Annotated in this window: 45 protein-coding genes, 1 tRNA gene and 2 pseudogenes (2 of these 48 cut by a window edge); 30 read left to right on the top strand and 18 right to left on the bottom strand. The window is 70.2% G+C overall.

Translation table 11 applies throughout. The features are described 5' to 3' along the window. Together ACFYNL_RS34890 and ACFYNL_RS34885 are read left to right on the top strand one after the other, a co-directional pair. A protein-coding gene (locus tag ACFYNL_RS34890; RefSeq protein ID WP_388810857.1) for a DegT/DnrJ/EryC1/StrS family aminotransferase crosses the window boundary here: on the top strand, window positions 1–205 show its 3' portion. It extends 458 nt beyond the left edge of the window; 205 of the gene's 663 nt are visible here — the last part of the coding sequence; the start codon falls outside the window, past its left edge; the stop codon is at window positions 203–205. 76 nt (window positions 206–281) lie between these two features. Next, window positions 282–357: transfer RNA gene (locus tag ACFYNL_RS34885), tRNA-Thr, on the top strand. Window positions 358–418: 61 nt separating this feature from the next. On the opposite strand, the gene ACFYNL_RS34880 is transcribed toward ACFYNL_RS34885, so the two are convergent. Continuing rightward, a complete protein-coding gene (locus ACFYNL_RS34880; RefSeq protein WP_388810855.1) occupies window positions 419–3,175 on the bottom strand; it encodes a SpoIIE family protein phosphatase in 2,757 nt (918 codons plus the stop codon). Between the two features lie 374 nt (window positions 3,176–3,549). On the opposite strand from ACFYNL_RS34880, the gene ACFYNL_RS34875 reads away from it, so the two are divergent. The 9 genes from ACFYNL_RS34875 to ACFYNL_RS34835 all read left to right on the top strand — a co-directional run bounded on the left by ACFYNL_RS34875 (window position 3,550) and on the right by ACFYNL_RS34835 (window position 17,931). Continuing rightward, window positions 3,550–9,024 carry a HAMP domain-containing protein gene (locus ACFYNL_RS34875; protein WP_388810853.1) on the top strand — a complete coding sequence of 1,825 codons (5,475 nt, stop codon included), beginning with the start codon at window positions 3,550–3,552 and terminating at the stop codon, window positions 9,022–9,024. Window positions 9,025–9,268: 244 nt separating this feature from the next. Continuing rightward, entirely contained in the window at window positions 9,269–9,943 is a 675-nt protein-coding gene (locus ACFYNL_RS34870) for a two-component system response regulator (protein ID WP_388810850.1), read from the top strand. Between the two features lie 157 nt (window positions 9,944–10,100). After that, window positions 10,101–12,866, top strand: coding sequence for a DNA translocase FtsK (locus ACFYNL_RS34865; RefSeq protein ID WP_388810847.1), 2,766 nt, complete (start codon window positions 10,101–10,103; stop codon window positions 12,864–12,866). Between the two features lie 279 nt (window positions 12,867–13,145). After that, window positions 13,146–13,982 (top strand): helix-turn-helix domain-containing protein, encoded by an 837-nt coding sequence (locus ACFYNL_RS34860; protein WP_388810845.1) that lies wholly within the window; start codon window positions 13,146–13,148, stop codon window positions 13,980–13,982. 93 nt (window positions 13,983–14,075) lie between these two features. Further along, window positions 14,076–15,557, top strand: coding sequence for a 30S ribosomal protein S12 methylthiotransferase RimO (rimO, locus tag ACFYNL_RS34855; RefSeq protein ID WP_388810843.1), 1,482 nt, complete (start codon window positions 14,076–14,078; stop codon window positions 15,555–15,557). Continuing rightward, window positions 15,554–16,327, top strand: a complete 774-nt coding sequence (pgsA, locus tag ACFYNL_RS34850) for a CDP-diacylglycerol--glycerol-3-phosphate 3-phosphatidyltransferase (protein ID WP_388810841.1) — start codon at window positions 15,554–15,556, stop codon at window positions 16,325–16,327. The genes rimO and pgsA overlap by 4 nt, the downstream gene beginning before the upstream one ends. Continuing rightward, a complete protein-coding gene (locus ACFYNL_RS34845; protein WP_388810839.1) occupies window positions 16,324–16,869 on the top strand; it encodes a CinA family protein in 546 nt (181 codons plus the stop codon). The genes pgsA and ACFYNL_RS34845 overlap by 4 nt, the downstream gene beginning before the upstream one ends. A 109-nt stretch (window positions 16,870–16,978) precedes the next feature. Continuing rightward, window positions 16,979–17,359, top strand: a complete 381-nt coding sequence (locus tag ACFYNL_RS34840) for a helix-turn-helix domain-containing protein (RefSeq protein WP_019756312.1) — start codon at window positions 16,979–16,981, stop codon at window positions 17,357–17,359. 293 nt (window positions 17,360–17,652) lie between these two features. After that, complete coding sequence (locus ACFYNL_RS34835; RefSeq protein WP_388810836.1) at window positions 17,653–17,931, top strand: hypothetical protein; 279 nt, start codon at window positions 17,653–17,655, stop codon at window positions 17,929–17,931. On the opposite strand, the gene ACFYNL_RS34830 is transcribed toward ACFYNL_RS34835, so the two are convergent. From ACFYNL_RS34830 to ACFYNL_RS34820, 3 genes are all read right to left on the bottom strand, one after another. Further along, window positions 17,879–18,643, bottom strand: a complete 765-nt coding sequence (locus ACFYNL_RS34830) for an SDR family NAD(P)-dependent oxidoreductase (RefSeq protein WP_388810834.1) — start codon at window positions 18,641–18,643, stop codon at window positions 17,879–17,881. The genes ACFYNL_RS34835 and ACFYNL_RS34830 overlap by 53 nt on opposite strands. A 32-nt stretch (window positions 18,644–18,675) precedes the next feature. Then, window positions 18,676–19,554, bottom strand: a complete 879-nt coding sequence (locus ACFYNL_RS34825; protein ID WP_388810831.1) for a DNA-formamidopyrimidine glycosylase family protein — start codon at window positions 19,552–19,554, stop codon at window positions 18,676–18,678. Between the two features lie 189 nt (window positions 19,555–19,743). Next, window positions 19,744–24,822 carry an ATP-dependent helicase gene (locus tag ACFYNL_RS34820; protein WP_388810830.1) on the bottom strand — a complete coding sequence of 1,693 codons (5,079 nt, stop codon included), beginning with the start codon at window positions 24,820–24,822 and terminating at the stop codon, window positions 19,744–19,746. A gap of 346 nt (window positions 24,823–25,168) precedes the next feature. Here ACFYNL_RS34820 and ACFYNL_RS34815 point away from each other — a divergent pair. The 3 genes and pseudogenes from ACFYNL_RS34815 to ACFYNL_RS34805 form a co-directional block, all read left to right on the top strand. Next, window positions 25,169–26,014, top strand: a pseudogene (locus ACFYNL_RS34815) (helix-turn-helix domain-containing protein); the annotation flags it as partial. Between the two features lie 16 nt (window positions 26,015–26,030). Then, window positions 26,031–26,762, top strand: a complete 732-nt coding sequence (locus ACFYNL_RS34810) for an AzlC family ABC transporter permease (RefSeq protein ID WP_388810828.1) — start codon at window positions 26,031–26,033, stop codon at window positions 26,760–26,762. Continuing rightward, window positions 26,759–27,067, top strand: a complete 309-nt coding sequence (locus ACFYNL_RS34805) for an AzlD domain-containing protein (protein WP_388810826.1) — start codon at window positions 26,759–26,761, stop codon at window positions 27,065–27,067. Before ACFYNL_RS34810 ends, ACFYNL_RS34805 begins: the two co-directional genes overlap by 4 nt. A gap of 15 nt (window positions 27,068–27,082) precedes the next feature. Here ACFYNL_RS34805 and ACFYNL_RS34800 read toward each other — a convergent pair whose 3' ends face one another. Beyond that, window positions 27,083–28,027: a hypothetical protein gene (locus ACFYNL_RS34800; protein ID WP_388810824.1), complete on the bottom strand. Its 945-nt coding sequence runs from the start codon at window positions 28,025–28,027 to the stop codon at window positions 27,083–27,085. Between the two features lie 80 nt (window positions 28,028–28,107). Between ACFYNL_RS34800 and ACFYNL_RS34795 the strand changes: the two genes are divergently transcribed. The 4 genes from ACFYNL_RS34795 (at window position 28,108) to recX (ending at window position 31,901) form a co-directional block, all read left to right on the top strand. Next, window positions 28,108–28,302, top strand: a complete 195-nt coding sequence (locus tag ACFYNL_RS34795; RefSeq protein ID WP_388810822.1) for a DUF3046 domain-containing protein — start codon at window positions 28,108–28,110, stop codon at window positions 28,300–28,302. A 60-nt stretch (window positions 28,303–28,362) separates the two neighbouring features. After that, window positions 28,363–29,634, top strand: coding sequence for an AI-2E family transporter (locus tag ACFYNL_RS34790; RefSeq protein ID WP_388810820.1), 1,272 nt, complete (start codon window positions 28,363–28,365; stop codon window positions 29,632–29,634). 287 nt (window positions 29,635–29,921) lie between these two features. Further along, window positions 29,922–31,049 (top strand): recombinase RecA, encoded by a 1,128-nt coding sequence (gene recA / locus ACFYNL_RS34785; RefSeq protein ID WP_388810817.1) that lies wholly within the window; start codon window positions 29,922–29,924, stop codon window positions 31,047–31,049. Window positions 31,050–31,052: 3 nt separating this feature from the next. Continuing rightward, complete coding sequence (recX, locus tag ACFYNL_RS34780) at window positions 31,053–31,901, top strand: recombination regulator RecX (protein ID WP_388810815.1); 849 nt, start codon at window positions 31,053–31,055, stop codon at window positions 31,899–31,901. Window positions 31,902–32,058: 157 nt separating this feature from the next. Here the strand turns inward: recX and ACFYNL_RS34775 are convergent, their stop codons facing one another. The 8 genes from ACFYNL_RS34775 to ACFYNL_RS34740 form a co-directional block, all read right to left on the bottom strand. Then, window positions 32,059–32,469, bottom strand: coding sequence for a rhodanese-like domain-containing protein (locus ACFYNL_RS34775; RefSeq protein WP_388810886.1), 411 nt, complete (start codon window positions 32,467–32,469; stop codon window positions 32,059–32,061). Window positions 32,470–32,489: 20 nt separating this feature from the next. Then, window positions 32,490–33,041 (bottom strand): cysteine dioxygenase, encoded by a 552-nt coding sequence (locus ACFYNL_RS34770; RefSeq protein ID WP_388810883.1) that lies wholly within the window; start codon window positions 33,039–33,041, stop codon window positions 32,490–32,492. Window positions 33,042–33,148: 107 nt separating this feature from the next. Further along, complete coding sequence (locus tag ACFYNL_RS34765) at window positions 33,149–33,220, bottom strand: putative leader peptide (RefSeq protein WP_309544753.1); 72 nt, start codon at window positions 33,218–33,220, stop codon at window positions 33,149–33,151. Window positions 33,221–33,327: 107 nt separating this feature from the next. Then, window positions 33,328–34,971 carry an FAD-dependent monooxygenase gene (locus ACFYNL_RS34760; protein WP_388810812.1) on the bottom strand — a complete coding sequence of 548 codons (1,644 nt, stop codon included), beginning with the start codon at window positions 34,969–34,971 and terminating at the stop codon, window positions 33,328–33,330. Between the two features lie 173 nt (window positions 34,972–35,144). After that, entirely contained in the window at window positions 35,145–36,080 is a 936-nt protein-coding gene (locus ACFYNL_RS34755; RefSeq protein ID WP_388810810.1) for an amino acid ABC transporter permease, read from the bottom strand. Continuing rightward, a complete protein-coding gene (locus ACFYNL_RS34750; protein ID WP_388810807.1) occupies window positions 36,077–36,751 on the bottom strand; it encodes an amino acid ABC transporter permease in 675 nt (224 codons plus the stop codon). Before ACFYNL_RS34750 ends, ACFYNL_RS34755 begins: the two co-directional genes overlap by 4 nt. Before the next feature lie 96 nt (window positions 36,752–36,847). Continuing rightward, a complete protein-coding gene (locus tag ACFYNL_RS34745; RefSeq protein WP_388810805.1) occupies window positions 36,848–37,693 on the bottom strand; it encodes a glutamate ABC transporter substrate-binding protein in 846 nt (281 codons plus the stop codon). A 127-nt stretch (window positions 37,694–37,820) separates the two neighbouring features. Then, entirely contained in the window at window positions 37,821–38,597 is a 777-nt protein-coding gene (locus ACFYNL_RS34740) for an amino acid ABC transporter ATP-binding protein (RefSeq protein ID WP_388810802.1), read from the bottom strand. Between the two features lie 288 nt (window positions 38,598–38,885). On the opposite strand from ACFYNL_RS34740, the gene ACFYNL_RS34735 reads away from it, so the two are divergent. After that, on the top strand, window positions 38,886–39,572 hold the full coding sequence (locus ACFYNL_RS34735; protein ID WP_388810799.1) for a response regulator transcription factor: 687 nt from the start codon (window positions 38,886–38,888) through the stop codon (window positions 39,570–39,572). A gap of 9 nt (window positions 39,573–39,581) precedes the next feature. Further along, on the top strand, window positions 39,582–40,973 hold the full coding sequence (locus ACFYNL_RS34730) for a sensor histidine kinase (RefSeq protein WP_388810797.1): 1,392 nt from the start codon (window positions 39,582–39,584) through the stop codon (window positions 40,971–40,973). Window positions 40,974–40,989: 16 nt separating this feature from the next. On the opposite strand, the gene ACFYNL_RS34725 is transcribed toward ACFYNL_RS34730, so the two are convergent. Then, the gene (locus ACFYNL_RS34725; protein WP_388810795.1) at window positions 40,990–41,985 is read right to left on the bottom strand and encodes a TAXI family TRAP transporter solute-binding subunit; all 996 of its coding nucleotides are present in this window, start codon (window positions 41,983–41,985) and stop codon (window positions 40,990–40,992) included. 134 nt (window positions 41,986–42,119) lie between these two features. On the opposite strand from ACFYNL_RS34725, the gene ACFYNL_RS34720 reads away from it, so the two are divergent. The 3 genes from ACFYNL_RS34720 to ACFYNL_RS34710 all read left to right on the top strand — a co-directional run bounded on the left by ACFYNL_RS34720 (window position 42,120) and on the right by ACFYNL_RS34710 (window position 44,900). After that, window positions 42,120–42,524 (top strand): MazG nucleotide pyrophosphohydrolase domain-containing protein, encoded by a 405-nt coding sequence (locus tag ACFYNL_RS34720; protein ID WP_388810793.1) that lies wholly within the window; start codon window positions 42,120–42,122, stop codon window positions 42,522–42,524. Window positions 42,525–42,603: 79 nt separating this feature from the next. Next, window positions 42,604–44,130, top strand: coding sequence for a tRNA (N6-isopentenyl adenosine(37)-C2)-methylthiotransferase MiaB (gene miaB, locus ACFYNL_RS34715; RefSeq protein WP_388810790.1), 1,527 nt, complete (start codon window positions 42,604–42,606; stop codon window positions 44,128–44,130). Between the two features lie 56 nt (window positions 44,131–44,186). After that, a complete protein-coding gene (locus tag ACFYNL_RS34710; RefSeq protein ID WP_388810784.1) occupies window positions 44,187–44,900 on the top strand; it encodes a class III extradiol dioxygenase subunit B-like domain-containing protein in 714 nt (237 codons plus the stop codon). A gap of 264 nt (window positions 44,901–45,164) precedes the next feature. On the opposite strand, the gene ACFYNL_RS34705 is transcribed toward ACFYNL_RS34710, so the two are convergent. Beyond that, window positions 45,165–45,434: an antitoxin gene (locus tag ACFYNL_RS34705; protein ID WP_388810781.1), complete on the bottom strand. Its 270-nt coding sequence runs from the start codon at window positions 45,432–45,434 to the stop codon at window positions 45,165–45,167. 24 nt (window positions 45,435–45,458) lie between these two features. Beyond that, on the bottom strand, window positions 45,459–45,746 hold the full coding sequence (locus ACFYNL_RS34700) for a hypothetical protein (protein WP_388810778.1): 288 nt from the start codon (window positions 45,744–45,746) through the stop codon (window positions 45,459–45,461). 181 nt (window positions 45,747–45,927) lie between these two features. On the opposite strand from ACFYNL_RS34700, the gene miaA reads away from it, so the two are divergent. The 6 genes from miaA (at window position 45,928) to hflX (ending at window position 54,520) form a co-directional block, all read left to right on the top strand. Further along, window positions 45,928–46,866, top strand: coding sequence for a tRNA (adenosine(37)-N6)-dimethylallyltransferase MiaA (miaA, locus tag ACFYNL_RS34695; RefSeq protein WP_388810775.1), 939 nt, complete (start codon window positions 45,928–45,930; stop codon window positions 46,864–46,866). Window positions 46,867–46,974: 108 nt separating this feature from the next. Continuing rightward, a complete protein-coding gene (locus ACFYNL_RS34690) occupies window positions 46,975–47,478 on the top strand; it encodes a hypothetical protein (RefSeq protein WP_388810880.1) in 504 nt (167 codons plus the stop codon). A gap of 55 nt (window positions 47,479–47,533) precedes the next feature. Then, complete coding sequence (dapF, locus tag ACFYNL_RS34685) at window positions 47,534–48,403, top strand: diaminopimelate epimerase (protein ID WP_388810773.1); 870 nt, start codon at window positions 47,534–47,536, stop codon at window positions 48,401–48,403. Window positions 48,404–48,702: 299 nt separating this feature from the next. Then, window positions 48,703–50,940, top strand: a complete 2,238-nt coding sequence (locus ACFYNL_RS34680) for a RelA/SpoT family protein (protein WP_388810770.1) — start codon at window positions 48,703–48,705, stop codon at window positions 50,938–50,940. 161 nt (window positions 50,941–51,101) lie between these two features. Then, the gene (locus ACFYNL_RS34675) at window positions 51,102–52,667 is read left to right on the top strand and encodes a M1 family metallopeptidase (RefSeq protein WP_388810768.1); all 1,566 of its coding nucleotides are present in this window, start codon (window positions 51,102–51,104) and stop codon (window positions 52,665–52,667) included. Between the two features lie 359 nt (window positions 52,668–53,026). Beyond that, on the top strand, window positions 53,027–54,520 hold the full coding sequence (gene hflX, locus ACFYNL_RS34670; protein ID WP_388810765.1) for a GTPase HflX: 1,494 nt from the start codon (window positions 53,027–53,029) through the stop codon (window positions 54,518–54,520). 108 nt (window positions 54,521–54,628) lie between these two features. On the opposite strand, the pseudogene ACFYNL_RS34665 reads toward hflX, so the two are convergent. Then, window positions 54,629–54,931 (bottom strand): annotated as a pseudogene (locus ACFYNL_RS34665) (hypothetical protein); the annotation flags it as partial. A gap of 217 nt (window positions 54,932–55,148) precedes the next feature. Next, entirely contained in the window at window positions 55,149–56,366 is a 1,218-nt protein-coding gene (locus tag ACFYNL_RS34660) for a trypsin-like serine peptidase (RefSeq protein WP_388810762.1), read from the bottom strand. 353 nt (window positions 56,367–56,719) lie between these two features. Between ACFYNL_RS34660 and ACFYNL_RS34655 the strand changes: the two genes are divergently transcribed. After that, window positions 56,720–57,671 carry the 5' portion of a diaminobutyrate--2-oxoglutarate transaminase family protein gene (locus ACFYNL_RS34655; protein ID WP_388810760.1) on the top strand. Its footprint extends 800 nt past the window's final position, so only the first 952 of its 1,752 coding nucleotides appear in the window; the start codon lies at window positions 56,720–56,722; the stop codon falls past the right edge of the window.

Below are 57,671 nucleotides of genomic sequence, written 5' to 3'. Positions count from 1 at the left end.
CAAGGGAGTTGAGTGCCGGGTGCCGGTGAAGACGCCTGTGCACCGGCTGCCGGAGTTCCGGCGGTGTGTGTCCCTGCCGGAGACCGAGCGAGCCGCGGATGAAACGTTGGCTCTTCCGGTCGATGCCGCTTTGACCAAGCGGGACATGCAGCGGATCGTGTCCGCCTGCAACGCGCTCGGGGGGCTGCTCCAACCTGCCTTCTAGCGAGTTTGGGAGCACGGGCGTGTTCGGGGTATGATCTATTCCGTTGCCGCGAGGGGAACTTCGCAAAAGGCAGCTGGCCCCTATAGCTCAGTCGGCAGAGCGTCTCCATGGTAAGGAGAAGGTCAACGGTTCGATTCCGTTTGGGGGCTCCAGACAAAAAGGCCCCACCCTTTCGGGTGGGGCCTTTTTCGTGTCCGTCCGTGGTGTCCTTCCTCAGTCCTTGTGGAGGCCCGGTACGCGCATGGCCAGGATCGCCATGTCGTCGGAGGGGGCGTCCGAGGCGAAGCGTTCGACGGCGCGCATGATCCGTGCGGCGACCGCGCCGGCGGTCAGGCCCGTGCAGGTGGTGAGGACGTCCGCGAGGCCGTCGTCCCCCAGCATGCGGCTGCCTTCGCGGCGCTCGGTGACGCCGTCGGTGACGCACAGGAGGACGTCACCCGGATCGAGGGTGACCGTCTGCTGGTAGAGCTCCAGGTCGTCCATGACGCCGAGGAGCGGCTGGGGATCGGCGGCCGGTTCCACGGTGCCGTCCTGGCGCAGGCGCAGGGGGAGCGGGTGGCCGGCGCAGACGACCTTCAGTTCCGCGCTGCCGTCCTCCTGCGGCCTCAACTCGCCGTAGAGCAGGGTCAGGAAGCGGCTGCGGGCCCCCTCGTCGAGGATCGCGGAGTTGAGGCGCTCCAGCACCGCGGGGCCGCTGAGACCCTCGCGTGCCAGGAGGCGCAGGGCGTGCCGGGCGAGGCCCGTGACCGCCGCCGCGTTCGGGCCCGTACCGCAGACGTCGCCGATGGCGAAGCCGTACGCGCCGTCGCTGATGGGGAAGAGGTCGTAGAAGTCACCGCCGACCTCGTTGCCCTCGCCAGCCGCGCGGTAGATGACCTCGACCTCGACACCGTCGATCTCGGGCAGCTCCGGAGGCAGCAGGCTGCGTTGGAGGGACTGGCTGATGGCGGTGCGCTCGGAGTAGAGGCGGGCGTTGTCCAGGGCCAGGGCGGCTCGGCGGCTCAAGTCCTCGGCGAGTTCCAGGATTTCCTGGCGGAAGTGTTCGTCGGTGGGCTTGCCGAGGGTCAGCATGCCGATGACGCGGTTGCGGGCGACCAGGGGGAGGACCACCGTCTCGCCGCCGACCGCGGACGCGGTGGCGAGGGTCGGTCCGATACCGATGTTCCCGCTGACTCGATGCGGGGGCTCGCCCAGGCCGAGGCTGCGCATCGAGGTGCGCAGGGCCGCTTGGTGAGCGGCCTGTGCGGGGGCCGACCAGACGCGGGCGCCGGGGGTGGGAACCGGGTCCGGCGGGGCGATCTTGGACAGCAGGGACTTGATGCCGTCGATCAGTTCCTCGTCCTCGTGCAGGACGTACGAGAGGTAGGGCTCCGAGGCCTGGTCGGCGATCGTGTAGACGGCGCACCAGGTGGCCAGGGTCGGGACCGTCATCTGGGCCATCAGGGCCAGGGTCTGGTCGCGGTCCAGAGTGCCGGCCAGGAGGTCGGAGGCCTCGACCAGGAAGCTGAGCGAGCCTCGGCGCAGGCGTTCGAGTTCGCCGAGGCGGGCGGACTCGACGGCCAGCGCGATGCGGTCGGCGGCAAACTGGAGGCGCAGGGCCTCTTCGTTGGAGTATCTGCCGGGGGCTTCGGCGGCGACGCCGAGGGAGCCGGTGAGTCGGCCCTCGACCTTGAGGGGGACCGTGACGACGGAGCGCATGCCAGTACCGCTCAGCAGGGGGACGGCGCCGGGGACCATGGTGAGGTCCTCGTGGACCGACGGCATGCGGGCGGAGCCGTAGCGGCCGGGACCGGCTTCGACGGGCACGCGCGCGAAGCGCTGGCGGGCGGAGGGCAGGCCGGTCGAGGCGCGGACCTCCAGCTCCGTTTCGTCGTCGGTGGCCAGGAGCAGGAACGCGGAGTCGCCGTCGAGCATGTCGCGGGCGCGTTCCACCGTGCGCTGGAGCAGGCCGTCGAGGTCGTCGGGGGCCGGGGAGCCGATGAAGACCTCGAAGGGGTCGGTGCTCTGGGCCTCGGTGGTGGTGGAGGTGTCGGAGGCCGGGACGCGCAACGGGGTCTGCAATACGGCGCGTTCGTGGTCGCGCACCAGGAGGCAGACCGTGGACGGCTCGCCGCCCGTGTCGCGGACGCGCAGGTGGGAGGCGTACACCGGGGTGACGCGGCCGTTGGCGCCCCTTATGCCGTAGCTGCCTTCCCAGCGGGAGAGTTGGAGGGCCTCCGCGATGCCCGTGCTGGTGCCGGGGGTGTGCGGCCAGGCGGCGAGGTCGGTCAGTGGCTTTCCGACGACCTGCTCAGGGGCGTAGCCGAAGAGGTCCTCGGCGTCCTCGTTCCAGGACGAGATGGAGCCCGTGCGGTCGATCTGGATCACCGCTACGCGGACCCGGCCGTCGGCGAGCGGGAGGAGGTCGGAGGGCAGGGACGGACCTGCGGCGCGGGTGCCCACCGGGCGCTCGGGAAGGTCGAGTTGGAACCACACCTGCTTGTGCGTGGGCGTGTACTCGACGCCCCAGCGTCCGGCCAGGGCCGCGCAGAGCTGGAGGCCGCGGCCGCCCTCGCGGTCCGGGCTGCCCATGTTGACGGGCGATCCCTGGAGGGGGATCTCGCGCTCGGGATAGCGGTCGGCCACCTCGATGCGTACACCGTCGTCGCTGCGCAGGCACAGCACGTCGGCAGAGGTGCCCGCGTGCACCACGGCGTTGGTCACCAGCTCGCTGGTGAGGACGACGGCGTCGTCGACGATGTCGGCGAAGCCCCAGCCCTGGAGGGTGTCGCGGACGAAGGAGCGGGCGCTCGCCACCGATCGCCCGACGGGATCGAAGCTGGCTGCCGCGCGCGCGGTGATCACAGAACTCCTCGACCGATTGTCGACGTGCAGGGCTTGCGGGCCGGCAGGCTCGTGCCGCTGGTGCGGCAGCTGTGTGCCGTTCGGCCCGTCCGGGGGCTGTCCCCCCGGGATCAGTCCGGTGGTCATGTCCGGCTGTCCCTCCGATGCCCGCTCGTACTCCTGCCACCGCCCAGGCCGGACGGACCGGTGCGGCTGGACAGCCGCATGCAAGGTTACTTACCTTCGCCGTCGATGCGGATGCCGGTCTGCAGTGTTTCCGTCCGGAGGGTGTGCGGACGATGTGCGAAGCTGCCGAACTGTTATGGCCGGGTTCAGCCGGGGTGAAACACTGGGCAAGCTTCTTGTGAAGGTCCGGGCAGGCTGAGTGTCATTCACGTACCGCGGGCAGCAGCACGTGGAGTGGCCTGGTATATCCGGCAGGAATACGCATCAGTAACGGGTACGCCGAGCAGTAGCACCCGAGCACAGCAGTAATGGTCGACCCCTGCGGGAGGGACACAGTGGAGTCTGGCGCAGCGACGCGGGGCACTAAGACGCGCGCGAAAGGCGGACCGTCCCTGAAGAACGAGCGCAAGGCGCGAGGCGGGACCACTGCCGTGGACACGGCTGCCCTGAACCGGCTGCTGGCGGCCCTGGTGTCGATGCGCGACGGAAACTTCCGCAAGCGGCTCACGGTGTCCGGCGACGGCGTGATGTCGGAGATCGCCGCGGTCTTCAACGAGGTGGCCGACCGCAATCTCCACCTGACGGGTGAGCTGGCGCGGGTGCGGCGCATGGTGGGACGTGAGGGCAAGCTCACGGAACGCCTGGAGACGGGGGCCTGCGAGGGCTCCTGGGCGGCGGCCGTCGACAACTCGAACGCCTTGGTGGACGACCTGGTACGGCCGGTCTCCGAGGTCGGACGGGTGCTGTCCGCGGTGGCCGAGGGTGATCTCTCGCCGCGCATGGAGCTGCGGACGCAGGCGCCGGACGGCACCGGGCATCCGCTGCGGGGCGAGTTCCTCAAGGTCGGGCGGACTGTCAACAACCTTGTCGATCAGCTGTCGACGTTCACCGACGAGGTCACGCGTGTGGCCAGTGAGGTGGGCACCGAGGGCAAGCTCGGCGGGCAGGCACGCGTGCGTGGCATGTCGGGTTCGTGGAAGGACCTGACGGACTCCGTCAACACGATGGCGTACCGGCTGACGGCTCAGGTGCGGGACATCGCGCTGGTCACCACGGCGGTCGCCAAGGGTGATCTGTCACGGAAGGTCACGGTTCATGTGGCCGGCGAGATGCTGGAGCTGAAGAACACCGTCAACACGATGGTGGACCAGCTGTCGTCCTTCTCCTCCGAGGTGACGCGGGTCGCCCGTGAGGTGGGTACCGAGGGCGAGCTCGGCGGGCAGGCGCAGGTGCCCGGTGTGGCCGGTGTGTGGAAGGACCTCACCGATTCGGTGAACCTGATGGCCGGCAACCTGACGGCGCAGGTGCGTGGGATCGCCCAGGTGACGACCGCGGTCGCCAACGGTGACCTGTCGCAGAAGGTGACGGTGTCGGCGCGGGGCGAGGTCGCGCAGCTCGCGGACACGATCAACCAGATGACCGAGACGCTGCGGATCTTCGCCGACGAGGTCACGCGTGTGGCCAACGAAGTCGGGGCCGAGGGGCAGCTGGGCGGTCAGGCGAACGTTCCGGGTGCGGCGGGGACGTGGAAGGACCTGACGGACTCCGTCAACACGGTGTTCCGGAATTTGACCATTCAGGTGCGGGACATCGCCGCGGTGACGACGGCGGTGGCCAACGGTGACCTGTCGCAGAAGGTCACCGTCGACGTGGCCGGCGAGATGCTGGAGCTGAAGAACACCGTCAACGGCATGGTGGACCAGCTGTCGTCCTTCGGCTCCGAGGTGACGCGAGTCGCTCGTGAGGTCGGTGTCGAGGGTGAGCTCGGCGGGCAGGCCCAGGTGCCGGGTGCGGCGGGGACGTGGAAGGACCTGACGGACTCCGTCAACACCGCGTTCCGCAACCTCACCGGACAGGTCAGGAACATCGCCCAGGTGACGACGGCGGTGGCCAACGGTGACCTGTCGCAGAAGGTCACCGTGGACGTCTCCGGCGAGATGCTCCAGCTGAAGAACACCGTGAACACGATGGTGGACCAGCTGTCGTCGTTCGCCGATCAGGTGACCCGGATGGCCCGGGACGTGGGCACGGAGGGCCGGCTGGGTGGCCAGGCGGTCGTCCCCGGAGTGGCCGGCACGTGGAAGGAGCTCACCGACTCCGTCAACGGAATGGCAGGAAACCTCACCGCCCAGGTGCGCAACATCGCGCAGGTGACCACCGCCGTCGCCCGCGGTGACCTCTCGCAGAAGATCGACGTCGACGCGCGTGGCGAGATCCTGGAGCTGAAGAACACCATCAACACGATGGTCGACCAGCTCTCCGGCTTCGCCGACCAGGTGACCCGGGTGGCCCGCGAGGTGGGTACCGAGGGCCGCCTCGGCGGTCAGGCCCAGGTGCCCGGCGTCGCCGGTGTGTGGCGGGACCTCACCGACTCCGTGAACGGTATGGCAGGAAACCTTACTGCCCAGGTGCGGAACATCGCGCAGGTCGCCACCGCGGTGGCCCGGGGTGACCTGTCGCAGAAGATCACTGTGGACGCGCGCGGCGAGATCCTGGAGCTCAAGAACACGCTGAACACGATGGTCGACCAGCTGTCGTCGTTCGCGGAGGAGGTCACCAGGGTCGCCCGCGAGGTGGGTACGGAGGGCCAGCTCGGCGGCCAGGCCGAGGTGCAGGGTGTCTCCGGCACCTGGAAGGACCTCACCCAGTCCGTGAACGGCATGGCGAACAACCTGACCCTTCAGGTGCGCTCCATCGCCGACGTCACCACGGCGGTCGCCAAGGGCGATCTGTCGAAGAAGATCACCGTCGACGCCAAGGGCGAGATCCTCGAACTCGTCACGACCGTCAACACCATGGTCGACCAGCTGTCCAGCTTCGCCGAGCAAGTGACCCGGGTGGCCCGTGAGGTGGGCACGGAGGGCATCCTGGGCGGTCAGGCCCATGTGCCCGGTGTCACGGGCATCTGGAAGGACCTGAGCGACAACGTGAACCTGATGGCCAAGAACCTGACCATCCAGGTCCGCAACATCTCCCAGGTGTCGGCCGCGGTCGCCAACGGCGACCTGACACGCCAGGTGACGATCGAGGCGCGCGGTGAGGTCGCGCAGCTCGCCGACACCATCAACACCATGGTGAAGACGCTGAGTTCGTTCGCCGAGCAGGTCACCAAGGTGGCCCGTGAGGTGGGCACGGACGGCATCCTCGGCGGTCAGGCGCACGTTCCGGGCGTCGCGGGCACCTGGAAGGACCTCACGGAGTCCGTGAACCAGATGGCGTCCAACCTGACCGGTCAGGTGCGCAACATCGCCATGGTCACCACCGCCATCGCCAAGGGTGACCTGACCAAGAAGATCGACATCGACGCGCGTGGCGAGATCCTGGAGCTGAAGACGACGATCAACACGATGGTCGACCAGCTGTCGTCCTTCGCCGAAGAGGTGACCCGAGTCGCCCGCGAGGTGGGTACCGAGGGGCAGCTCGGTGGACAGGCACGCGTGCGGGACGTCGACGGCACCTGGCGCGACCTGACCGAGTCCGTGAACGAAATGGCAGGAAACCTTACTCGGCAGGTGCGTGCCATCGCGCGCGTGGCGACCGCGGTGACCCGAGGCGACCTGAACCTGAAGATCGATGTCGACGCGTCCGGCGAGATCCAGGAGCTTCAGGACTACATCAACAAGATGATCGCCAACCTGCGCGACACCACGATCGCCAACAAGGAGCAGGACTGGCTCAAGGGCAACCTCGCCCGCATCTCCGCGCTCATGCAGGGCCGCCGCGACCTGGAGGACGTGGCCTCGCTGATCATGAGCGAGCTGACGCCGGTCGTGTCCGCCCAGCACGGCGCGTTCTTCCTGGCGATGCCGCTGGTCGACGGCAAGGACATGAGCGCCGAGGGGGAGGATCAGTACGAGCTGCGGATGCTGGGGTCGTACGCCTACTCGATGGGATCCATGCCGACGTCGTTCCGGCCAGGCGAGGGCCTGATCGGGACGGCCGCCATGGAGAAGCGCACGATCCTGGTCGAGAACGCGCCCAGCGGCTATCTGAAGATCTCCTCCGGGCTCGGCGAGGCGCCGCCCGCGCAGGTGATCGTCCTTCCGGTGCTGTTCGAGGGCAAGGTGCTCGGCGTGATCGAGCTGGCCTCCTTCACCCCCTTCACGCAGATCCAGAAGGATTTCCTCAACCAGATCGCCGAGATGATCGCGACCAGCGTCAACACCATCTCCGTCAACACCAAGACCGAGGTGCTGCTGAAGCAGTCGCAGGAGCTGACCGAGCAACTGCGCGAGCGGTCGGCCGAGTTGGAGAACCGGCAGAAGGCCCTCCAGGCGTCCAACGCCGAGTTGGAGGAGAAGGCCGAGCTGCTGGCCCAGCAGAACCGCGACATCGAGGTGAAGAACACCGAGATCGAGGAGGCGCGGCAGGTGCTGGAGGAGCGGGCCGAGCAGCTCGCGGTCTCCATGCGCTACAAGAGCGAGTTCCTCGCGAACATGTCGCACGAGCTGCGTACGCCGCTCAACTCGCTGCTGATCCTGGCCAAGCTGCTCGCGGACAACGCCGAGGGGAACCTCTCGCCGAAGCAGGTCGAGTTCGCCGAGACGATCCATGGCGCGGGCTCCGACCTGCTCCAGCTGATCAACGACATCCTGGACCTGTCGAAGGTCGAGGCGGGCAAGATGGACGTCTCGCCGACCCGGATCGCGCTCGTCCAGCTCGTCGACTACGTGGAGGCCACCTTCCGCCCGCTGACCGCGGAGAAGGGCCTGGACCTGTCCGTACGGGTCTCGCCGGAGCTGCCCGCCACGTTGCACACCGACGAGCAGCGCCTGCTGCAGGTGCTGCGCAACCTGCTGTCCAACGCGGTGAAGTTCACCGACTCGGGGTCGGTCGAGCTGGTCATCAGGCCCGCCGGTACGGACGTGCCGCAGAAGATCCGGGAGCAGTTGCTGGAGGCCGGTTCCCTCGCCGAGGCGGACGCGCCCCTGATCGCGTTCTCCGTGACCGACACCGGCATCGGGATCGCCGCCAGCAAGATGCGGGTGATCTTCGAGGCGTTCAAGCAGGCGGACGGCACGACCAGCCGCAAGTACGGCGGTACGGGGCTGGGGCTGTCCATCTCGCGGGAGATCGCCCAGCTGCTCGGCGGGGAGATCCACGCGCAGAGCGAGCCGGGGCGCGGCTCGACGTTCACGCTGTATTTGCCGCTGCATCCGAGCGAACTGCCTCCGCACGGCTACCAGCAGCAGCTGCCGCCCCTGGACGCGGGCGACCTGGTGGCCTCGGCGGCCGAGCTGGCGGAGCTGGCGGACGTGGAGGTCGAGACGCCGGCCGAGGTGCGGTCGTACCGGGAGACGCAGAACGGCGCCGCCGCGCTCTTCAGGCGCCGCCGCAGGGCCGCGACCGAGCTGGAGCAGCGCCCGGCGCAGCAGGAGCAGTGGTCGGCGGCGGAGCAGGGCTCGGCGCCGCAGTCGTTCCGGGGCATCCGGTTCGGCGGCGAGAAGGTGCTGATCGTCGACGACGACATCCGCAACGTCTTCGCGCTGACCAGCGTTCTGGAGCAGCACGGCCTGTCCGTGCTGTACGCCGAGAACGGCCGGGAGGGCATCGAGGTCCTCGAACAGCATGACGACGTGGCGGTCGTCCTGATGGACATCATGATGCCGGAGATGGACGGGTACGCGACGACCACGGCGATCCGCAGGATGCCGCAGTTCGCTGGTCTCCCGATCATCGCGCTGACCGCCAAGGCGATGAAGGGCGACCGCGAGAAGGCGATCGAATCCGGCGCGTCCGATTACGTGACGAAGCCGGTGGACCCCGATCATCTGCTGGCGGTGATGAACCAGTGGATGAGGGAGCAGTGACGGGAACGAACGGTGGGCACACAAAGTTGCTGACTCAGTGTGCTCGAAGTCGTGTAGAAGCGCGGGATTCGGGGAACCTTCTGGTCTCCTGCCGCGTTTCTGCTACGTGCACAGTGACATCGCGGTGACAGGGTGTGGCGACAGGCGGGGTGCGGCTACCATGACCGGCACGAGGGCGGGCGGCGTAAGGGAGCCGTCCCCTGGGGCGGAGCCCGGTGCACTGCCGGGGCGAGGAGGGCGGGCCATGGTGCAGAAGGCCAAGATCCTCCTGGTCGATGACCGGCCGGAGAATCTGCTGGCGCTGGAGGCGATCCTCTCTGCGCTCGATCAGACCCTGGTGCGGGCATCGTCCGGGGAGGAAGCGCTCAAAGCACTGCTGACGGACGACTTCGCGGTCATTCTGCTGGACGTTCAGATGCCGGGAATGGACGGTTTCGAAACCGCCGCGCACATCAAGCGGCGGGAACGGACCCGGGACATCCCGATCATCTTCCTCACCGCGATCAACCACGGCCCGCACCACACCTTCCGCGGGTACGCGGCGGGCGCGGTGGACTACATCTCCAAGCCGTTCGACCCGTGGGTGCTGCGGGCCAAGGTCTCGGTGTTCGTCGAGCTGTACATGAAGAACTGCCAGCTGCGCGAGCAGGCGGCGCTGCTGCGGCTCCAGTTGGAGGGCGGCGGCAAGGCAGCGGACGCCAAGGAGCCCGCGGGCCTCCTGGCGGAGCTGTCGGCGCGGCTCGCGGCGGTCGAGGAGCAGGCCGAGGCGCTGTCCAAGCAGCTGGACGACGAGTCGGCGGACGCGGCTGCGGTGGCCACCGCGGCCCATCTCGAACGCAAACTCACGGGTCTGCGGCGGGCGCTGGACGCCCTGGAGCCCGGCACCGGAAGCACCTCGTCGGTGTCCTCGCAGAACTGACGTCGCCGTACGGGGCGTTGCCGGCCGGTGTCGAGTCGTCCTGCCCGTGACCGGTGGGTGAACCGGCGTCAGTTCCGCGCCCGAGCAAGGGCGACACGAACGGGTGAAGCAGTGGGCACACGTGTCCACTGTCTTCTCCACCGGTAACCTCACCTCCATGGCCTCACGTCCCTCCGCAGCCAAGAAGCCGCCCGCGAAGAAGGCGGCCGCTTCCGCGAAGGCTCCGGCGAAGAAGGCCGCCGCCAAGAAAGCCCCCGCCAAGAAGGCGCCGGCCAAGAAGGCCGCGGCGAAGAAAGCCGCGCCGCCGAAACCGGCACCCAATCCCACCGGGGGCGTCTACCGGCTGGTGCGCGCCGTCTGGCTCGGGCTCGCGCACGCCGTCGGCGCGGTGTTCCGCGGCATAGGGCAGGGCGCGAAGAACCTCGACCCCGCCCATCGCAAGGACGGCGTCGCGCTGTTGCTTCTCGGCCTCGCGCTGATCGTCGCCGCCGGTACCTGGTCCAATCTGCGCGGTCCCGTCGGTGATCTCGTCGAGATGCTGGTGACCGGTGCCTTCGGCCGGCTCGACCTGCTCGTGCCGATACTGCTCGCGGTCGTCGCCGTACGGTTCATCCGGCACCCCGAGAAGCCCGAGGCCAACGGCCGTATCGTCATCGGACTGTCGGCGCTGGTCATCGGTGTGCTCGGCCAGGTCCACGTCGCCGTCGGCTCGCCCGCCCGCAGTGACGGCATGCAGGCGATAAGGGACGCCGGCGGGCTCATCGGCTGGGGCGCGGCGACTCCGCTGACGTACGCCATGGGCGAGGTCCTCGCCGTACCGCTGCTCGTACTGCTGACGATCTTCGGTCTGCTGGTCGTCACGGCCACCCCGGTCAACGCCATCCCGCAGCGGCTGCGGCAGCTCGGGGTGCGCCTCGGCATCCTGCCCGATCCCACCGAGGACGACGAGTTCGGCGACGACGACCAGCGCTACGACGACCAGTGGCGCCAATCGCTGCCCGCGTCGCGCAGCCGCAGGCGGGGGCCGGCCCCTGAGGCGTACGACCCCGACGGCGCCGAACAGGAGGCCCTCTCGCGGCGTCGTGGCCGCCCGAGGCGCTCGGCGGTGCCGCAACCCGAGATGGACCGCCCCATGGACGCTGTGGACGTCGCAGCGGCCGCGGCGGCGGCTCTCGACGGTGCCGTCCTGCACGGAATGCCGCCGTCGCCGATCGTCGCCGACCTCACTCAGGGCGTCAGCGTGGGCGACCGGGCGGAGACCACGCCGGTGCCGACACCGGTTCCGGCCGCGCGGCCGCCCAAGCAGGAGAAGCCGCCGAAGAGCAAGGCCGTGGACCGCACCAGGGCCGAGTCGCCGGACCTCGCCAGGTCCGGGGTCCCCGACCTGACCAAGGCCGCGCCGCAGGAGATCCGGGACCTGCCGCCGCGCGCGGAACAGCTCCAGCTGGCCGGTGACATCACGTACGCGCTCCCGTCGCTCGACCTCCTTGAGCGCGGCGGCCCCGGCAAGTCGCGCAGCGCCGCCAACGACGCCATCGTCGAGTCGCTCACCACCGTCTTCACCGAGTTCAAGGTCGACGCCCGCGTCACCGGCTTCACGCGGGGACCGACGGTCACGCGCTACGAGGTCGAGCTCGGGCCCGCTGTGAAGGTCGAGCGGATCACCGCGCTGACGAAGAACATCGCGTACGCCGTCGCCAGCCCGGACGTGCGGATCATCAGCCCGATCCCGGGCAAGTCCGCCGTCGGCATCGAGATCCCGAACACGGACCGTGAGATGGTCAACCTCGGTGACGTGCTGCGTCTCGCGGCCGCCGCGGAGGACGACCATCCGATGCTGGTCGCGCTCGGCAAGGACGTCGAGGGCGGGTACGTGATGGCCAACATCGCGAAGATGCCGCATGTGCTGGTCGCCGGTGCGACCGGTTCCGGTAAGTCGTCGTGCATCAACTGCTTGATCACTTCGGTCATGATGCGGGCGACCCCGGAGGACGTCCGGATGGTGCTCGTCGACCCCAAGCGCGTCGAGCTGACCGCGTACGAGGGCATCCCGCACCTGATCACGCCGATCATCACCAACCCCAAGCGGGCCGCCGAGGCGCTCCAGTGGGTCGTACGGGAGATGGACCTTCGCTACGACGACCTGGCGGCGTACGGCTACCGGCACATCGACGACTTCAACGAGGCCGTGCGCAGCGGCAAGGTGAAGGCGCCCGAGGGCAGTGAGCGCGAGCTCCAGCCGTACCCGTACCTCCTGGTGATCGTCGACGAGCTCGCCGACCTGATGATGGTCGCTCCCCGCGACGTCGAGGACGCGATCGTGCGCATCACGCAGCTCGCGCGCGCGGCCGGCATCCACCTGGTGCTCGCCACGCAGCGTCCGTCGGTCGACGTCGTCACCGGTCTGATCAAGGCGAACGTCCCCTCACGGCTCGCGTTCGCCACGTCGTCGCTCGCCGACTCCCGCGTCATCCTCGACCAGCCCGGCGCCGAGAAGCTCATCGGGAAGGGCGACGGGCTGTTCCTGCCGATGGGTGCGAACAAGCCCACCCGTATGCAGGGCGCGTTCGTGACCGAGGAGGAGGTCGCGGCGGTCGTCCGGCACTGCAAGGACCAGATGGCACCCGTCTTCCGGGACGACGTCGTCGTGGGGACCAAGCAGAAGAAGGAGATCGACGAGGAGATCGGCGACGACCTCGACCTGCTGTGCCAGGCGGCCGAGCTGGTGGTCTCCACTCAGTTCGGGTCGACCTCGATGCTCCAGCGCAAGCTGCGGGTCGGGTTCGCCAAAGCCGGGCGGCTGATGGACCTCATGGAGTCGCGGGGCATCGTTGGGCCGAGCGAGGGTTCCAAGGCTCGTGACGTTCTTGTGAAAGCTGATGACCTGGACGGCGTGCTCGCGGTCATCCGCGGGGAGGCATAAAGCAGTCAGGAGCGGAAACAAGGAGGCAGTGGCCGCCCTGCGGGCGGGTGGGCGATGGTTCGATGCCCGATCGTGATCCACCCGTGAGGGATCTTCGAGCAACCCTTTTCCTTCGGCGTACGTCAAGTTGAGCGAAGTGACAAACCCGTAGTCCACCATCGGCGTGTCCGGCCATTCCGATGGCGTACAAAGTCCCACCGCCCGGTTGCCCCACCCTTTTGCACCCCCCCTAGACTGAACCTCCAGCACAGGTGGCTTAAACGCTCGAAAGGCGCCCCCGTGTCCATCGGCAACTCCCCTGAAGACGAGCGTCCGTTCGAAGACGTACACGACGAAGACCGCCCCTCGATCGGCCGTGCCCTCAGGCAGGCGCGCATCGACGCCGGGCTGACCGTCGACGACGTCAGCAGTGCCACCCGGGTCCGCATCGCCATCGTGCATGCCATCGAGGCGGACAACTTCGCTCCCTGCGGCGGCGACGTGTACGCCCGAGGCCATATCCGGACCCTGGCCAGGGCCGTCGACCTCGATCCGGCTCCCCTCCTCGCCCAGTACGACGACTCGCACGGCGGTCGACCGGCGCCCACCCCGGCCGCCCCTTTGTTCGAGGCGGAGCGCATCCGTCCCGAGCGGCGCGGACCCAACTGGACCGCGGCCATGGTCGCCGCGATCGTCGCGGTGATCGGGTTCGTCGGTTTCACCGCGTTCAAGGGCGAGGACGAGGGCGGCAAGTCGTCCGTCGCCGAGGGCGGGTCGGTGCCCACGGCCGACAAGACCAAGCCCACCCCGAAGACCGACAAGCCCAAGGACCCGAAGCCGGAGCCGTCGGACAGCGCCATCGCGGCCGTCCCCCAGGACAAGGTGACCGTGAAGGTCAGCGCCGTCGACGGCAGGAGCTGGGTCGGGGTCAAGGACCACAACGGCCGGCTGCTCTTCGACGACCTGCTCAAGCAGGGTGACTCCAAGACCTTCCAGGACAGCGAGAAGATCAACCTCGTCCTCGGCGACGCTGGTGCGATCGACCTGTACGTCAACGGCAAGAAGATCGACGACGACTGGCAGCCCGGCGCCGTGGAGCGCCTCACCTACACGAAGGGCGACCCGCAGGCCGGATAAGTCCGGCCGAAGGGTTGAGCACGGACGGGGTTGGCCAAGATCGGCCAACCCCGTCGACGTGGGCCGTCAGTGAGACAAAGTAGTCTTGAGCCCATGCCTGAACGCCGTACCGTCGCACTCGTCACTCTTGGCTGCGCCCGTAACGAGGTGGACTCGGAGGAGCTCGCAGGCCGCTTGGAGGCGGACGGCTGGGACCTCGTGGAGGACGCCGCGGACGCGGACGTGGCCGTCGTCAACACGTGCGGCTTCGTCGACGCCGCCAAGAAGGACTCCGTCGACGCGCTCCTGGAGGCCAACGACCTCAAGGGCCATGGAAGAACCCAGGCCGTCGTGGCGGTGGGCTGCATGGCCGAGCGGTACGGCAAGGACCTCGCCGAGGCCCTGCCCGAGGCCGACGGCGTGCTCGGCTTCGACGACTACGCCGACATCTCGGACCGCCTCCAGACCATCCTGTCCGGCGGTGTCCACGCCTCGCACACCCCGCGCGACCGCCGCAAGCTGCTGCCGATCAGCCCGGCCGAGCGCCAGGAGTCCGCAGCCGAGGTCGCCCTGCCCGGGCACGCGCCCGCCGACCTCCCGGAGGGACTCGCTCCGGCCTCCGGCCCCCGTGCGCCCCTGCGCCGCCGTCTGGACGGCGCCCCGGTCGCCTCGGTGAAGCTCGCCTCCGGCTGCGACCGCCGCTGCACCTTCTGCGCCATCCCGTCCTTCCGCGGCTCCTTCATCTCGCGCCGCCCGAGCGACGTGTTGAACGAGACGCGGTGGCTCGCCGAGCAGGGCGTCAAGGAGATCATGCTGGTCTCCGAGAACAACACGTCGTACGGCAAGGACCTGGGCGACATCCGGCTGCTGGAGTCCCTCCTGCCGGAGCTGGCGGAGGTCGACGGCATCGAGCGGGTCCGCGTCAGCTACCTCCAGCCGGCCGAGATGCGGCCCGGGCTGATCGACGTCCTGACCTCGACGCCGAAGATCGCCCCGTACTTCGACCTGTCCTTCCAGCACTCCGCCCCGAACGTGCTGCGCGCCATGCGCCGCTTCGGCGACACCGACCGCTTCCTGGAACTGCTCGACACCATCCGCGGCAAGGCCCCCCAGGCCGGTGTGCGCTCCAACTTCATCGTCGGCTTCCCCGGCGAGACCGAGGCCGACCTGGCGGAGCTGGAGCGGTTCCTGAACGGTGCGCGGCTGGACGCCATCGGGGTCTTCGGCTACTCCGACGAGGAGGGCACGGAGGCGGCGACGTACGACAACAAGCTGGACGAGGACGTCGTCGCCGAGCGACTGGCGCATGTCTCCCGGCTGGCCGAGGAACTCGTCTCGCAGCGGGCCGAGGAGCGCGTCGGCGAGACCGTGCACGTGCTGGTCGAGTCGGTGGGCGCCGAGGACGCGCCGGAGGGCGCCCACGGCCGCGGCGCGCACCAGGCGCCCGAGACGGACGGGCAGGTGCTGCTCACGAGCGGCGCGGGCCTGAGCATCGGTCGTATGGTCGAGGCGAAGGTGGTCGGTACGGAAGGTGTCGACCTGGTGGCCGAGCCGCTGCAGGGCACGCTCGCGTGTAGTGAGGAGGCGGGCAGATGACCGGAGTTCCGGCGTCCGCCGCGGGAGGTTCCTCCAAGACGGGTCCGGCGGGCCAGGCGAGTACGGTGGGGCCGGCCGGTCCGTCCAAGGCCGGTAGCCCGAAGGCGGGCGGCGACGAAGCCGGTGTCCCGGGTGGTGGCAAGTCGCCGCGTGGGGGGAAGATCGCGGCCGCGGCGGTCAACCAGGCGAGTGTCTGGAACATCGCCAACCTGCTGACCATGCTCAGGCTGGTCCTCGTGCCCGCGTTCGTCGCCCTGATGCTGGCCGACGGCGGATACGACCCGGCGTGGCGTTCCTTCGCCTGGGCGGCGTTCGCCGTTGCCATGATCACCGACCTGTTCGACGGCCATCTGGCACGGGCGTACAACCTCGTCACCGACTTCGGGAAGATCGCCGATCCCATCGCCGACAAGGCGATCATGGGGGCGGCGCTGATCTGCCTGTCCGCACTGGGTGATCTGCCCTGGTGGGTGACGGGCGTCATCCTCGGCCGGGAACTCGGGATCACTCTGCTGCGTTTCATCGTCATCCGGTACGGCGTGATCCCGGCGAGCCGTGGCGGCAAGCTCAAGACCCTCACACAGGGCGTGGCCGTCGGGATGTACATCCTCGCGCTGACGGGGTGGCTGGCCACGCTGCGGTGGTGGGTGATGGCCGCGGCGGTCGTCCTGACCGTGGTGACCGGGCTCGACTATGTGAGACAAGCCATTGTGCTGCGTCGGCGGGGAATCGCCGCGCGCAAGGCCGCGTCGGAGGAGACGGAAGCGTGAATTCCACGGCCGCCGACGTGGTGCGACTACTGACGGTGAGAGGTGAGACGCTCGCTGTCGCCGAGTCGCTGACCGGTGGGCTCGTTGCGGCGGAAGTCACAGCGGTCCCCGGGGCGTCCAAGGTCTTCCGTGGGTCGGTGACCGCCTACGCCACCGAGCTGAAGCATCGGCTGATCGGCGTCGACGCCACCCTGCTGGAGCAACACGGCCCGGTGAATCCGCAGGTCGCGGCAGAGATGGCGGTCGGTGTGCGGAAGGCTCTGGGGTCCGACTGGGGAATTGCGACGACCGGTGTCGCGGGACCCGAGAGACAGGACGGCCACCCCGTGGGCACGGTTTTCGTTGCCGTGAACGGGCCCTTCGACCAGGGTTCCGGTTCCGCCGGTGGCGGAAAAGTAGAGGCCCTGCGGTTGAACGGCGACCGTGCGGAAATTCGTATGGAGAGTGTACGGAGCGTACTCGCACTGCTTCTGACGGAGCTTGCGAGCGAACACAGTGGGAATGAGCGGACACAGGATACGGAACAGAACGGGGGGTTTTGATGTTTGCAGCCCTGAGTGAACACGACATCGCTCCCCGCACGGCCGCGGCGCAAGGCGGTACGGTGGGGCGTGAAGGATGCGGCTACGCGGTCCGAGGAGGGAGCCACCGATGATTCTGCTCCGTCGCCTGCTGGGTGACGTGCTGCGTCGGCAGCGCCAGCGCCAGGGCCGTACTCTGCGCGAAGTCTCCTCGTCCGCCCGAGTCTCACTCGGCTATCTCTCCGAGGTGGAGCGGGGGCAGAAGGAGGCTTCCTCCGAACTGCTCGCCGCGATCTGCGACGCGCTGGACGTACGGATGTCCGAGCTCATGCGGGAAGTGAGCGACGAACTCGCCCTCGCCGAGCTGGCCCAGTCTGCTGCGGCCACCCCCAGCGAGCCTGTGCCCACGTCGGTCCGTCCGATGCTGGGTTCCGTGTCGGTGACCGGTGTGCCACCGGAACGAGTGACCATCAAGGCGCCTTCCGAGGCGGTGGACGTGGTCGCCGCGTGACGGTGACGCTCACGCGTGTGGGCTGACCACCATGCGCTGAGGGAGTTGTGTGAGGCCCCGGCCAGGGCTTTTCCAGGGAGATCTGGAGGAGCGCGGTCGGGGTTTCGTGCTGTGCGGGGCATGCCCGGCCCGTCGGGGTCCCGTTTGCCGGGCGGTGGCCCGGAGGCCATCGTGGAGGGTGTGACGGCGCCTGACTCGCCGTGACGACGTTGGCCCGCGCTGCATCCTTGTGCCCTTGATGCGCCCTCCCGGCGGGTGAACGGGCGGCCTAGCCTCGGGCTGGAGGTGGGTGGATGGCACGGCCGATAGCGCGCTGGGGGGTGTTCCTCGGTCTCGGGGCGCTGTGGTGGTGGGCCGTGCTGCGGCTCGCGCTGGTGCCGGATGCCGGGGCGCTGGAGGGGGCCGTGGCCGCCGGCGGGTGGGGGCTGAGCCTGCTGCCGGTGCACTGTGTGCCGAAGCGGCGGGCGGTGGGAGCGGTCGATGCGCGACGCTGGGCGGTGGCCTGGCGGGTGGAGCGGACTACCACGGCATCGCGACACCGCCGTTCGGACGCAGGATCTGCCCCGTCGTGAAGGACGTGGCGTCGGATGCCAGGTGCAGCACGGCGTGCGCGATGTCCTCCGGCTCGCCGACCCGGCCCAGCGGCGACATCCGGGCCATGAGCGCCTCGGCCCGAGTCTGCGCCGCGGTGTCGTGGCGGTCGGTCATGGGCGTGCGGATCCAGCCCGGGGCGACCGCGTTGACGCGGATGCCGTGCGGGCCCATCTCGGTCGCCAGTGTCTTCGTCAGTTGTACGACGGCCGCCTTGGCCGCGCCGTAGCAGAGCAGGCCGGGGCCGCCGGTGTCGACCGCGCCCGAGGCCATCGTGATGATGCTGCCCCTGACGCGCTGGGCGAGCATCGCGCGGGCTGCCTCCTGGCAGGCGTACAGCACCCCTTTGAAGTTGACGTCCAGTACGCGGTCGAGGTCGTCGTCGCGGGTCTCCAGTACGGGGCTGCTGTGCATGATCCCGGCGACCGCCGCCATCACGTCGAGCCGCTCGCAGGAGGCGACGGCCTGGCGGAGCCGGTCGCGGTCGGTGACGTCGAGGTGGTGGGTACGGGCGGCGCCGCCGTTCGCCTTGATCAGAGCCGCCGTGTCCTGCAGGCCCTGTGCGTCGAGGTCGGCGCAGTGCACGACCGCGCCGGCCTCGGCGAGCAGAACGGCCGAGGCGCGGCCGATGCCACTGGCCGCGCCGGTGACGAATGCGGTGCGTCCGGTGAGGTCGTACGCCTTGACGGCCATGAAGGGACGGTACGAAGGTTTCTGACGGTCCGTCAATTGGTTGGGCGGTGCTGGGCTCTGTAGAGGGAGGGCCGGCCGCGCGCCGTGCCCGGGGCCGGGCCCGCCTGGCAGTTCGGGCACCAGTAGGTGGGGCGCTCGCGGGAGCCGTCGCCCTGGTCGGCGACGCGGATCGGGGTGGCGCAGCGCAGACAGGGACGCCTGGCGCGCCCGTACACGAAAAGGTCCTGGCCGCGGTGGCCCGTCGTCCTGCGGATCGGACGCTCGCGGTTGGCTTCCAGGAGCTTCTTCGCCAGGACGGGCAGTTGAGCGGTGTGCTCGGCGGGGAGCGCGCCGACGGGGAGCCAGGGCGTGACACGGAGGAGGAAGCAGAGCTCGCTCTTGTAGACATTGCCGATCCCGGCGAGGTTGCGCTGGTCCAGCAGGGCTTCGCCGAGGGCGCGGTCAGGGTCCGTGAGCAGGTTGGCGAGCGCGCGGTCGGGATCCCAGTCCGGGCCCAGCAGGTCAGGGCCCAGGTGGCCCACGGCGCGGCCTTCGTCGGCGGTACGCAGAAGTTCGAGGACGGGGAGGCGGTAGCCGACGGCCGTGCGGGCGGGTCGGGCGTCGGGGGCTTCCGCGTCCGGGGCCACGGCGAGGACCACTCGGATCTGGTGGGCGGGGCCGCCCGTCCAGCGCTGGTCGTCCGCGTACACCTTCCAGGAGCCCTCCATCCCCAGATGCGTGTGGATCGTCAGGTCGCCCCCGACGCGGGCGAGGAGGTGTTTGCCGCGCGGGGTGACGTCAAGGACGGGACGGCCCGCCAGGTCGACCGTGGCGTACTTCGGGACCCGGAAGTCGCTGAGGGTCAGCGTCCTGCCTGCGAGGGCGGTGTGCAGCCGTCTCGCGGCCTGCCAGACGGTGTCTCCTTCGGGCATGGGTCCAGGGTGGCATGGGGGCGGTCTGAGGGGGCTGGATGGATGGGGGAGTGGGGTGGAGCGGTCTGAGGGTGGCTGGGTGGTGGTCGGGTGGCCGGGCTGGTGGGCTGGGGCGGGTGTCGTGCGGTCGAGTCACGCGGGTGTTGGCTGAGGGCAGGCGGACGTCTGTCGGTCGGGTCGGGGTTCGTCTCAGGCGCGTAGCCGAAGCCCTCGTGGGGTCGCGATGAAGCCCGCTCCTTCCAGGAGGGTGCCGAAGGGGGACGTCAGGGCCGAGGCGCCGTTCACGCGTTCCACCGTGACCGTGCCGAGGGAGCCTGCGCGGGCCGCCGTGGCGAGGGCCTCCGCCGCCGCGCGCAGGGGCGGGTCGTCGGTGGGCTCGGCGTCAGGGCCCGCAGGCCAGGCCAGCAGGGTCTTGCCGCCGCGCTCCATGTAGAGGGTCAGCTCGCCGTCGACGAGCACGACGAGGGAGCCCGCTTTGCGGCCCGGCTTGTGCCCGGCACCGGTGGGAGGCTCGGGCCAGGGGAGGGCGGCGCCGTAAGCGTTCGCCGGGTCCGCGGCGGCGAGGACGACGGCTCTGGTGTCGGGGGCGGGGCGGGCACGGCGGGATCCGAAGCCCGGGGCGGCGCCGGATCCGAAGCTCGGGGCGGCGCCGGGGCCGTACGGTGCGCCGCCGTTGCGCCACGCGGCGTTCTGCGGCGGGCGTCGGCCGTCCTGGGCGGCACGGTCGCGGGGAGAGACGTAGTCGCCCGGGCCGAGGTGGGCGTCCAGGAAGTCGTGGTCGAGGTCGGGGATGTCGTACGCGGGGGCGCCGCTGGGGTGGGCGCCCGTGGGGGTGCCTCCAGGGAGGTGGTACGGCTGATCGTCGGGTCCGTCGGGTCCGTCGGGTCCGTCGGGTCCGTCGGCTTCGTAGGGTCCGTCGGTGTCGGGGGTTGGGGGGTCCTGGCGTGTGCCGAAGCCGGCGGAGGCGCCCAGGCGGTCGGAGGCGTCGGCGTTGCCGGGGGCGGCGGGGGCGGACAGGCCGTCGCCGCGTTCGCGGGCGTTGGCCACCGCGCGGAGGCGGTCCACCGCGCCGTCCATGGCGAACTGGGCGGCGCCGAGACCCTCCACCACATAGCCGCGCCGCGCCTGGCCGGTCTCCTCGAAGGCGGACAGGATGCGGTACGTCGCCGAGAAGCCGCCCTCGACGCCCTCGGCTGCGACCGCGCCCCGGGTCACCACACCGTGCCGGTCGAGGAGGGTGCGGGCCAGGGCATGGGCGCGCACAGTGGGGTCGGGTTCCTGCACCGGGAGCAGCGACCAGCGGCCGGCCACGGTCGGCGGGCCGGTGCGGGAGGCTGTCCGAGCGGCAGCTGTGAGGGAGCCGTAGCGGCCGCGCGGGACGGTGCGCTTGGCGCGGTGCGCCGTCGAGCCCGCCGTGCGGCCCGATCCCAGCAGGGAGCGCAGGGGGGCGAGCGTGTCGTTCGTCAGACGGCCGGACCAGGCCAGCTCCCACAGGGCGTCGGCGAGCTGGGGGTCGGTGGCTTCGGGGTGGGTGGTGGCGCGGATCTGGTCGGCGATCTGACGGAAGAACAGGCCGTAGCCGCCGGACAGGGCGTCCAGGACGGACTGGTGCAGCGCCGTCAGCTCCAAGGGGTGGGGCTGCGCCAGGAGCAGGGGGGCCGCGTCCGCCATGTAGAGACAGACCCAGCCGTCCTTGCCGGGGAGCGAGCCGGCCCCGGCCCAGACGACCTCGCCGGCCGAGGTGAGTTCGTCGAGCATCGCGGGTGTGTAGTTCGCGACGCGGGACGGCAGGACGAGCTTCTCCAGGGCGGACGCGGGCACGGACGCGCCCTGCAACTGCTCGATGGCGCGGACCAGCCCGTCGATGCCGCGCAGCCCGTGGCCCCTGCCGATGTGCTGCCACTGCGGCAGGAACTGGGCGAGCGCGGCCGGCGGCACCGGTTCCAGTTCGTGCCGGAGGGCGGCGAGGGAGCGGCGGCGCAGACGGCGCAGGACCGTCGCGTCGCACCACTCCTGGCCGATGCCGGCCGGGTGGAACTCGCCCTGCACGACGCGTCCGCTCGCCGCCAGCCGCTGGAGGGCGCCGTCCGTGACCGCCGCGCCCAGGCCGAAGCGGGCCGCCGCAGTGGCCGAGGTGAACGGTCCGTGGGTGCGGGCGTAGCGCGCGAGAAGGTCACCGAGCGGGTCCTTGACCGGCTCGGTGAAGGCCTCGGGGACACCGACCGGCAGGGCAGTGCCGAGCGCGTCGCGCAGGCGGCCGGCGTCCTCGATGGCTGCCCAGTGGTCGGTGCCGGCGACACGGACCTTGATGGCACGCCGGGCGGCCGCCAACTCCTGGGCCCAGTACGGTTCGGCGCCCCTCTCGGCCAGCTCGGCATCGGTGAGCGGGCCGAGGAGGCGGAGAACGTCCGCGACTCCCTCGACGTCCTTCACCCTGCGGTCCTCGGTGAGCCATTGCAGCTCCCGTTCCAACTCGGTCAGCACCTCGGCGTCGAGCAACTCGCGCAGTTCCGCCTGGCCGAGCAGCTCGGCCAGCAGCCGCGAGTCCAGTGACAGGGCGGCGGCGCGGCGCTCGGCGAGCGGCGAGTCCCCCTCGTACAGGAACTGGGCGACGTACCCGAAGAGGAGGGAGCGCGCGAAGGGCGAGGGCTCGGGGGTGGTGACCTCGACGAGGCGTACCTTGCGCGACTCCAGGTCGCCCATCAGCTCGATGAGTCCGGGGACGTCGAAGACGTCCTGAAGGCACTCGCGGACCGCCTCCAGGACGATCGGGAACGAGCCGAACTCGCTGGCTACCTCCAGCAGTTGCGCGGCGCGTTGACGCTGCTGCCACAGCGGGGTGCGCTTGCCGGGGTTGCGGCGCGGCAGCAGCAGCGCGCGGGCGGCGCACTCGCGGAAGCGGGACGCGAACAGGGCCGAGCCGCCCACCTGGTCGGTGACCATCTGGTCGACGTCGCCCTTGTCGAAGACGACGTCCGTCGCACCCACAGGCGCCTGGTCGGCGTCGTACTCCGTGCCGGCCTTTCGCGGTTCCTGGTCCAGTAGGTCCAGGCCCATGAGGTCGGCGTCGGGCAGGCGCAGCACGATGCCGTCGTCGGCGTGCATGACCTGCGCGTCCATGCCGTACCGCTCGGAGAGTTTGGCGCCGAGGGCGAGCGCCCAAGGTGCATGGACCTGTGCGCCGAAGGGGGAGTGCACGACGACGCGCCAGTCACCGAGTTCGTCGCGGAAGCGCTCGACGACGATGGTCCGGTCGTCCGGGATGTGGCCGCAGGCCTCGCGCTGCTCGTCCAGGTAGGCCAGGACATTGTCCGCCGCCCACGCGTCCAGACCTGCGGCGAGCAGACGCAGGCGGGCGTCGTCCTTGGAGAGGGAACCGACCTCGCGCAGGAACGCGCCCACCGCGCGACCCAGTTCGAGCGGGCGTCCCAGCTGGTCGCCCTTCCAGAAGGGGAGGCGGCCCGGTACGCCCGGGGCGGGGGAGACCAGGACGCGGTCGCGGGTGATGTCCTCGATGCGCCAGGAGCTGGTGCCGAGCGTGAAGACGTCACCCACGCGGGACTCGTAGACCATCTCCTCGTCGAGCTCGCCGACCCGGCCACCGCCCTTCTTGGGGTCCGAACCGGCGAGGAAGACCCCGAACAGCCCGCGGTCGGGAATCGTGCCCCCGGAAGTGACGGCGAGGCGCTGGGCGCCGGGGCGGCCGGTGATCGTGCCGGTCACACGGTCCCAGACGACGCGCGGGCGAAGCTCCGCGAACGCGTCGGACGGATAGCGGCCGGCGAGCATGTCGAGAACCGCCGTGAAGGCGGATTCCGGCAGGGAAGCGAAGGGGGCGGCTCGCCGGACCGCGGCGAGCAGGTCGTCGAACTGCCAGGTGTCCATCGCCGTCATGGCGACGATCTGCTGGGCGAGGACGTCCAGGGGGTTGGCCGGGACCTTGAGGGACTCGATGGACCCGGTGCGCATGCGTTCCGTGACCACGGCTGCCTGGACGAGGTCGCCGCGGTACTTCGGGAAGACGACGCCCGTGGAGACGGCACCCACCTGGTGGCCCGCGCGGCCCACGCGTTGGAGGCCGGAGGCCACGGAGGGAGGTGATTCGACCTGGACGACGAGGTCGACCGCGCCCATGTCGATGCCCAGTTCGAGGCTGGAGGTGGCCACGACCGCGGGGAGGCGGCCGGCCTTGAGATCCTCCTCGACCAGGGCGCGCTGCTCCTTGGAGACCGAGCCGTGGTGGGCGCGGGCGATGACCGGGGGTGCGCCCTGGGCCGCGCCGGAGCCGCCCATGAGCTCGGCGGGGGCGTGGTGCTCGTCCAGGGTTTCGCCGGTGGCACGCTCGTACGCGATCTCGTTGAGGCGGTTGCAGAGGCGTTCCGCGAGGCGGCGGGAGTTGGCGAAGACGATCGTGGAACGGTGGGACTGGACGAGGTCGGTGATCCGCTCCTCGACGTGCGGCCAGATCGACGGGCGTTCGGCTCCTTCGGAGCCGTCGGCCACCGGTGAGCCGCCGAGTTCGCCGAGGTCTTCCACGGGGACGACGACCGAGAGGTCGAACTCCTTGCCCGACTTCGGCTGGACGATCTCCACCTTGCGGCGGGGGGAGAGGAAGCGGGCCACCTCGTCGACCGGGCGGACGGTCGCGGAGAGGCCGATGCGCCGGGCCGGCTTCGGAAGGAGCTCGTCGAGGCGCTCCAGGGTGAGGGCGAGGTGGGCGCCGCGCTTGGTGCCCGCCACCGCGTGGACCTCGTCGAGGATCACCGTCTCGATGCCGGTCAGGGCGTCGCGGGTGGCCGACGTCAGCATCAGGAACAGGGATTCGGGGGTGGTGATCAGGATGTCCGGAGGGCGGGTCGACAGGGCTCGACGCTCCGCGGCCGGGGTGTCTCCGGAGCGGATGCCGACCTTCACCTCGGGCTCGGGGAGGCCGAGGCGCACGGATTCCTGGCGGATGCCCGTCAGAGGGCTGCGGAGGTTGCGCTCCACGTCCACGGCCAGGGCCTTGAGCGGGGAGACGTAGAGGACTCGGCAGCGCTTCTTGGGGTCGGCCGGTGGGGGTGTGGAGGCGAGCTGATCGAGGGCGGCGAGGAAGGCGGCCAGGGTCTTGCCGGAGCCGGTGGGGGCGACGACCAGCACGTCCGAGCCCTCGCCGATGGCCTGCCACGCGCCGGCCTGGGCTGCGGTGGGCGCGGAGAAGGCGCCCGTGAACCAGCCGCGGGTCGCGGGGGAGAAGCCGTCGAGGGCTCGGTGCGGTTTGCTGACCATGCGTCCATCCTGCACCCGGGGACTGACAATGCGGCTGAGCTGGGGATTGTCCGCGACTGCGGGTGCTGGGGGGCGCGTCGACTCCGTGTGGCGGCTCGGCGGTGGCGGCGGGGGCTGGGTGGGTCCTGCGGCGCCAGTGTTGGCTGGGTGAGGGCGTGCAGCGTCTGCGAGGGGCGGGCGGTGCCGGGGGGTCCGTTCCCCCGGGGCTGCGGTCGGCAGGGGCCGGGACGTGCCGTTTCCTGACGTCGGACGCTGAACGCGGGCCCCCCGACACGGTCCCTTGCCCCGGTCGGCGGCCGGCCGCTCGACGGTGGGGTCTCACCGTGCCCTGCCGGAGAATGAAGCCATGGCTGGTTCGGGTGAGCGGGCGCGGCACTGGCAGTACTCCGAGTTGCCTGGTGTCGATCTCCTGCGCGCCCGGTATGTGCGGAAAACATTCGTACGGCACACCCATGAGCACTTCGTGATAGCCGCTGTCGCCGATGGCGTGGAGGTCTTCCACCACGGCGGTGCCGACCAGTACGCGGGGGCCGGTGCCCTCGCCCTGGTCAATCCCGACACGCCGCACACCGGACGGGCCGGGGTCCCGGAGGGGTGGCGGTACGGGGCCCTGTATCCGTCGCCCGAGGTGGTCGCCGAGATAGCCGCCGAGACCATCTCGATCCGGGGGACACCCGGTTTCGTCGCGCCGGTGCTGGACGACCCGTACGGCGTGAGGCTGGTGCACCAGGTGCTGCGTGCCGTCGACGAGGGCAATGCGCTGGCCGCGGACACCATGCTCAGAGTCACCGTGACGCGACTGCTGCGGCTGAACGGCGGCGCCCTGCCGCGGCGGGAAGTGCGGACGGCGGGGGCGCGGATCGCGGTACGCGCGCGTGAGGTGCTGGAAGAGCGGATGGCCGAGCCGCCGAGCCTGGAGCGGCTGGCCGCGGATCTCGGTACGAGTCCGTTCGCCTTGCTGCGGGCTTTCCGGGGTGTGTACGGGATGCCGCCACACGCTTGGCTGACGGACGCGCGGGTACGGCAGGCCCGGCATCTGCTGGACGCCGGGAGCGCGCCGGCGGAGGCGGCCCTCGCGGTGGGCTTCGCCGACCAGCCGCATCTGAACCGGCACTTCAGCAGGATCGTCGGCGTTCCGCCGGGGGCCTACCAGCGGGAGCGCAAGAACGTACAAGACGGGCCGCCGTGGCCGTCCTAATGTCGCGGGCGTGGCAGAACGGAGAACTCTCGCAGATCCGAGCGTCGACGGAGGAAGGCCCGATGCCGTGGTCGTCCGGGACGCCCTCGGCGTCGGCGTCGCCGTCGGGCTGTCCGGGTTCGCCTTCGGGATCACGTCGGCCGGCAGTGGGCTCACCCTTCTGCAGACCTGTGCGCTGAGCCTGCTGGTGTTCACCGGAGCGTCCCAGTTCGCGCTCGTGGGGGCGCTGGCAGCCGGCGGCAGTCCGCTGACCGCGGCCGCGGGGGCCTTCTTCCTGGGGGTGCGCAACGCCTTCTACGGGCTGCGGCTGTCGCAGTTGCTGGCCTTCACGCGCGCGGTGCGGCCGTTCGCCGCGCAATGGGTGATCGACGAGACGGCTGCCGTAGCCCTGGCGCAGCCGACGCGGCGTAGCGCCAGGGTCGGGTTCGTGGTGACGGGGCTCAGCCTGTACGTGCTGTGGAACCTCACCACGTTGCTCGGTGCGCTGGGGGCCGAAGCCATCGGGGACACCGACGCCTGGGGGCTGGACGCGGCCGGGCCCGCGGTGTTTCTGGCGCTGCTCGCTCCCATGCTGACGTCCGCGACGGAGCGTGCCGTCGCGGGGCTCGCCGTGGTGCTGGGGCTCGGACTGCTGCCTGTGCTGCCTGCCGGTGTGCCCGTCCTGGTGGCCGCGCTCGCGGCGCCGGTCGTGCTGTGGGCGCAGGGGCGGCGCCGTGGAGACGGGCGGGAGGGGGAGCGGTGAGCGTCTGGATCGCGATCGGTGTCACCGCCCTCGGCTGCTACGCGGTCAAACTCGTCGGGCTGCTGGTGCCCGCGGGTGCCCTGGAGCGGCCCCTCGTCCGGCGTCTTGCCGCCCTGTTGCCCGTCGCCCTCCTTGCCGCCCTCACAGCGCAGCAGACCTTCGCCGACGGGCAGGCGCTGGTACTGGACGCGAGGGTGGCCGGTGTCGCTGCGGCGACTGTGGCGCTCGTCCTGCGAGCCCCGTTCCTCCTGGTCGTCGCGGCAGCCGTGGTCGTGACGGCGGGCGTGCGGGCGCTGGGCGGGTGAGGCGGGTGAGGCGGGTCAGCCGATGTGCCGGCCGTACGCCCTGAGCGTGCGCAGCGCCTCGATCGTCACCATGGGCCGTGCCTCCAGGGCGATGCCAGGAGCCCACTCTTGCCAGAGGACGGGCCAGCCGCCGTCCTCCTGCTGCCCGCCGGCGAGATGGTCCAAGGAGCGGTTCATCTCGTCGTCCGTGAACCACGCGCGCGCGAGGGACCGCGGAGTGCGCGCGTAGTCGTGCGGGAAGTGGTGCTCGCCCGGGGCGTAGCCGGGCGGTACCGGGTACGCGCCGAGGTCGTCCGGCTCCAGTGCCGCCAGACGCTGTTCGCGCACCAAGCGGCCCAGCCGGTCGGCGGCCGCCTCCGCGCGCGTGCGGTCGGGAGCGGAGTCCAGGAAGGTCACGGCGGCCCGGATCTCGTACGGATGGGACTCCTCCAGGGACTCGACCGCCTGCCAGCAGAAGTCCGTGGCCCGGAACAGCCAGGCGTGCCACACCTCGTTGCGGTGCAGCAGACCGACCACCGGCCCGGTGGCCAGGAGGGAGCTGGGCGGGTCGTCCACGATCGGCACGAAGGGTGCCGTGGGGTAGCCCCGCTGGCTGGGGTGGACGGCCGGGAGGGCGCCCTCGGGAGTGGAGACCGATGTGAGGTACCGGCACACACGGTCGACGCGCTGCCCGCCGCAGCGTTCGATGGCGTCCAGCACGTGGAGCGCGTGACCGGCGTGCAGCGGCTGGCTGACCGGGCCCCGCAGGTCCGGCTCCAGGGCGTGGCCGTATCCGCCGTCCTCGTTGCGGTAGGCGTCCAGAGCCCTCTCGACCGGGTCGGCGGCGCCGTTCAGGAAGTGATACGAGAAGAGGCGCTGCTCCAGGGCGTGCGCGGTGAGCCAGACGAACTGCTCGGCGCGGAAGAGCGGGGAATGCGACGGGGGCGTCGAGGGGAGTGGGGGAGCTCCTGTTACGGCCATGCGTCAGACCGTAGGGCGGAAAGCGGTCTCGGCAAGCGGTCCCGGCGCAGGCCCACCCTCAGGAGCGGGATACTGGATGCATGCGGTTGACGGTCTTCTGGCAGCGGATGGCGGACCATTTCGGTCCTGGATACGCCGAAACGTTCGCGCGCGACCACGTGATGTCGGAACTCGGTGGGCGCACGGTCCTCGGGGCGCTGGATGCCGGCTGGGACGCGAAGGACGTGTGGCGTGTGGTCTGCACTGTCATGAACGTTCCGGGGGAGAAGCGCTGACCGGGCACGAAGATCGCAGTACGGCAGCCGGTTGTCGGTGGCGTGGGCGAGACTTGCACCGTGGCACGCACTGACGAGACCGGGCAGCCCGCCCGGCACGCATCCCCGTCCGGCCCCACGCCGCCCACCCCACCGCCGGGCGCGGGCGACGCCGGGTCGAACGCCCGCATGCCGCGTTGGCTGCCGCGTGCCATGGTTCTCGCCCTGGCGCTCGTGGGTGTGTTCCAGCTGGGCAGCTGGGCGTTTCACCAGCTCACCGGGCTCCTGATCAACATCGTCATCGCCTTCTTCCTGGCCCTGGCCATCGAGCCCGCGGTGAGCTGGATGGCCTCGCGAGGGATGCGCAGGGGACTGGCCACGGCCGTCGTCTTCCTCGCCGTGATCGTCGTGTCAGCCGGGTTCGTGACGTTGCTCGGTTCCATGCTCGCGGGCCAGATCATCAAGATCGTCGAGGATCTCCCGGCCTACATCGACTCCGTCATCAACTGGATCAACACGCATTTCAACACCGAGCTGCGCCGTGTGGACGTCCAGGAGGGCCTGCTCCGCTCCGACTGGCTGCGCAACTACGTGCAGAACAGCGCGACCGGAGTCCTGGCAGTGTCCGCACAGGTCCTCGGCGGTCTCTTCCAGCTGCTGACGATCACCCTGTTCTCGTTCTACTTCGCCGCGGACGGCCCACGACTGCGCCGCGCGCTGTGCTCCGTACTACCGCCCGCGAAGCAGGCCGAGGTGCTGCGCGCATGGGAGATCGCCGTCAACAAGACCGGCGGCTACCTGTACTCACGCGGTCTGATGGCGCTCATCTCCGGCATAGCCCACTACATCCTGCTGGCGAGCCTGGAGGTGCCGTACGCGCCCGTGCTCGCTGTGTGGGTCGGTCTGGTCTCGCAGTTCATCCCCACGATCGGCACGTATCTCGCGGGCGCGCTGCCCATGCTGATCGCCTTCACGGTCGATCCCTGGTACGCGCTGTGGGTGCTGATCTTCGTCGTGGTCTACCAGCAGTTCGAGAACTATGTGCTGCAGCCGAAGCTGACCTCGAAGACCGTCGACATCCACCCCGCGGTCGCCTTCGGCTCGGTCGTCGCCGGTACCGCCCTGCTCGGTGCCGTGGGCGCGCTGATCGCCATCCCGGCGATCGCCACGCTGCAGGCGTTCCTGGGGGCGTACGTGAAGCGGTACGACGTCACGGACGACCCGCGTGTCCACGGACACCGGGGACGGGGAACGGGGCGCAGCCTGTTCACCCGCGCGCGGGGGCTGTGGGTGAGACGGCAGGCGGAGCCGCCCCCGACGCAGAACGGGAACTCCGGGGGCAGTTCCGCCTGACCCGGTTGCGCGGGCCGGGCCGCGAAGACGGCGGCCGGGCGGAATCAGGGGCGTCGTCGGGCCCCGGGCGTAGGGTCGTAGGTGCCGCGTGGTGCGCTTGACACAAAAATCGAACATCCATTCTTATGGAGGCTCCGGCGAGGCGCTCGGCGGGCGTTTCCTCATGGTTTCGACCTGGATGTGCCCGAGTTATCCACAGGCCGGACGGGCGTCGGGGCGCATTGTCAGTGGCAGGCGTTAGCGTCTTTGACGTGAAGCGATCGACTCAAGCAAACCGGGTGGAACCCATGGCAGGAACCGACCGCGAGAAGGCGCTCGACGCCGCGCTCGCACAGATTGAACGGCAATTCGGCAAGGGCGCGGTCATGCGCATGGGCGAGCGGTCGAAGGAGCCCATCGAGGTCATCCCGACCGGCTCGACCGCACTCGACGTGGCCCTCGGCGTCGGCGGTCTGCCGCGCGGCCGTGTCGTGGAGATCTACGGCCCGGAGTCCTCCGGTAAGACGACCCTGACCCTGCACGCGGTGGCGAACGCCCAGAAGGCCGGCGGCCAGGTCGCGTTCGTGGACGCGGAGCACGCCCTCGACCCCGAGTACGCGAAGAAGCTCGGCGTCGACATCGACAACCTGATCCTGTCCCAGCCGGACAACGGCGAGCAGGCGCTGGAGATCGTGGACATGCTGGTCCGCTCCGGCGCACTCGACCTCATCGTCATCGACTCCGTCGCGGCGCTCGTCCCGCGAGCGGAGATCGAGGGCGAGATGGGCGACAGTCACGTCGGTCTGCAGGCCCGTCTGATGAGCCAGGCCCTGCGGAAGATCACCAGCGCGCTCAACCAGTCCAAGACCACGGCGATCTTCATCAACCAGCTCCGCGAGAAGATCGGCGTGATGTTCGGCTCGCCGGAGACCACCACCGGTGGCCGGGCCCTGAAGTTCTACGCCTCGGTGCGTATCGACATCCGCCGCATCGAGACCCTGAAGGACGGCACGGAGGCGGTCGGCAACCGCACCCGCTGCAAGGTCGTCAAGAACAAGGTCGCGCCGCCCTTCAAGCAGGCCGAGTTCGACATCCTCTACGGCCAGGGCATCAGCCGCGAGGGCGGCCTGATCGACATGGGCGTGGAGCACGGCTTCGTCCGCAAGGCCGGCGCCTGGTACACGTACGAGGGCGACCAGCTCGGCCAGGGAAAGGAGAACGCGCGCAACTTCCTGAAGGACAACCCCGACCTGGCCAACGAGATCGAGAAGAAGATCAAGGAGAAGCTGGGCGTCGGCGTGCGGCCGGAGGAGCCGGCTGCCGAGCCGGGCGCGGACGCCGCGGTCTCCGCCACCCCGGACGACACCGCGAAGACAGTGCCCGCGCCGGCGGCGACCAAGGCCGCCAAGAGCAAGGCCGCGGCGGCCAAGAGCTGATCGGTGACACGGCGAACGGACTGGGCCGAGTACGCCGCCCACCCGGACGCTCCGCACCAGCGGGGGAGAGGCGGCCACGGGCCTTCCTCCTCCGGCATGGACGGTGGCGTTCACGGAGGGGACGCGGCCCATGGCACGGACAGGGGGAACGACGACTCGGCGCCGTACGACAGGAGCGGGTCGTACGGGATGTACGGCGACGAGTCGGGCCTGACGCAAGGCAGGAACACCTCGGGCGGCTCGGACCGTACGACCGGTTCGCGCGGGCGTCGTCGGCGCCGTCGCACAGAGCCGTCCGGTGAGGACGGAGGGGCCTCTTCCTCGTCGAGGGCCGAGACGGGGGCGCCTTCAGCGGACCCGGTGGAGCAGGCGCGGGCGATCTGTCTGCGCCTGCTCACCGGGACCCCGCGCACGCGGAAGCAACTCGCGGACGCCCTGCGCAAGCGGGAGATCCCGGACGACGCCGCCGAGGAGGTGCTGTCGCGGTTCGAGGAGGTCGGCCTCATCAACGACAGCGCGTTTGCGGACGCCTGGGTGGAGTCCCGGCACCACGGCCGTGGCCTGGCCCGACGCGCTCTCGCTCGGGAACTGCGAACCAAGGGCGTCGACTCCACGCTGATCGACGCGGCCGTCGCACAGCTGGATTCCGAGCAGGAAGAGGAGACCGCGCGGGAACTCGTCGCGCGCAAGCTGCGTGCCACGCGCGGCCTCGACCGCGACAAACGCCTGCGCCGCCTTGCGGGCATGCTCGCCCGCAAGGGCTATTCCGAGGGGATGGCCCTACGGGTGGTGCGGCAGGCACTGGAGGAAGAGGGGGAGGACACGGAGTTCCCGGGGGACGAGGGGTACTGATCCCGACAGCCCACCGCGTGCTGAGAAGCCCGGGAGCGGGGCAAGGACGGTGACCTCGGTTTCCGGCGCCGGACACGGTGGACGCGCGGGGGCGCCCATCGCGTGCGGGGCCGGGTTCGAGGGCTTGAGGGGGGCGGCTGCTGAAGGGGGGCCTCCCTCACTCTCCCCCCGTCACCGGAAGCCCCTCCGCCCGCCAAGCCTGGAACCCCCCGACCAGATCGGTCGCCCGGTGCAGTCCCAGTCGTCGGAGCGACTCGACCGCCAGGCTGGACGCGTACCCCTCGTTGCAGATCACCACGACCCGCAGATCATGACTCGTTGCCTCGGGGACGCGGTGGCTGCCCTGGGGGTCGAGCCGCCACTCGAGTTCGTTGCGCTCGACGACCAGGGCCTCGGGAATCAGCCCGTCCCGTTCGCGCAGGGCCGCGTACCGGATGTCGACCAGCAGGGCCTCACCGGCCTGAGCGGCCTCGTACGCCCTGCGCGCTTCGATACGTCCGTAGCCCGCGCGCACCCGTTCCAGCAACTCGTCGATACCGACGGGCCGTTCGCCCACGCCGTCGGTCATGGTCACGTCGTCCACGCCACTCACTGCCAGTCCTCCGGCCGCTCCACCTGTTCCAGGCGCAGGATCGGCCCGGTGCGGCTGAAGCGGCGCATCTGCGGCAGGGGCGGGTAGTAGGCGTGAACGGAGATCGCGTGCTGGTCGGCTGATTCGTTGAGGACCTCGTGCACATGGTGGTGACCGAAGGAGCGGCCCTTGCCGGCCGGCAGCCGGCGTTCGCGGTCCACGCCGTCCGTCAGCTCCAGCGTCTTCCAGCCGTCGGAGGGCAGTCGCACGGCGAGGGAGTTCTCCTTGAGCTCGCCTGCCGCCGTCACGAAGGCGCCTGCCGAGTCGGCGTGGTCGTGCCAGCCGGTGCCGGTCCCGGGCGGCCAGCCGATCAGCCAGGCCTCGCTGCCGCCGGGGCCATCGAGCCGTACCCAGGTACGGCCCTGGGGATCGAGGGGAAGTGAGGCGATCAGTTCGGCGTCGGCGGCGGTACGCCGTACGAAGTCGAGGAGGTCCGCCTGCGTCGGCGCGGACGCCTGAGCAGCGGCCGAGGAGCCGGCCGACGCGGAGACCCGCTGAGAGGCGGCCACGGAGACATGGGGGACAGACAAGGGGCACCGTCCTGAAGTGAGTTCGCGAAGAGCGCGCGGCAGCACAGGGTGAGATCGCGGCGCGCGCGGATGAAGAGGGTGCGAGTTCAGCAGGACGGACGACACACGCAGCCCGCATAGCGGACGAGGTCCATATGGACCCTCCGCCACAGGCGCACATAGGTGTCGGTCACGATCCGGAGTACACCATGGCGGTGCGGACCGGTCAACTCACCGTCACTATGCGGACCACACAGTGACGGTGAGTACTTCCTTCACGCCGGTGTCAGCGCGACCCGGCCGTGGCCCCGGCTTCCGCGGTGGCTGCGGCCGTCGTCTCGACCGGCCCGCCCAGCGCTGCCTCGGCAGCCGAGTACAGATCGGCCGGCCGCACCCCACTCAGTGCCGTGACCAGGTGGCCGTCGGGCCGCACCAGCAGGACCGTGTGCGCGGCCGCCCCCGGATAGCTCTCCGCGACCAGGAGCTCGGCCCGATAGGGCAGCGCCGTGACCGCGGCCGCCAGCCGTGGCATGATCCCGGCGGTCGCCCAGTGCTTGCGCTCCCACACACCCGTGCCCGGCGCGATCAGCACGACCAGCAGCGCGCCGCGCCCGAGCCGGTCCCGCAGCCGCACGAAGGAGCCGTCCTCCGCGGTGACGCGCACGTCCATGACCTGCGCACCGCGCGGCGTGTCCACGGAGGTCTCGCCCTCCAGTTGGCGGGGCGTCAGCGGCGAATCAGCGTACGCCCCCGGCGCACCGATCGCTCCATGCCCCAAGTGGCCGTCCGTCAGCAGCGCGTCGTGCCCCCGCGTGGAGCCGGGGACGTACGCGCGCAGCCCTCCGCCACCTCGCAGCAGTGGCAGCGCCTGGTCGGCGGCGCGCAGCCGGGCGGCGACGACCGCGCGGCGTTCCGCCTGGTAGCTGTCGAGCAGCGCCTCACGTGGCCCGTAGTGCCAGGCCGGTGCCAGCTTCCAGGCGAGGTTGTCGGCGTCCCGCAGCCCTTCGTCGAGCCCGTGCGTGCCCAGCGCGCCGAGGCAGTGCGCCGCGTCCCCGGCGAGAAAGACACGGCCCACGCGCCAGCGCCGGGCCAGCCGGTGATGAACCGTGTGCACACCGGTGTCCAGAAGCTCGTACGACGGTGTCTGCCCGCCGGTCCAGCCGGCGAGGGTCTCCCGGATGTGGGAGACGAGCACGTCCGGCGTCACCAGATCCTTGCCCGGTGGCAGCAGCCAGTCGAGGCGCCACACCCCGTCCGGGAGCGGACGCGCCGTGATTTCCCCGCCCGAAGGCCCGGACGCTCTCCACGGCGGCATCCGATGGAGCAACGCCTGGCCGTCCCAGGGAAGGTCCGCGCGCAGGGCGGCCACGGCGTGTCGCTCAACCGCCGTACGTCCGGGGAAACGGATGTCCTGGAGTTTGCGCACCGTCGAACGCGTGCCGTCGCAGCCGACGAGATAGCTGCCGCGCCACCACGTGCCCTTGGGGCCCCGAGTGTGAGCGGTGACGCCCGAGGGCTCCTGCTCGACGGCATCCAGGCGGCTGTCCACGGCCACCTTGACGAGAGGCTCGTCGGCGAGAGCCGCGCGAAGGGCGCCGGTCAGGACGTGCTGGGCGATGTGCAGGGGGGCGGGGCGCGCGCCGCCCCCGGGCGCCTGTGAGGCGTCGTCGAACGTGATCTCGCGCATCACCTGCTTGCGCCGCATCGCCCGCCATCCGGCCCAGTGCACCCCGGCTTCGGTGAGCGGCGTACCTGTCAGACGCTCCATCAGGGCGGCGGTGTCCTCACGCAGGACGACGGTGCGCGCGAGGCGGGGTTCGTCCTTGCCGGGGCCCTCGTCCAGAACGACGGACGGCACCTCCTGGCGGGCCAGCGCCAAGGCGAGCGTGAGCCCGACGGGCCCCGCTCCCACGATGATCACCGGGTCCACGGCGCGGCGCCCCCTGCCCGCAGTGGTGTCCCGAGGGACGCAAGTGAACAGAAAGTTGGAGCAGGGTGCACGATCACAGAACGTATGCAACCCATTGCCGGTGCTTGCGTCAAGTGACGGAGGGCAGTGGCGATCATGCCACTGCCCTCCGTGCGTTCATGCTATTTGACTGCTCATCGGGTATAGGTCCTGGTGCCTGGGAGGCCACCGCCCTCGCCGCCGGTTCCGAAGGAGCCGCCGACAGCCGCCGGGTTCAGTTCCTCCATGTCCTCGGCGCTGAGGACCGCGCCCGTGCTCTTCTTGCTGCGGCGCAGCCTCTGCTCCAGCCAGCTCGCGAAGCTGGTGAGGATGAAGTTGAGGACGATGTAGATGAGCGCCACCACGATGAAGCTGGGGATGACGTTGGCGTAGTAGGCCGCCAGCGTCGCACGCGAGTTGAGCAGCTCGGTGAAGCCGATCATCACGCCGCCCAGTGCGGTGTCCTTCACGATGACCACGAGCTGGCTGACGATGGCCGGCAGCATGGCGGTGACGGCCTGCGGCAGCAGGATGCTGTTCATCGTCTGGCCCTTGCGCAGGCCGATCGCCTTGGCGGCCTCAGTCTGTCCCTTGGGCAGAGAGAGGATGCCGGCTCGTACGACCTCGGCGAGGACGGACGCGTTGTAGAGCACCAGGCCGGTGACGACCGCGTAGAGCGGCCGCTGCTCACTGCTGACGTTCGTCCAGCGGTCGTAGAACTCGTTGGCGAACAGCATCAGCAGCAGGACCGGGATCGCCCGGAAGAACTCGACCACCCAGGCGGCCGGCAACCGCACCCATCGGTGGTCGGAGAGGCGCGTGATACCGAACAACGCGCCCAGCGGAAGGGCGATCACCATGGCCAGGGCCGCGGCCTTCAACGTGTTGGCGAGGCCCGGCAGCAGGTAGGTCGTCCAGGCTTCCGACTGAGTGAACGGCTTCCACAGGGCCCACTTCAGCTGGCCCTCTTCGTCCATGGTGTCGTAGAGGAACCACACGAGCAGGGCCAGCAGGGCGAAGAAGATCACCGAGATGAGCACATTGCGCCGCTTGGCGCGGGGTCCCGGAGCGTCGTAGAGAACGGAGGTCATCGCTTCACCGCCAGTCGCTTGCTCAGCCAGCCGAGGAAGAGGCCGGTGGGCAGTGTCAGTACCACGAAACCGAAGGCGAAGACCGCGCCGATGAGCACCGTCTGAGCCTCGTTCTCGATCATTTCCTTCATCAGGTAGGCGGCCTCGGCCACGCCGATCGCGGCCGCCACCGTGGTGTTCTTGGTGAGGGCGATCAACACGTTGGCCAACGGGCCGATGACCGACCGGAACGCCTGTGGCAGGACGATGAGCCGGAGGGTCTGGCTGAAGGTCAACCCGATGGCACGGGCCGCCTCGGCCTGGCCGAGCGGCACCGTGTTGATGCCGGAACGAATCGCTTCGCAGACGAAGGCCGCGGTGTAGGCGACGAAACCGAGGATCGCCAGGCGGAAGCCCCGGATCGGGAAGTTGTCGGTGCCCATCGTCACACCGAAGATGTCGGCCAGGCCCAGCGAGGTGAAGATGATGATGACCGTAAGAGGAATGTTCCGGACGAGGTTCACATAGGCCGTGCCGAACCCACGCATCAGCGGGACGGGGCTGACCCGCATCGCGGCCAGCAGGGTGCCCCAGACCAGGGAGCCGATGCCGGAGAAGAAGGTGAGCTTCACCGTCATCCAGAAGGCACCCAACAAGGTCGGGTTGTCATAGTCAGAAAGAAAGTCGAACACGATCTCCCGCGCTTCCGGGTGGGTGGCGTACGTGGATAGCGCGGCGCGCCGCCGCCCTGATCGCGGTGGACGGCGGCGCGCCGATGGATTCCTGCGCTACTTGACGATGACGCCGATCTTCGGCGCGGGCTCGTTCTTGTAGTTGGCCGGACCGAAGTTGTCGGCGACGGCCTTGTCCCAGGCGCCGTCCTTGACCATCTTCTCCAGGGCGGCGTTGACCTTGTTCACGGTCTCGGTGTCGCCCTTCTTCACGCCGATGCCGTAGTTCTCGTTGCTCAGCTTCAGGCCGGCGAGCTTGAACTGGCCCTTGTACTGCTCCTGCGCGGCATAGCCGGCGAGGATCGAGTCGTCTGTGGTCAGGGCGTCCACGGCACCGCTCTGCAGGCCGGCGATGCACTCCGAGTAGCCGCCGGTCTCCTTCAGGTTGGCCTTGGGCGCGAAGTCGTTCTTGACGTTCTGCGCCGAGGTGGAGCCGGTCACCGAGCACAGGTTCTTGCCGTTGAGGTCGGTGGCCTCGGTGATGTCCGAGTCGGTCTTGACGAGCAGGTCCTGGTGGGCCAGCAAGTACGGGCCGGCGAAGTCGACCTTCTCCTTGCGCTCGTCGGTGATCGAGTACGTGGCAGCGATGAGCTTGACGTCGCCGCGGGCCAGCGCGTTCTCACGGTCGGCGCTCTTGGTCTCGACCCACTCGATCTGGTTGGGCTCGTAACCGAGCTCCTTCGCCACGTACGTCGCCACGTCCACGTCGAAGCCGGAGTACTTGCCGCCCGGCTCCTTCAGGCCCAGACCCGGCTGGTCGTACTTGATGCCGATCTTGATCTTGTCACCGCCACCGGAACCCGAGCCGCCCTCGTCGTTGCCGTTGTCACCACCACAAGCGGTAGCAGTGATCGACAGGACGAGTGCAGCGGCCGCCGCGGCGGAGACCTTGCGGAGCTTCATGGTGAACATCCTTTGTGTGATGAAGAGATGCGGTCCCGTCAGCGACGGGTGACGCAGGTCGTCGGTGCGTGAAGCGGTCCGTCAGTGGTACCGGATCGTGTCCGTCAGTGGTGCAGGATCGTGTTCGTCAGTGGTGCAGGATCTTCGACAGGAAGTCCTTGGCGCGGTCGCTGCGCGGGTTGCTGAAGAACTGGTCCGGCACAGCTTCTTCGACGATCTTGCCGTCCGCCATGAACACCACCCGGTTGGCGGCCGAACGGGCGAAGCCCATTTCATGGGTGACGACGATCATGGTCATGCCGTCACGGGCGAGCTGCTGCATGACCTCCAGGACCTCGTTGATCATCTCCGGGTCGAGGGCCGACGTCGGCTCGTCGAAGAGCATGACCTTGGGGTCCATGGCCAGTGCCCGGGCGATGGCCACACGCTGCTGCTGACCACCGGAGAGCTGTGCGGGGTACTTGTCCGCCTGGCTGCCCACACCCACCCGGTCGAGCAGGGCACGAGCCTTCTCCTCGGCCTTCTTCTTGTCGCTCTTACGGACCTTGATCTGGCCCAGCATCACGTTCTCGAGCACGGTCTTGTGCGCGAAAAGGTTGAAGGACTGGAAGACCATTCCGACGTCGGCGCGCAGCTTGGCCAGCGCCTTGCCCTCCGCGGGCAGCGGCTTGCCGTCGATGGCGATCGAGCCGGAGTCGATCGTCTCGAGGCGGTTGATGGTGCGGCACAGGGTGGACTTCCCGGACCCGGAGGGTCCGATGACCACGACGACCTCACCGCGGGCGATCGTCAGATCGATGTCCTGGAGTACATGCAACGCGCCGAAGTGCTTGTTCACGTTCTTCAGGACGACCAGGTCGCCGGTCGCGGCCATGTCTTCCTTGACCACCGATACTTCGGTCATCGCTCTCAGGCTCCGTCCTCCTCGGTTTCGGAGGACAGTAATAACCGTATCCGACCTGCGTCATTAGTTCTGAGGTGAATCTGAGCATCACGATCCGATAGCAATCGGACACGTGTCGTAGTACTTGACAGCGGGGCGCGTACCGGCTGGATAACGGAAGCCGCGAGCAGCCGGAACCCCCTTGACGGCGTCCTCGTCCATCAGCGTGACTGCCATGGTGCACGCGCGCGCGTGCACGCACTGTGTATCCACCAAAATCGTACGGCCGATGAACCGAAGGAGGCCGGGGTGAGACTGCTCCTCGTCGAGGACGACAACCATGTCGCCGCCGCGCTGTCCGCGGTCCTGGCACGGCACGGTTTCGACGTCACCCACGCGCGCAGCGGCGAGGAGGCTCTTCAGGCACTCGTCCCGGAGGGCAACGGCTTCGGTGTCGTCCTGCTCGACCTGGGCCTGCCCGACCAGGACGGCTACGAGGTGTGCGGCAAGATCCGCAAGCGCACCAGTACGCCCGTCATCATGGTCACCGCCCGCTCCGACGTCCGCTCCCGCATCCACGGCCTCAACCTCGGAGCCGACGACTATGTGGTGAAGCCGTACGACACCGGAGAGCTGCTCGCCAGGATCCACGCGGTCAGCCGGCGCAAGGTGCAGGAGGACCCGACGGCGGGAGGCGACGGGGTACTGCGTCTGGGCGCGGTGCACATCGAGCTGCCCACCCGTCAGGTGAGTGTGGACGGTTCCGTCGTCCAGCTGACGCGCAAGGAGTTCGACCTCCTCGCCCTGCTCGCCCAGCGCCCCGGCGTGGTCTTCCGCCGGGAGCAGATCATCAGCGAGGTGTGGCGTACGAGCTGGGAGGGGACGGGGCGCACTCTTGAGGTGCATGTGGCCTCCCTGCGTGCCAAGCTCCGCATGCCCGCGCTGATCGAGACCGTACGCGGCGTCGGCTACCGACTCGTCGCCCCGGCCGCTTAGCGGGCAAGGGTGCGCACTCGTCTCCTCCCGCTGCTCATCGTCCTGATGGCGGCCGTGCTGCTCGCGCTCGGCGTACCGCTCGCCGTCAGCCTCGCGGCGGCCCAGCAGCAGAAGGTGGTCGTCGACCGGATCGACGACACGGCGTACTTCGCGGCCATCGCGCGACCCGCCGCCGACGCCACGACCGGTTCCCGCGACGAGCGGCGGATCCTGAGCAGGGAGCTTGAGAGCTACTACGACGTCTACGGCATCCGGGCGGGCGTCTTCCTCCCCGACGACACGTCCCTGACCAAGGGACCCGCGACCTGGTCCCTGCCCGAGACCGGTGAAGTGCGTGACGCCTTCGAGGAGTCGCTGCTCAGCCGGCGCAGCCATGACCCCAAGCAGGTGTGGCCCTGGCAGCACGGCCGTCTCGTCATCGCCTCGCCGGTGATCCGGGACGGTGACGTCGTCGCGGTCGTCGTCACGGACTCTCCCACCGAGCAGATGCGTTCGCGGATCCTGGACGGCTGGCTGATCATCGGCTCCGGCCTGACGGCCGCGATGCTGGTGGCCGTCGGGGCCGCCCTCCGGCTGACCGGCTGGGTGCTGAAGCCGGTCCGCGTGCTCGACACCACCACGCACGCGATCGCGAGCGGGCGCCTGAAATCCCGGGTGGCGGTGGCCAGCGGTCCGCCGGAACTCCGCAGGCTGGCCCGGTCGTTCAACGAGATGGCGGACAACGTCGAGGATGTGCTGGAGCAGCAGCGCGCCTTCGTCGCCGACGCCTCGCACCAGCTGCGCAACCCCCTCGCGGCGCTGCTGCTGCGCATCGAACTGCTCGCTTTCGAACTACCGGAGGGCAATGAGGAGATCGCGTCGGTCCAGACCGAGGGCAAGCGCCTGGCCCAGGTGCTGGACGACCTGCTCGACCTGGCCCTGGCCGAGCACACCGAAGCCGACCTGCGGCTCACCGACGTCGGCGCGCTGACCGCGGAGCGCGTGGCCGCCTGGGCGCCGACCGCGAACTCCAAGGGCGTACGGCTGGTGGGGAACTGCCCGCCCACCACCGCCTGGACCGACCCGGTGGCGCTGTCCAGCGCGCTGGACGCGGTGATCGACAACGCGGTCAAGTTCACGCCGGAGGACGAGCGCGTCGAGGTGACCGTCACCTCCAACGGCAGCGCGTCGACGATCATGGTCACCGACCGCGGCCCCGGCCTCACGGACGAGGAGCTCGCCCGGGTCGGCGACCGCTTCTGGCGCAGCGGCCGGCACCAGAACATCAAGGGCTCCGGACTGGGGCTGTCGATCTCGCGGGCACTGCTCGCGGCGTGCGGCGGCTCCATCTCGTACGGCCGTCACGAGCCGCACGGACTGAGGGTGACGGTGACCGTGCCCAGGACCGCGCCGCCCCGGTGACCAGGGGGCCGAGCAGCTACGGCTTGACCGAGCGGTAGTAGTCCTTGGCGCCCCGGTGCAGGGGCAGCGGGTCGGTGTAGATCGCCGTGCGCAGGTCGACGAGCTGCGCGGAGTGGACGTGGGCGCCGATGCCGTCGCGGCTCTTGATCACCGTGCGGGTCAGCCACTCGGTGAGACGCGGGTCCATGTCCTTGCGGGTGATCAGGAGGTTGGAGACCGCGATCGTCGGCACCGTGTCGCCGTTCTGGACGCTGGGGTAGGCCGACTCCGGCATGTTGGTCGCGCGGTAGAAGTGGGCCGCGTCGCCCTGCGCGTGCACCTTGGCGACGAGGTCGGCGTCGATCGGCACGAACCGGAACGAGGAGGTCTTGGCGATCTCCTCCAGACCGTCCGTGGGCACCCCGCTCGACCAGAAGAACGCGTCCAGTTCACGCCCGAGGCGCTCGGGGCCGGTGTCGATGCCGTCGGACCTCGGCGTGATGTCCTTCTCCGGGTCGATGCCGGCCGCCTCCAGCACGCGGGTCGCGATCAGCCGTACGCCGGAATTGGGCAGCCCTATGGCCACCCGCTTGCCCTTGAGGTCCGCGACGGAACGGATGTCCGAGTCGGGCGGTACGACGAGCTGCACGTAGTCGTCGTACAGGCGGGCGACACCGCGCAGCTCGTCGGTGACGGGTCGGCCGCCGATCTTGAAGGTGTCCACCGCGTCGGCGGCGGCGATCGTGAAGTCGGCCTGTCCCGTCGCCACGCGCTCGACGTTCTCCTGCGACCCGTCACTCGTCAGCAGCCGCACCTTCAGCTGGGGCATGTCCTTGGCGAGCTCCTTGCGCAGCCGTTCGCCGTACTCCTGGTACACCCCCGCGCGCGTGCCCGTGCTGAACGTGATCGTCCCGCTCGGCGGCTCCTCTCCCAGGGGAAGCAGCCACCACAGGAGCAGTCCCAAGGCGACGAACCCGGCGGCCGCGCCCTGCAGGGCCCGGCGTCCGGTGATACGGGTGAGTGCCTTGGACATGGGCGAGATCCTGCCAGCCGGTGCGGGGTGCTGACCAGGGCAGGGGTCACAGAGACAGCCGGGGGAGCGGGCGGCCCCCGGCACCGGGCGCCCGCGGCACGGGCACTGTCGTACCCGGCCGCTACAGTCGGCGCATGAGTTCCTCGCCCGCCGACCTCGTCCGTGAGTTCCACCTGGCCTTCGGGCTCGACGCCCGCACCACGCCCACCCGGGTCTCCCCTGAGCTCGCCGCGCACCGGGGCGAACTGCTCGCCGAGGAGGCGGCGGAGGTCGCCGAGGTCTGCGTCACCGGCCCGCTCGACAAGCTGGCGCACGAACTGGCGGACGTGGTCTACGTGGCGTACGGCACGGCCCTGGTCCACGGGATCGACCTGGACGCCGTACTCTCCGAGATCCACCGCTCCAACATGACCAAGCTGGGCCCCGACGGCCAGGTCGCCCGCCGGTCCGACGGCAAGGTGCTCAAGGGGGAGCACTACGAGGCACCGGACGTGTCGGCCGTGCTGCGCCGCCAGGGATGGGTGGCCGAGAGCGGGTGACGCCTTCGCCTCCGGCCGGCGATCGGTTCGGAGGCCGCACCGGGACGGGTGGCCCCCGGGACCGCCTACCCTTGAGGGCATGACCAGCAGCAGTGACCGGAGCCTCGCAGTGGACGTTCAGGGATCCAAGACCTATGAAGTGCGCACCTACGGGTGCCAGATGAACGTCCACGACTCCGAGCGATTGTCAGGGCTGCTGGAGGACGCGGGTTACGTGCGCGCCCCCGAGGGGTCCGACGGTGACGCCGACGTCGTCGTCTTCAACACCTGCGCGGTCCGCGAGAACGCCGACAACAAGCTGTACGGCAACCTCGGCCACCTCGCCCCCAAGAAGGCCGCACGACCCGGGATGCAGATCGCGGTCGGCGGCTGCCTCGCACAGAAGGACCGCGACACCATCGTGAAGAGGGCGCCCTGGGTGGACGTCGTCTTCGGCACGCACAACATCGGCAAGCTGCCCGTCCTGCTGGAACGCGCGCGCGTGCAGGAGGAGGCGCAGGTCGAGATCGCCGAGTCGCTGGAGGCGTTCCCCTCGACGCTGCCGACGCGCCGCGAGAGCGCGTACGCGGCATGGGTCTCCATCTCGGTCGGCTGCAACAACACCTGCACCTTCTGCATCGTCCCGGCCCTGCGCGGCAAGGAGAAGGACCGTCGCCCCGGTGACATCCTCGCCGAGGTCGAGGCCCTGGTGGCCGAGGGCGTCAGCGAGATCACGCTGCTCGGGCAGAACGTCAACGCGTACGGTTCCGACATCGGCGACCGTGAGGCGTTCAGCAAGCTGCTGCGGGCCTGCGGAAAGATCGACGGCCTGGAACGCGTCCGCTTCACCTCCCCGCACCCGCGTGACTTCACCGACGACGTCATCGCCGCCATGGCCGAGACGCCGAACGTGATGCCCCAGCTGCACATGCCGCTGCAGTCCGGTTCGGACCCGGTCCTGAAGGCGATGCGCCGCTCCTACCGGCAGGAGCGCTACCTCGGGATCATCGAGAAGGTCCGCGCCGCCATCCCGCACGCGGCGATCAGCACCGACATCATCGTGGGCTTCCCCGGCGAGACCGAGGAGGACTTCGAGCAGACGCTGCACGTCGTGCGTGAGGCCCGCTTCGCGCAGGCGTTCACGTTCCAGTACTCCAAGCGCCCCGGCACCCCCGCGGCCACCATGGACGACCAGATCCCGAAGAAGGTCGTGCAGGAGCGCTACGAGCGTCTCGTCGCCCTTCAGGAGGAGATCTCCTGGGAGGAGAACAAGAAGCAGGTCGGACGCACGCTGGAGCTGATGGTCGCCGAGGGTGAGGGCCGCAAGGACGACACCACCCACCGCCTGTCCGGCCGTGCCCCCGACAACCGGCTGGTCCACTTCACCAAGCCGGAGCAGGAGGTCCGCCCCGGCGACGTGGTGACGGTCGAGATCACCTACGCCGCACCGCACCACCTGCTCGCCGAGGGCGCCGTCCTCGGCGTGCGCCGCACGCGCGCGGGTGACGCCTGGGAGAAGCGCAACGCCGCAGAGGCGGCCAAGCCGGCCGGCGTCATGCTCGGCCTGCCCAAGGTGGGCGTTCCGGAGCCGCTGCCGGTGGTCACCGGTGGTTGCGCCGTCGACTGATCCGACCACGGGACACGTCCCGGTCCCTTCCGGGACGTCCCAGTAGGCTGCCGATCATGCTTGTCGCCGCCGCCGTGTGCCCGTGCCCGCCCCTGCTCGTGCCCGAGGTCGCCGCGGGTGCCGCGCCCGAGCTGGACGCCGCGCGTGCCGCCTGCGCGGATGCGCTCGGCGTCCTCGCTGCCGCCAGGCCCGACCGTCTCGTGGTCGTCGCGCCCGCCGAGGAGAGCGAGCACGGGGCCTACGCCGAAGGGACGCCGGGCTCGTTCCGGGGGTTCGGCGTGGATGTCGACGTACGGCTCGGGGCGAGGCAGGACGACAGGCCGCAGCGCGTGCTGCCGGCTTCGCTGGCCGTGGCCGCCTGGCTGCTGGAGCGGACCGGATGGTCGGACGCCCCGATCGAGGGACTCGCCGTGGGGGAACCTCTCGGGGCCGAGCGGTGTATCGACATCGGAAGGGAACTCGCCGCCCGGGCCGAGCGGGTGGCGCTGCTGGTGATGGGCGACGCCAGCGCCTGCCGCACGCTCAAGGCGCCCGGCTACCTCGACGAGCGGGCGGCACCCTTCGACGCGTCCGTCGCGCGTGCGCTGGGCACGGCGGACGTCGCCGCTCTCAAGGCGCTCGACCTCGGGCTCGCGCGCGAGCTGAAGGCTTTGGGCCGGGCCCCCTGGCAGGTCCTCGCGGGGGCCGCCGAGGACGCGGGACTCGGCGGAACGCTGCTGCACGAGGACGCGCCGTACGGTGTGGGGTACCTGGTGGCCACCTGGTCGTGAAGGGGCGGTGCCGCCGCCTTGTGGTGAAGGGGCCGTGCCGATACCCGGTCGGTGAAGGGGCCGTGCCGATACCCGGTCGGTGGAGGGCTGGTGCCGTCGGCCGGGCCCAGAGGGCCGATCTCGCCCTTGTCGTAGCGGGCCGGTGCCGCCACCCGGACGTGGAGTGGGCCGCGGAAACGGCGGACGGCCGGGAGCCGTCAAGCTCCTCGGCCGTCCGTCGGTATGCCGTTCGGGCTGAAGCGCCGTTCGGGCCGGTTCCGCCGTTCAGGTGGTCGGCGGGGGTGCGTCCGGCGGCGGCGTGCTCCTGTCCGTCGCCGTGTCGCCACCCTTGTGCGCGAGTCGGTCCATGGCGCCCTTGGCCTTGCCCGTACCCGTGTGGATCTTGTTGCTGTACTTGCCCTTGGTCTTCTCGTCGACGACCTTCGCGGCCTTCTCGAGACCGTGGTGGACCTGCTCCTCATGTCGCTGCGCGAAGTCGGAGACCCTGTCCTTGGCCGGGGCGAGTTTGGCTTTCAAATTCTGCATCAGACCCATGCTTCACCTTCCCGCGCGGGGCAGTTACGTGCGGGCGCCCTCGCCGGCCTCGCTGTCGGCCGCCTCGTCGGCGGACTGCTGCTTGGGAATCTCGACGCCGTCGTCGGTGTCGGCGTCGACGGACTCCGCCGCCGTGGACCGGTCCTTGTCCGACTCGGTCTTCGCCTCCTCGACCTCGGCCGCGGCCGACTCCTGCGCCTGTGCCGCTCCCTCCGCCGCCGGCTCGGCCGATGGTGTGTCGGCCTGCGCCTCGGCGGTTGACGCCTCCTCCGTGGCCTTTGACCTCCGGAAAAGTCGTGCGAAAACGCCCATATCAACTCCATACGTTACTCGTGCGGTCGAAATCCCGCGTCGTCCGGTGCGTCCATTTGCGCCCCCGGGTGGCCGCCTCCGCGAAACGGCGGCGAGAACCTCGCAACTGGCAACGACCCCGAGCCCGTGCCGTCACGTAACCCGTTCGAGTCCACCCCCTGGGGTTTGCGAGACTGGGTCGGTGAGCAGCGCACCCTCCGCCCCCCGTGTCATCGCCGTAGTCGGACCCACTGCGGCAGGAAAGTCCGATCTGGGCGTTTTTCTGGCCCAGCGGCTCGGTGGCGAGGTCGTCAACGCCGACTCCATGCAGCTGTACCGAGGGATGGACATCGGCACCGCCAAGCTGACGTCCGAGGAGCGCGCCGGAGTCCCGCACCACCTTCTGGACATCTGGGACGTGACGGTCGCGGCGTCCGTCGCCGAGTACCAGCGGCTCGCGCGGGAACGCATCGACGCGCTGCTCACCGAAGGGCGCTGGCCGATTCTCGTCGGCGGGTCCGGCCTGTACGTCCGCGGCGCCGTGGACAACCTGGAGTTCCCCGGCACCGACCCCGAGGTCAGGGCCCGGCTGGAGGAAGAGCTCGCGCTGCACGGCTCCGCGGTGCTGCACGCCCGCCTGGCCGCCGCCGACCCGGAGGCCGCGCAGGCCATCCTGCCCAGCAACGGCCGCCGTATCGTCCGGGCCCTGGAGGTGATCGAGATCACCGGCAAGCCCTTCACCGCCAACCTTCCCGGCCATGACTCGGTCTACGACACCGTCCAGATCGGCGTCGACGTGGCGCGCCCCGAGCTGGACGAGCGCATCGCCCGCCGGGTCGACCGGATGTGGGACGCCGGGCTCGTGGAGGAAGTGCGCGCGCTGGAGGCGCAGGGGTTGCGTGAGGGGCGTACGGCCTCGCGCGCGCTCGGCTACCAGCAGGTCCTCGCGGCGCTCGCCGGGGAGTGCACGCTCGAAGAGGCGCGGGCCGAGACCGTACGTGCCACCAAGCGCTTCGCGCGCCGCCAGGATTCATGGTTCAGGCGCGACCCGCGGGTGCATTGGCTCAGTGGGGCCGCGGCGGACCTCACGGAACTTCCGCAGCTGGCACTGGCGTTGGTCGAACGACCGGTTACAGCCTGATCACGTGATGGCATCGGGACGCTCCGGCCGTCATCCCGGCCTCCCGCGTCGTGCCATCATCGAGCTTCGATCGACCAAGTGGAGTCCGAGTTGGGAGGGCGCGTGGCGATGGAGGCCGGCCCTCGCGACACCGCACGAAGCACCGAGAACGTCACCGCCGACGCGGGCGATCCGGAGCAGGACCGCGACCGTCTGAGCCCTGAGATGCCCGACGAAGCGGAGGGCGGCGTCACCGACGACGGCCCCGAGCCCGAGGAGATGTACGCGAGCGGCCCGGAGGTCGAGGTCGAGCTGCGCCCGCAGCGCCGCCTGCGCATCTGGCAGCTCGCGCCCATCGTGTCCCTGGCCGCGGTCGGCTCCCTGATGTTCGCGTTCCCGCTCGCCTTCGACTTCGGCGACAGCGGCGCCGTGATCGCCATGCTGGGGCTGCTGATCTGCTCCTGCGCGGCCGGCTGGGGCATGATGGCCGCCCGCCGGGTGGGCCATACCTGGCCCGGCCTGCCGCAGCGGGGCTCCGGGCGCAGACCGGACTGGCGGGTCGTGCTGGCCTATGGCCTGGTGGTCGCCGCGATCGTCGTGCTGGCCGTGTGGCGAGTGGCCCGCCTGCGCTGAGGCGGCCGTCGGGTCTTGGGTCGGCACTGTCGTAGCGGCACCGTACGATCGAGGGATGAGCACGCGGATCGCCTTCCTCAAGGGTCACGGGACCGAGAACGACTTCGTGATCGTCCCGGACCCCGAGAACGACATCGACCTGCCCCCGGCCGTCGTCGCCGCGCTGTGCGACCGCCGCGCGGGCATCGGTGGTGACGGGCTCCTGCACGTGGTGCGGTCCGCGGCGCACCCCGAGGCCCAGGACATGGCGGCCGAGGCCGAGTGGTTCATGGACTACCGCAACGGCGACGGCTCCGTCGCGGAGATGTGCGGCAACGGCGTGCGCGTGTTCGCGCGCTACCTCCAGCGTGCCGGCCACGTCGTGGAGGGGGATCTCACGGTGGCCACGCGCGGGGGCGTGAAGACCGTGCACATCGCCAAGGACGGTGACGTCACGGTCGGCATGGGCAAGGCCCTGCTCCCCGCAGGAGACGTCACGGTCAGCGTCGGCGAGCGCAGCTGGCCCGCGCGCAACGTGAACATGGGCAACCCGCACGCCGTCGCCTTCGTGGACGACCTCGCACACGCCGGCGACCTGCTCTCCCCGCCGCCGTTCAGCCCGGCGTCGGCCTATCCGGACGGGGTCAACGTCGAGTTCGTGGTCGACCGGGGGCCCGGGCATGTCGCGCTGCGCGTGCACGAGCGCGGCTCCGGCGAGACCCGTTCCTGCGGCACGGGCGCGTGTGCCGTCGCCGTGGCCACCGCGCGACGGGACGGGGCGGACCCGTCGGTCACCGGCACCCCCGTGACGTACACCGTCGACGTGCCCGGCGGCACCCTGGTGATCACGGAGCGGCCCGACGGCGAGATCGAGATGACCGGTCCCGCGGTGATCGTGGCCGAGGGTGAGATCGACTCGGAGTGGCTGGAACAGCTCGCTCGTTGATCCCTCTTCGGGCTTGGCATCAAAGCCCTGAGCGGCTCATGACCTGGATGTGAGGTCGTCCGGGGTGCCGTAGACGTTCGGAATCGCGAACTCCTGCTCGTTACATGGCGCGAAACCGTAAACCTGCAAACCCTCGCTCGAATGGGTGATCCGTTTCACGCTCGGCGAGAGGCGGTCAGTCGCACGTGATGGGCTCGGTAGCATCAAGCACCGGCCCGGACGGGGGAGAAGTCGCCATCCCCTGAGCCGTGTCCGCCATGGGGCACCCCGTTCGCCGGTCCACGCAGCCGGAGGTGCCCATGAGTGCGGAGGCCACTAACCCCGCGACGCCAGGCCCGGTAGCAGGCCCTGCCACGCCTGCCGTGCCCCGCAGGAAGGCCCGCGCCCGCCTCGATCTGCGCCGCCTGGGCCGAGCCGCGCTGCTCGGGTCCGCCTCACGCGACCGGCTGCCCGACGCGATCGGCCATGTCGTCGACGCCCACCGCGCCCACCACCCGGACGCGGACCTCGATCCGCTGCGCCGCGCCTATGTGCTGGCGGAGTCCTCGCATCGCGGCCAGATGCGCAAGAGCGGCGAGCCGTACATCACCCACCCCCTGGCCGTCACCCTGATCCTCGCCGAACTCGGCGCCGAGACGACCACCTTGACGGCCTCTCTGCTGCACGACACGGTCGAGGACACCGATGTGACCCTCGATCAGGTCGGCGAGCAGTTCGGCGCGGAGGTCCGCTTCCTCGTCGACGGCGTGACGAAGCTGGAGAAGGTCGACTACGGCGCCGCCGCCGAGCCGGAGACCTTCCGCAAGATGCTCGTGGCCACCGGCAACGACGTCCGCGTGATGTCGATCAAACTCGCCGACCGGCTGCACAACATGCGCACCCTCGGTGTGATGCGCCCCGAGAAACAGGCCCGCATCGCCAAGGTGACCCGGGACGTCCTCATCCCGCTCGCCGAACGGCTGGGTGTCCAGGCACTCAAGACCGAACTGGAGGATCTGGTCTTCGCGATCCTGCATCCCGAGGAGTACGAGCACACCCGGGAGTTGATCGTCGAGAACGCCTCCCGTGGGGACGACCCGCTCGCCGAGACGGCCGACGAGATGCGCAAGGTCCTGCGCGAGGCCGACATCCAAGCCGAAGTCCTGATCCGGCCACGACACTTCGTCTCCGTGCACCGGGTGTCCCGAAAACGCGGACGGCTGCGCGGTACCGACTTCGGCCGGCTGCTCGTGCTGGTGAACGAGGACGCGGACTGCTACGGCGTCCTGGGTGAACTGCACACCTGTATGACGCCCGTCGTCTCGGAGTTCAAGGACTTCATCGCCGTCCCCAAGTTCAACCTGTACCAGTCGCTGCACACCGCCGTGGCCCGTGCGGACGGCCAGGTCACCGAAGTGCTCATCCGAACCCACCAGATGCACAAGGTCGCCGAAGCCGGTGTCGTCGCCCTCGGCAACCCCTACTCCCCACCTTCGGAGGAGCAGACCGCCGCCGGCGACGGCGAGCGCGCGGACCCCACCCGCCCGGGCTGGCTGTCCCGCCTCCTCGACTGGCAGCGGGCCGCACCCGACCCCGACACCTTCTGGTCCACCCTGCGCGAGGACCTCGCCCAGGACCGCGAGATCACCGTCTTCCGGCCCGACGGGGGCACACTCGGCCTCCCCGAGGGCGCGACCTGCGTGGACGCCGCCTACGCGCAGTACGGCGAGGACGCGCACGCGTGCATCGGCGCCCGTGTCAACGGCCGGCTGGCCACCCTCAGCACGGTTCTGCGGGACGGTGACACCGTCCAGCTCCTCATGGGGCAGGACCCGGCCTCGGAACCCTCCAGGGAGTGGCTGGAGCACGCCCACACCCCTGCCGCCAGGATCGCCATCCAGCGGTGGCTGACCACCCATGCGCCGCAGGGCGAGAGTTCCGCCGAAGCGGGCGACGCAGCCGGGACGGTGCCCTTCCGGGCCACGGCGGACGCGTCGGCCGACCAGGATGCTGCCGGGAACGAAGCGGGCCTCCGCCCGGCCTTCGATGCTGCCGGGAACGAAGCGGGCCCCCGCCCGGCCTTCGAGGGAGCGGTGAGCCGCGCCGCCGCCAACGTCCTCGTCGACCGGCCGGACGCGACCGTACGCCTGGCCGGCTGCTGCACCCCCGTACCGCCCGACGAGGTCGCCGGTTTCTCGGTGCGCGGGGGAGTGGTGACCGTGCACCGCGTGGAGTGCGCGGCGGTGGCGCGCATGAAGGACGCGGGGCGCTCGGAGGTCGACGTGCGCTGGGGGGAAACCACCGAGTGCCGGGTCACCCTGGTCGCCGAATCGTTCGTTCGCCCGCATCTGCTGGCGGACCTCACCGAAGCCATGGCCACGGAGGGCGCGGAGATCGTCTCGGCGACGGTCGAGCCCCCGACTCAACAGCGCGTGCGCCACACCTACACGGTCCAACTCCCGGACGCGGCTCAGCTCCCCGGGCTGATGCGGGCCATGCGCAACGTGGCGGGCGTGTACGACGTGAGCAGGGCGCAACCGATGACGCAGGGGGCGTAACGGCAGCCGCGCCCCGGACAGCGGCTCGCAGCCTCCCCCGCCTCCTTGTAGGCCCGACCGCCTCGCCGGACCCGAGCACTGCACCCACCGGACCTACCCGTTCGGGTGGGCCGGTCGCGCGTCGTCGACGTCCCGCGCACTCGCGCTGATAGCCGTGGTGCATGCTGCTCACCCCCCGCACCAAGGTTCAGCGACCAGTCCCTGGCGCTTCCCGTCCTCGTCCCCGAACCCGTCGGCGCCTCCGGGTGCCCGCGCTGCTCGCCCTGGCCGTCTCCTCCTGCCTCGTCGCTGCCGGCGCCCCCGCCACGCCCCTGGGTGTCGGTGACCGCCTCTACCCGCACCTGGGCAACCCCGGCTACGACGTGATGTCGTACGACCTCTCCTTCACCTATCCGGGCACCAACCGCAAGCCCCTCCGGGCCGTGACCCGGATCGACGCGTGGACGACGGCGGACCTGGAACGCATCAACCTGGACTTCGCACACGGCGAGGTCGAGTCCGTCGAGGTCGACGGGATGCCCGCGTCGTTCAGCACCGCCGGTGAGGACCTCGTGGTCACGCCGGCGGAGCCGCTGTCCGACGGCAACTGGACGCGCATCACCGTGCGGCACACCAGCGATCCCGTGTACGGCGAGAAGCGGGAGGGCGGCTGGGTGCGGACCGCCGACGGTCTCGCCATGGCCAACCAGGCCGATGCCGCCCACGTCGTGTTCCCCTGCAACGACCACCCCTCGGACAAGGCGATGTTCACCATCCGGGTGACCGCGCCCAACGGCTACACGGCCGTCGCCAACGGCCTGCAGGCCGGCGTCGACCGGGCGGGCAGCTCGACGACCTGGACGTACCGCACCGAACACCCCATGGCCACCGAGCTCGCCCAGGTCTCCATCGGCCGCTCGACGGTGCTTCACCGCACCGGCCCGCACGGACTGCCCGTACGGGACGTCGTACCGACCAAGTACCGCAAGCAGCTCGAACCGTGGCTGGAGAAGACCCCGGACCAGATCTCCTGGATGGAGAGCAAGCTCGGCCGCTACCCGTTCGAGACGTACGGGCTGCTCATGGCCGACGCCGCCACCGGCTTCGAGTTGGAGACCCAGACCCTCTCCCTCTTCGAACGGGGTCTCTTCACCGAGTCCGCCTTCCCGAAGTGGTACGTCGAGGCGATCATGGTGCACGAGCTGGCGCACCAGTGGTTCGGCGACAGTGTCAGCCCGCGCAGCTGGTCCGACCTGTGGCTCAGCGAGGGGCACGCCACCTGGTACGAAGCCCTGTACGCGGCGGAGAAGGCGGGCAGGCCGCTGGAGGCCCGTATGAAGGCCGCGTACGCCGCCTCCGACCGCTGGCGTGCGGCCGGCGGACCGCCCGCCGCCCCCAAGGCGCCCACCGCCGGCAAGAAGACCGGCATCTTCCGGCCGAACGTCTATGACGGCGCGGCCCTGGTCCTCTACGCCCTCCGCCAGGAGATCGGAGCCCCCGCCTTCGAGCGTCTGGAACGCGCCTGGGTCAGCAGGCACCAGGACACCTCCGCCTCGACCGCGGACTTCGTGGCGCTCGCCGAGGAGATCTCCGGACGGGACCTCGACGGGTTCCTGCACGCCTGGCTGTACGGCAAGAAGACCCCGCCGATGCCGGGGCAGCCGGAGTGGCGGTCCATGGACCCCGCCAAGACGCCCGCCAAGGCGCCCACCAGGGCGTCCGCCGCACCGCGGGCGACCGTGAAGTAGGACCGCGGGACCGCGAAACAGCACCGAGCGGTCCGCATGGCGGCACCGCGCGGTCGCATGGCAGCACCGAGCGGACCGCATGGCAGGAGCGCGCTGTCGGCACGGCCAGGAGGGTGCGGACCGCGACGCAGGAGGGTGCGGACCCCGCTGCGCGGGACGGTCGGACCGAGAAATAAGACGGTGACGAGACGGCTCGTGCCGTGCGACCATCTTCTGGTCGGCGCGGCACGGGGCGCGGGAATCTCCCGGGGCACTCGTGCGTTGTGAACAGTGACGGATCGGTCTCGGGCGCAAGGGCTCGTTCCGAAGCGTCACGGCCACCGTCGCCGCAAACGGATTCCCATCGACGTAAGGACCCAATGACCTCCTCTTCTTCCTCTTCCCAGGACAGTCAGCGCCTCGCGCACACTTATCCCGAAGGTCTTCGGGCCGATGCCCTGATGGAAGAGGACGTCGCCTGGAGCCACGAGATCGACGGAGAGCGGGACGGCGACCAGTTCGACCGCTCCGACCGCGCGGCTCTACGCCGTGTGGCGGGCCTCTCCACCGAGCTCGAGGACGTCACCGAGGTCGAGTACCGCCAGCTCCGCCTGGAGCGGGTCGTGCTCGTGGGCGTCTGGACCTCCGGGAACGCACAGGACGCGGAGAACTCCCTCGCGGAGCTCGCCGCCCTCGCGGAGACCGCGGGCGCGCTCGTGCTCGACGGTGTGATCCAGCGCCGCGACAAGCCCGACGCGGCCACCTACATCGGCTCCGGCAAGGCCGACGAGCTGCGGGACATCGTGCTGGAGACCGGAGCCGACACCGTCATCTGCGACGGTGAACTCAGCCCGGGTCAGCTCATCCACCTGGAGGATGTCGTCAAGGTCAAGGTCATCGACCGTACGGCCCTGATCCTCGACATCTTCGCCCAGCACGCCAAGTCCCGCGAGGGCAAGGCGCAGGTCGCGCTCGCGCAGATGCAGTACATGCTGCCGAGGCTGCGAGGCTGGGGTCAGTCGCTGTCCCGGCAGATGGGCGGCGGCAAGGGCGGCGGCCTCGCCACCCGTGGTCCCGGTGAGACCAAGATCGAGACGGACCGGCGGCGGATTCGCGAGAAGATGGCGAAGATGCGCCGGGAGATCGCGGAGATGAAGACCGGCCGCGACATCCAGCGCCAGGTACGCCGGCGCAACAAGGTTCCCTCGGTCGCCATCGCCGGCTACACCAACGCCGGCAAGTCCTCGCTGCTCAACCGCCTCACGGGCGCGGGTGTGCTGGTCGAGAACGCCCTGTTCGCGACCCTGGACCCGACCGTGCGCCGGGCCGAGACCCCGAGCGGCCGGCTGTACACACTGGCCGACACGGTCGGTTTTGTACGGCATCTGCCGCACCACCTGGTCGAGGCGTTCCGCTCCACCATGGAGGAGGTCGGCGAGTCCGACCTGATCCTGCACGTGGTGGACGGGTCGCACCCGAACCCGGAGGAGCAGTTGGCCGCCGTTCGTGAGGTGATCAGGGACGTCGGTGCCACCGATGTGCCCGAGATCGTCGTGATCAACAAGGCGGACGCGGCCGACCCGCTGACGCTCCAGCGGCTGCTGCGGATCGAGAAGCGCTCCATCGCGGTCTCGGCCCGCACCGGCCGGGGCATCGACGAGCTGCTCGCCCTGATCGACAACGAGCTGCCGCGCCCGTCGGTCGAGATCGAGGCGCTCGTGCCGTACACGCTCGGCAAGCTGGTCGCGCGTGCCCACACCGAGGGTGAGGTGATCTCCGAGGAGCACACCCCGGAGGGCACGCTGCTCAAGGTGCGGGTGCACGAGGAGCTCGCGGCGGATCTCGCGCCGTACGTTCCGGCGCCGAGCGCCTGAGCCGTCATGGCACTGCGGTCCTCGTTGCCGTAGAACGCCGAGGCCAACGCCGAAGGCCCGTCCCCTGCCGCAGGGGACGGGCCTTCGGTACGTCTGCGTGCGAGGCTGTCACCGACCGCCGTACATCTTGCTCATGTTCAGGTACAGCGCCTCGGCGCTCGCCCCCAACTGCGGTCCCGCGAGCCAGGTGCTGTCCTCCGGGCCGATCGACGTGTTCGACACCAACCTGGTCTCGCCGTCCACCACCCGGAACCAGCCGCCACCCGACGAACCACCGGTCATGGTGCAGCCGATGCGGTACATCGTCGGCAGTGTCGGGCTCAGCGAGAAGCGCCCGGGCCGATCGACGCACTTGAACATCTGCAGCCCGCTGTAGGGCGGCGCCGCCGGGTAACCCCAAGCACGCATGGTGCGGTGACCACCCGTTGATGCGTGCTCTGCAGTGGTGCCGGCTGCCTCGATGCCGCCCGGGCCGCCCGATGGGCACGTACTCGGCATCCACGACCCCGGGCGCGTGCGCGCTGCGCTGCGGACCCCTCGGATACGACGCGCCACTGTGCCCGTGTGGTTGAGGGCGAACAGCGGCGAGGCGGTGAAGGTTCATGCGCACCGCCCCGCCGCCGGGGCGTCACCGACCGGCGAACTTCTCGCTCACCGAGTCGAAGATGACCTTGGCTTCCCTGCCCAGCCTCGGCCCTGCGAGCCAGCCCGACTTCACCGGACCGATGGAAGTGTTGGACACGAGCGCCGGCTTGCCGTCCGAGCCGGTCGCAACCCACCCGCCCCCGGACGAACCGCCGGTCATGGTGCAGCCGATGCGGTACATCGTCGGATCCGAGGACCTGAGCGACAGCCGACCTGGCTTGTCCTGGCACTGGTAGAGCTTCTGGCCGTCGAACGGCGCGGCTGCCGGATAGCCGATCGCCTTGAGGCTGTCCACCTCGGGGACGGCCGGGGCGTTGAAGTCGACCGGGAGGGCGGAACCGACCGTCTCCTCAAGCGACTTGCCGTTGCTCCCCTCCTCCGGCTTCACATGGAGCACGGCGAAGTCGTACGGCGCCCCGTCCCCGCCCGTCGCGCCGCCCTGCTCGATCCACTGCTCCGAGGTCTGCGCCCAGTCGGCCCACCACACCCCGTACGGAGCGACCTCTTCCCTGGCCACACCCTCCAACTCGGCGCTCCCCATGCCCGTGTTGTTGTACGACGGCACGAACGCGATGTTGCGGTACCAGCCGCCGCTCTTGCCCGCGTGCACACAGTGGCCCGCGGTCCACACCATGTTGGACTTGCCGGGGTTGGCCGGGTCCTGCACGACCGTCGCCGAGCAGACCATCGTGCCCTTGGGCGAGTCGAAGAACACCTTGCCCGCCTCTGGGGCGTTGGCGTGGTACTCGGGCGAAACGGCCTGTGCCTGCACCGGCTGCGGGGTCGGGTCGCTCACGCCCTGGTCGCCGGAGATGTCGCTGTCGTCGACGCTCCGGTCCGGGTCCTCGGCCTCCCGCATGCGGTCCGGATCCCACAGCCCCTCGATGATCGGGTTGATGTAGTCCTGGGCCTCGCGCAGCCAGTCGTCCCTGTCCCACTGCTTCCAGGCGCCGCCCCGCCACTTGTCGAGGTCGATCCCGTGCTCCTTGAGCTTGTCCTTGATGTCGTCCGGGATCGTGATCTTGCCTTCACCTCCGGCCGCCGCCGAGGCGGTGGCGTCGCCGCCAGCCTCGGCGCCCGACTCGCAGGCCGTGACGGTGAGAGCCAGCGCGGCCGCGAGTGCGACCACGGGCAGCGGGGACCTTGTGCGGCGCGCGCTCCTCCCGCGGCGAGCGGTGGACGACGGCCGTATCGATCGCATGATCTGACTCCCCCTGGAGTGACAGTGTGGTGCCGCTGCCATGAACTCCCGCTGGTCACGCATGGGTTCCGCGTGAGGTCAGGGCGCGTTGGGACGGCATCACACACTATGCGGTCGCTGTGGGGGAGACCCGACGGAACGGCAACGGTTTCGCTACAGCAAGGATCTTGAAGCAACCCGTAACCCGGTGAACCGTCCGCGGTTGGTAGCCGTGGGGTGCCTGCTGCCCGTGAGCGGCCCCCAGTGCCCAGTTCCCCGGAGTTTCGAGTGGACGCTCGCGGGGCTTCGTATGTCGGGGCGGGCGAGGATGCGTCACACCTGCTCGCCCCTGGACAGCGGGAGGACAGGGAGCCATGGCAGTGACTGAATCTGTGCGCGGGGGGACGACCGAGTCGGCGAAGGCCCGTGCCGTGCATGAAGGGATCCTGCGGCGGCAGTCGGCACGCGAGTCCGCGGCGCGCACCTACGCCCGTGCCCTTCCGATCGTTCCGGTACGGGCGCGCGGGATGACCATCGAAGGGGCGGACGGCCGCCGCTACCTCGACTGCCTCTCGGGTGCCGGCACGTTGGCGCTGGGACACAACCACCCCGTCGTCCTGGACGCCATTCGCAAGGTCCTCGACTCGGGCGCACCGCTGCATGTCCTCGATCTGGCGACACCCGTCAAGGACGCCTTCATCACCGAGCTGTTCCACACTCTGCCTCCCGGTCTCGCGCGCCACGCCCGCGTGCAGTTCTGCGGACCGGCCGGTACCGACGCCGTGGAGGCCGCCTTCAAGCTCGTCCGTGCCGCGACGGGACGCACCGGGATCCTCGCCTTCAGCGGCGCCTATCACGGCATGACAGCCGGAGCCCTCGCAGCCTCCGGGGGTGCCCTGGACGTACGGGTCGCGCGCCTGCCCTACCCGCAGGACTACCGCTGCCCCTTCGGCGTCGGAGGTGAACGCGGTGCCGAACTCGGCGCCCGCTGGACCGAGTCCGTCCTCGACGACCCCAAGTCGGGTGTGCCGCGTCCCGCCGGGATGATTCTCGAACCCGTCCAAGGCGAGGGCGGGGTGATCCCGGCGCCGGACGGCTGGATGCGACGCATGCGGGAGATCACGGCCGACCGTTCCATCCCACTCATCGCCGACGAGGTCCAGACCGGCGTCGGGCGCACCGGTTCCTTCTGGGCCGTGGAGCACAGTGGCGTCACCCCTGATGTCATGGTCCTCTCCAAGGCCATCGGGGGCAGCCTGCCGTTGGCCGTCATCGTCTACCGTGACGACCTCGACGCCTGGCAACCCGGAGCCCACGCCGGAACGT

Source organism: Streptomyces sp. NPDC007808 (assembly GCF_042868655.1).
GTDB lineage: Bacteria > Actinomycetota > Actinomycetes > Streptomycetales > Streptomycetaceae > Streptomyces.
The sequence above is the reverse complement of the archived record's forward strand: the minus strand, read 5'-3'. Positions and strand labels throughout refer to the sequence as shown.

Bases quoted from the DNA above. Each gene is read 5' to 3' on its own strand.
- ACFYNL_RS34880 (WP_388810855.1), bottom strand. From the start codon at position 3,175: ATGACCACCGGACTGATCCCGGGGGGACAGCCCCCGGACGGGCCGAAC.
- ACFYNL_RS34870 (WP_388810850.1), top strand. From the start codon at position 9,269: ATGGTGCAGAAGGCCAAGATCCTCCTGGTCGATGACCGGCCGGAGAAT.
- ACFYNL_RS34865 (WP_388810847.1), top strand. From the start codon at position 10,101: ATGGCCTCACGTCCCTCCGCAGCCAAGAAGCCGCCCGCGAAGAAGGCG.
- rimO (WP_388810843.1), top strand. From the start codon at position 14,076: ATGCCTGAACGCCGTACCGTCGCACTCGTCACTCTTGGCTGCGCCCGT.
- pgsA (WP_388810841.1), top strand. From the start codon at position 15,554: ATGACCGGAGTTCCGGCGTCCGCCGCGGGAGGTTCCTCCAAGACGGGT.
- ACFYNL_RS34840 (WP_019756312.1), top strand. From the start codon at position 16,979: ATGATTCTGCTCCGTCGCCTGCTGGGTGACGTGCTGCGTCGGCAGCGC.
- ACFYNL_RS34835 (WP_388810836.1), top strand. From the start codon at position 17,653: ATGGCACGGCCGATAGCGCGCTGGGGGGTGTTCCTCGGTCTCGGGGCG.
- ACFYNL_RS34830 (WP_388810834.1), bottom strand. From the start codon at position 18,643: ATGGCCGTCAAGGCGTACGACCTCACCGGACGCACCGCATTCGTCACC.
- ACFYNL_RS34825 (WP_388810831.1), bottom strand. From the start codon at position 19,554: ATGCCCGAAGGAGACACCGTCTGGCAGGCCGCGAGACGGCTGCACACC.
- ACFYNL_RS34820 (WP_388810830.1), bottom strand. From the start codon at position 24,822: ATGGTCAGCAAACCGCACCGAGCCCTCGACGGCTTCTCCCCCGCGACC.
- ACFYNL_RS34800 (WP_388810824.1), bottom strand. From the start codon at position 28,027: ATGGCCGTAACAGGAGCTCCCCCACTCCCCTCGACGCCCCCGTCGCAT.
- ACFYNL_RS34795 (WP_388810822.1), top strand. From the start codon at position 28,108: ATGCGGTTGACGGTCTTCTGGCAGCGGATGGCGGACCATTTCGGTCCT.
- recA (WP_388810817.1), top strand. From the start codon at position 29,922: ATGGCAGGAACCGACCGCGAGAAGGCGCTCGACGCCGCGCTCGCACAG.
- ACFYNL_RS34775 (WP_388810886.1), bottom strand. From the start codon at position 32,469: ATGACCGACGGCGTGGGCGAACGGCCCGTCGGTATCGACGAGTTGCTG.
- ACFYNL_RS34755 (WP_388810810.1), bottom strand. From the start codon at position 36,080: ATGACCTCCGTTCTCTACGACGCTCCGGGACCCCGCGCCAAGCGGCGC.
- ACFYNL_RS34745 (WP_388810805.1), bottom strand. From the start codon at position 37,693: ATGAAGCTCCGCAAGGTCTCCGCCGCGGCGGCCGCTGCACTCGTCCTG.
- ACFYNL_RS34740 (WP_388810802.1), bottom strand. From the start codon at position 38,597: ATGACCGAAGTATCGGTGGTCAAGGAAGACATGGCCGCGACCGGCGAC.
- ACFYNL_RS34725 (WP_388810795.1), bottom strand. From the start codon at position 41,985: ATGTCCAAGGCACTCACCCGTATCACCGGACGCCGGGCCCTGCAGGGC.
- ACFYNL_RS34720 (WP_388810793.1), top strand. From the start codon at position 42,120: ATGAGTTCCTCGCCCGCCGACCTCGTCCGTGAGTTCCACCTGGCCTTC.
- miaB (WP_388810790.1), top strand. From the start codon at position 42,604: ATGACCAGCAGCAGTGACCGGAGCCTCGCAGTGGACGTTCAGGGATCC.
- ACFYNL_RS34710 (WP_388810784.1), top strand. From the start codon at position 44,187: ATGCTTGTCGCCGCCGCCGTGTGCCCGTGCCCGCCCCTGCTCGTGCCC.
- ACFYNL_RS34705 (WP_388810781.1), bottom strand. From the start codon at position 45,434: ATGGGTCTGATGCAGAATTTGAAAGCCAAACTCGCCCCGGCCAAGGAC.
- ACFYNL_RS34700 (WP_388810778.1), bottom strand. From the start codon at position 45,746: ATGGGCGTTTTCGCACGACTTTTCCGGAGGTCAAAGGCCACGGAGGAG.
- ACFYNL_RS34690 (WP_388810880.1), top strand. From the start codon at position 46,975: ATGGAGGCCGGCCCTCGCGACACCGCACGAAGCACCGAGAACGTCACC.
- dapF (WP_388810773.1), top strand. From the start codon at position 47,534: ATGAGCACGCGGATCGCCTTCCTCAAGGGTCACGGGACCGAGAACGAC.
- ACFYNL_RS34680 (WP_388810770.1), top strand. From the start codon at position 48,703: ATGAGTGCGGAGGCCACTAACCCCGCGACGCCAGGCCCGGTAGCAGGC.
- ACFYNL_RS34675 (WP_388810768.1), top strand. From the start codon at position 51,102: ATGCTGCTCACCCCCCGCACCAAGGTTCAGCGACCAGTCCCTGGCGCT.
- hflX (WP_388810765.1), top strand. From the start codon at position 53,027: ATGACCTCCTCTTCTTCCTCTTCCCAGGACAGTCAGCGCCTCGCGCAC.
- ACFYNL_RS34660 (WP_388810762.1), bottom strand. From the start codon at position 56,366: ATGCGATCGATACGGCCGTCGTCCACCGCTCGCCGCGGGAGGAGCGCG.